At 62.0% G+C, this 57671-nt stretch carries 41 protein-coding genes and 3 tRNA genes (1 of these 44 running past the window's edge); 13 read left to right on the top strand and 31 right to left on the bottom strand.

From position 1 onward, the window contains the following. The 8 genes from pabC to HU738_RS01510 form a co-directional block, all read right to left on the bottom strand. Positions 1–263: the start of an aminodeoxychorismate lyase gene (gene pabC / locus HU738_RS01545; protein ID WP_186604074.1), read on the bottom strand. 553 nt of this gene lie to the left of the window's left edge; 263 of the gene's 816 nt are visible here — the first part of the coding sequence; its start codon is at positions 261–263; the stop codon falls past the left edge of the window. Further along, positions 263–1507 carry a beta-ketoacyl-ACP synthase II gene (gene fabF / locus HU738_RS01540; protein WP_176507626.1) on the bottom strand — a complete coding sequence of 415 codons (1245 nt, stop codon included), beginning with the start codon at positions 1505–1507 and terminating at the stop codon, positions 263–265. The genes pabC and fabF overlap by 1 nt, the downstream gene beginning before the upstream one ends. Before the next feature lie 173 nt (positions 1508–1680). Beyond that, positions 1681–1917 carry an acyl carrier protein gene (gene acpP, locus HU738_RS01535; RefSeq protein WP_009685065.1) on the bottom strand — a complete coding sequence of 79 codons (237 nt, stop codon included), beginning with the start codon at positions 1915–1917 and terminating at the stop codon, positions 1681–1683. Positions 1918–2120: 203 nt separating this feature from the next. Continuing rightward, on the bottom strand, positions 2121–2861 hold the full coding sequence (gene fabG, locus HU738_RS01530; protein ID WP_060513100.1) for a 3-oxoacyl-ACP reductase FabG: 741 nt from the start codon (positions 2859–2861) through the stop codon (positions 2121–2123). Positions 2862–2876: 15 nt separating this feature from the next. Continuing rightward, positions 2877–3815, bottom strand: a complete 939-nt coding sequence (fabD, locus tag HU738_RS01525) for an ACP S-malonyltransferase (protein WP_082433413.1) — start codon at positions 3813–3815, stop codon at positions 2877–2879. Positions 3816–3942: 127 nt separating this feature from the next. Continuing rightward, a complete protein-coding gene (gene plsX / locus HU738_RS01520; protein ID WP_186604072.1) occupies positions 3943–4953 on the bottom strand; it encodes a phosphate acyltransferase PlsX in 1011 nt (336 codons plus the stop codon). A 3-nt stretch (positions 4954–4956) separates the two neighbouring features. Beyond that, on the bottom strand, positions 4957–5139 hold the full coding sequence (gene rpmF, locus HU738_RS01515) for a 50S ribosomal protein L32 (RefSeq protein ID WP_003247154.1): 183 nt from the start codon (positions 5137–5139) through the stop codon (positions 4957–4959). Positions 5140–5152: 13 nt separating this feature from the next. Next, positions 5153–5680 (bottom strand): YceD family protein, encoded by a 528-nt coding sequence (locus tag HU738_RS01510; RefSeq protein WP_027919446.1) that lies wholly within the window; start codon positions 5678–5680, stop codon positions 5153–5155. A 96-nt stretch (positions 5681–5776) separates the two neighbouring features. Between HU738_RS01510 and HU738_RS01505 the strand changes: the two genes are divergently transcribed. Next, entirely contained in the window at positions 5777–6355 is a 579-nt protein-coding gene (locus HU738_RS01505; protein ID WP_176507629.1) for a Maf family protein, read from the top strand. 75 nt (positions 6356–6430) lie between these two features. Here HU738_RS01505 and HU738_RS01500 read toward each other — a convergent pair whose 3' ends face one another. The 3 genes from HU738_RS01500 to rluC are packed head-to-tail and all read right to left on the bottom strand — an operon-like array spanning position 6431 to position 9094. Next, entirely contained in the window at positions 6431–7465 is a 1035-nt protein-coding gene (locus tag HU738_RS01500) for a S49 family peptidase (protein ID WP_225923371.1), read from the bottom strand. A 2-nt stretch (positions 7466–7467) separates the two neighbouring features. Further along, complete coding sequence (locus HU738_RS01495) at positions 7468–8148, bottom strand: HAD family hydrolase (protein WP_176507630.1); 681 nt, start codon at positions 8146–8148, stop codon at positions 7468–7470. Continuing rightward, complete coding sequence (gene rluC, locus HU738_RS01490) at positions 8138–9094, bottom strand: 23S rRNA pseudouridine(955/2504/2580) synthase RluC (RefSeq protein WP_027919450.1); 957 nt, start codon at positions 9092–9094, stop codon at positions 8138–8140. Before rluC ends, HU738_RS01495 begins: the two co-directional genes overlap by 11 nt. An 801-nt stretch (positions 9095–9895) precedes the next feature. Here rluC and rne point away from each other — a divergent pair. Continuing rightward, on the top strand, positions 9896–13210 hold the full coding sequence (gene rne / locus HU738_RS01485) for a ribonuclease E (protein WP_186604070.1): 3315 nt from the start codon (positions 9896–9898) through the stop codon (positions 13208–13210). Between the two features lie 98 nt (positions 13211–13308). On the opposite strand, the gene murB is transcribed toward rne, so the two are convergent. The 8 genes from murB to HU738_RS01445 form a co-directional block, all read right to left on the bottom strand. Then, positions 13309–14328 (bottom strand): UDP-N-acetylmuramate dehydrogenase, encoded by a 1020-nt coding sequence (gene murB / locus HU738_RS01480; protein ID WP_186604068.1) that lies wholly within the window; start codon positions 14326–14328, stop codon positions 13309–13311. After that, entirely contained in the window at positions 14325–14789 is a 465-nt protein-coding gene (locus HU738_RS01475) for a low molecular weight protein-tyrosine-phosphatase (protein ID WP_186604066.1), read from the bottom strand. The genes murB and HU738_RS01475 overlap by 4 nt, the downstream gene beginning before the upstream one ends. Continuing rightward, a complete protein-coding gene (kdsB, locus tag HU738_RS01470; RefSeq protein WP_186604063.1) occupies positions 14789–15553 on the bottom strand; it encodes a 3-deoxy-manno-octulosonate cytidylyltransferase in 765 nt (254 codons plus the stop codon). Before kdsB ends, HU738_RS01475 begins: the two co-directional genes overlap by 1 nt. Beyond that, positions 15550–15735: a Trm112 family protein gene (locus HU738_RS01465; RefSeq protein ID WP_003247142.1), complete on the bottom strand. Its 186-nt coding sequence runs from the start codon at positions 15733–15735 to the stop codon at positions 15550–15552. Before HU738_RS01465 ends, kdsB begins: the two co-directional genes overlap by 4 nt. Positions 15736–15778: 43 nt before the next feature. Next, complete coding sequence (gene lpxK / locus HU738_RS01460) at positions 15779–16780, bottom strand: tetraacyldisaccharide 4'-kinase (protein ID WP_186604061.1); 1002 nt, start codon at positions 16778–16780, stop codon at positions 15779–15781. Next, positions 16780–17214 (bottom strand): ExbD/TolR family protein, encoded by a 435-nt coding sequence (locus HU738_RS01455; RefSeq protein WP_176507636.1) that lies wholly within the window; start codon positions 17212–17214, stop codon positions 16780–16782. Before HU738_RS01455 ends, lpxK begins: the two co-directional genes overlap by 1 nt. After that, positions 17211–17846, bottom strand: a complete 636-nt coding sequence (locus tag HU738_RS01450) for a MotA/TolQ/ExbB proton channel family protein (protein ID WP_016391244.1) — start codon at positions 17844–17846, stop codon at positions 17211–17213. Before HU738_RS01450 ends, HU738_RS01455 begins: the two co-directional genes overlap by 4 nt. A 156-nt stretch (positions 17847–18002) precedes the next feature. Next, a complete protein-coding gene (locus tag HU738_RS01445; RefSeq protein WP_186604059.1) occupies positions 18003–20210 on the bottom strand; it encodes a DNA internalization-related competence protein ComEC/Rec2 in 2208 nt (735 codons plus the stop codon). 142 nt (positions 20211–20352) lie between these two features. Between HU738_RS01445 and HU738_RS01440 the strand changes: the two genes are divergently transcribed. Then, entirely contained in the window at positions 20353–20979 is a 627-nt protein-coding gene (locus HU738_RS01440) for a DUF2062 domain-containing protein (RefSeq protein WP_186604057.1), read from the top strand. On the opposite strand, the gene HU738_RS01435 is transcribed toward HU738_RS01440, so the two are convergent. From HU738_RS01435 to HU738_RS01425, 3 genes are all read right to left on the bottom strand, one after another. After that, entirely contained in the window at positions 20863–21642 is a 780-nt protein-coding gene (locus HU738_RS01435) for an ABC transporter permease (protein ID WP_176507639.1), read from the bottom strand. The two genes, HU738_RS01440 and HU738_RS01435, sit on opposite strands and share 117 nt — an antisense overlap. Continuing rightward, a complete protein-coding gene (locus HU738_RS01430; protein WP_176507640.1) occupies positions 21639–22571 on the bottom strand; it encodes an ABC transporter ATP-binding protein in 933 nt (310 codons plus the stop codon). The genes HU738_RS01435 and HU738_RS01430 overlap by 4 nt, the downstream gene beginning before the upstream one ends. A 144-nt stretch (positions 22572–22715) precedes the next feature. Continuing rightward, positions 22716–23339 carry a glutathione S-transferase gene (locus tag HU738_RS01425; protein ID WP_176507641.1) on the bottom strand — a complete coding sequence of 208 codons (624 nt, stop codon included), beginning with the start codon at positions 23337–23339 and terminating at the stop codon, positions 22716–22718. Positions 23340–23506: 167 nt separating this feature from the next. On the opposite strand from HU738_RS01425, the gene HU738_RS01420 reads away from it, so the two are divergent. The 6 genes from HU738_RS01420 to HU738_RS01395 all read left to right on the top strand — a co-directional run bounded on the left by HU738_RS01420 (position 23507) and on the right by HU738_RS01395 (position 31654). Continuing rightward, positions 23507–25954 (top strand): acyl-CoA dehydrogenase, encoded by a 2448-nt coding sequence (locus tag HU738_RS01420; protein ID WP_186604055.1) that lies wholly within the window; start codon positions 23507–23509, stop codon positions 25952–25954. Between the two features lie 68 nt (positions 25955–26022). Further along, a complete protein-coding gene (locus HU738_RS01415; RefSeq protein ID WP_186604053.1) occupies positions 26023–26433 on the top strand; it encodes a PA2817 family protein in 411 nt (136 codons plus the stop codon). A gap of 214 nt (positions 26434–26647) precedes the next feature. Further along, the gene (locus HU738_RS01410) at positions 26648–27193 is read left to right on the top strand and encodes a fimbrial protein (protein WP_186604051.1); all 546 of its coding nucleotides are present in this window, start codon (positions 26648–26650) and stop codon (positions 27191–27193) included. Positions 27194–27249: 56 nt separating this feature from the next. Further along, positions 27250–28029 (top strand): fimbrial biogenesis chaperone, encoded by a 780-nt coding sequence (locus tag HU738_RS01405; RefSeq protein WP_186604049.1) that lies wholly within the window; start codon positions 27250–27252, stop codon positions 28027–28029. 35 nt (positions 28030–28064) lie between these two features. Continuing rightward, positions 28065–30578 carry a fimbria/pilus outer membrane usher protein gene (locus HU738_RS01400; RefSeq protein ID WP_186604047.1) on the top strand — a complete coding sequence of 838 codons (2514 nt, stop codon included), beginning with the start codon at positions 28065–28067 and terminating at the stop codon, positions 30576–30578. Beyond that, positions 30575–31654, top strand: a complete 1080-nt coding sequence (locus tag HU738_RS01395; protein ID WP_186604045.1) for a fimbrial protein — start codon at positions 30575–30577, stop codon at positions 31652–31654. Before HU738_RS01400 ends, HU738_RS01395 begins: the two co-directional genes overlap by 4 nt. Positions 31655–31705: 51 nt before the next feature. Here the strand turns inward: HU738_RS01395 and HU738_RS01390 are convergent, their stop codons facing one another. The 6 genes from HU738_RS01390 to HU738_RS01365 all read right to left on the bottom strand — a co-directional run bounded on the left by HU738_RS01390 (position 31706) and on the right by HU738_RS01365 (position 45958). Further along, positions 31706–35647 (bottom strand): RHS repeat domain-containing protein, encoded by a 3942-nt coding sequence (locus HU738_RS01390; protein ID WP_186604043.1) that lies wholly within the window; start codon positions 35645–35647, stop codon positions 31706–31708. A gap of 30 nt (positions 35648–35677) precedes the next feature. Continuing rightward, a complete protein-coding gene (locus HU738_RS01385; RefSeq protein ID WP_186604041.1) occupies positions 35678–36154 on the bottom strand; it encodes a hypothetical protein in 477 nt (158 codons plus the stop codon). Between the two features lies 1 nt (position 36155). Beyond that, positions 36156–38951, bottom strand: coding sequence for a hypothetical protein (locus HU738_RS01380; RefSeq protein WP_186604039.1), 2796 nt, complete (start codon positions 38949–38951; stop codon positions 36156–36158). A gap of 280 nt (positions 38952–39231) precedes the next feature. Next, positions 39232–41565: a hypothetical protein gene (locus HU738_RS01375; RefSeq protein WP_186604037.1), complete on the bottom strand. Its 2334-nt coding sequence runs from the start codon at positions 41563–41565 to the stop codon at positions 39232–39234. A 20-nt stretch (positions 41566–41585) separates the two neighbouring features. After that, complete coding sequence (locus HU738_RS01370) at positions 41586–44147, bottom strand: hypothetical protein (protein WP_186604035.1); 2562 nt, start codon at positions 44145–44147, stop codon at positions 41586–41588. Between the two features lie 29 nt (positions 44148–44176). Continuing rightward, positions 44177–45958: a hypothetical protein gene (locus HU738_RS01365; protein ID WP_186604033.1), complete on the bottom strand. Its 1782-nt coding sequence runs from the start codon at positions 45956–45958 to the stop codon at positions 44177–44179. A 639-nt stretch (positions 45959–46597) separates the two neighbouring features. On the opposite strand from HU738_RS01365, the gene HU738_RS01360 reads away from it, so the two are divergent. The 4 genes from HU738_RS01360 to HU738_RS01345 all read left to right on the top strand — a co-directional run bounded on the left by HU738_RS01360 (position 46598) and on the right by HU738_RS01345 (position 57214). After that, entirely contained in the window at positions 46598–51127 is a 4530-nt protein-coding gene (locus HU738_RS01360; RefSeq protein ID WP_217871417.1) for an RHS repeat protein, read from the top strand. A gap of 49 nt (positions 51128–51176) precedes the next feature. After that, the gene (locus HU738_RS01355; RefSeq protein WP_186604031.1) at positions 51177–53219 is read left to right on the top strand and encodes a hypothetical protein; all 2043 of its coding nucleotides are present in this window, start codon (positions 51177–51179) and stop codon (positions 53217–53219) included. Between the two features lie 199 nt (positions 53220–53418). Next, a complete protein-coding gene (locus HU738_RS01350) occupies positions 53419–55605 on the top strand; it encodes an autotransporter outer membrane beta-barrel domain-containing protein (protein WP_225923370.1) in 2187 nt (728 codons plus the stop codon). Positions 55606–55660: 55 nt separating this feature from the next. Beyond that, positions 55661–57214, top strand: a complete 1554-nt coding sequence (locus tag HU738_RS01345; RefSeq protein ID WP_186604030.1) for a hypothetical protein — start codon at positions 55661–55663, stop codon at positions 57212–57214. Between the two features lie 52 nt (positions 57215–57266). On the opposite strand, the gene HU738_RS01340 is transcribed toward HU738_RS01345, so the two are convergent. The 3 genes from HU738_RS01340 to HU738_RS01330 all read right to left on the bottom strand — a co-directional run bounded on the left by HU738_RS01340 (position 57267) and on the right by HU738_RS01330 (position 57583). Then, positions 57267–57342 (bottom strand) — tRNA-Gly (locus HU738_RS01340). 86 nt (positions 57343–57428) lie between these two features. Further along, positions 57429–57504 (bottom strand) — tRNA-Gly (locus HU738_RS01335). A gap of 3 nt (positions 57505–57507) precedes the next feature. Then, a tRNA-Glu gene (locus HU738_RS01330) sits at positions 57508–57583 on the bottom strand. Positions 57584–57671: the final 88 nt, after the last annotated feature.

Genomic DNA, 57671 nt, shown 5'->3' with positions numbered 1-57671 from the left:
CTGTCGCCACGGGTGAGGACCAGCTTGGCGACTCCGTCACCGAGCTGACGGGCAAAGCGCAGGATTTCATCACGCACCAGCGCCAGATCGGCGTCGATCATCAGGCGCTGGCAGCCCAGCGCCAGGCGGGCCAGATGGCCGTCCAGCAGACTGGGCCGGCCAGCGCGCACGGCGATGGTCTCGAACAGGCCATCGCCGTAGGCCAGGCCGCGGTTCTGCAAATTGATCGCAGTCGCGGGCTGGCCGTCGATCCAGCTGTGCATCAATCGGCGAACCGGCGGAACACCAGCGAACCGTTGGTGCCACCAAAGCCGAACGAGTTGGACAACACCACGTCGATCGGCATGCTGCGCGCCTGGTGCGGTACGAAGTCGAGGTCGCAACCTTCGTCCGGCTCATCGAGGTTGATGGTCGGCGGCGCCATCTGGCTGTTGATCGCCAACACGCTGAAGATCGCCTCGACAGCACCGGCGGCGCCGAGCAGGTGACCGGTCATCGATTTGGTCGAGCTGACCGCCAGCTTGTAGGCATGCTCGCCGAACACGCGCTTGATCGCCGCGACCTCAGCGATATCGCCGGCCGGGGTCGAGGTACCGTGGGCGTTGATGTAACTCACCGCTTCAGGCTGGATGCCGGCATCGCGCAGGGCATTGGCCATGCAACGGGCAGCACCTTCACCGCTGTCGGGCGGCGATGTCATGTGGTAGGCGTCACCGCTCATGCCGAAACCGACCAGCTCGGCATAGATGGTCGCACCACGGGCCTTGGCGTGCTCCAGTTCCTCGAGCACCAGGGCGCCGGCACCGTCGGACAGCACGAAGCCATCACGGCCCTTGTCCCACGGACGGCTGGCACGGGTTGGCTCATCGTTGCGGGTGGACAGCGCCCGAGACGCACCGAAGCCCCCCATGCCCAGGCCACACGCAGCCATTTCGGCGCCACCGGCAATCATCACGTCGGCTTCACCGTAGGCGATGTTGCGTGCGGCCATGCCGATGCAGTGGGTGCCGGTGGTGCAAGCGGTGGCGATGGCGTAGTTCGGCCCCTGCAGCCCGAGGTGGATCGACAGGAAGCCGGAGATCATGTTGATGATCGAACCGGGTACGAAGAACGGCGAAATACGGCGCGGGCCTTGCTCGTGCAAGGTACGGCTGGTTTCTTCGATGTTGGTCAGGCCGCCGATACCCGAGCCCATGGCCACGCCAATGCGCTCACGGTTGGCGTCGGTGACTTCCAGGCCGGCATTACGCACCGCCTGGAAACCGGCCGCCAGGCCGTACTGAATGAACAGGTCGAGCTTGCGGGCCTCTTTGGCCGACAGGTACTGCTCAACCTCGAAGCCTTTCACCGAGCCGCCAAAACGGGTGGAGTAGGCAGACAGGTCCGTATGCTCGATCGGACCAATGCCACTGCGGCCAGCCAGAATGCCCTGCCAGGTGCTCGGTACATCGGTACCCAGTGGCGACAGCATGCCCATACCGGTGACCACGACGCGTCTACGCGACACAGTACTCTCCTTTTCTAATCACAGAGTTTCTTGCCATTGCATTCAAGCAATGGAATGAAATGGCAACAAGCTCTCGTAGCGAGCGAAACGACGGCGCTGGCTCGCAAAGAAAAAACCGCACGCCGGCAAAGGCAGTGCGGTTCTTCTCGACAAGAAGCGTCGACTACAACGTCTTAAGCCTGGTGGTTTTTGACGTAGTCGATTGCAGCTTGAACGGTAGTGATCTTCTCGGCTTCTTCGTCAGGGATTTCGGTCTCGAATTCCTCTTCCAGAGCCATCACCAGCTCAACGGTGTCAAGCGAATCGGCACCCAGGTCATCGACGAAGGACTTCTCGGCAGTCACTTCCTCTTCCTTGACGCCCAGTTGCTCGGCGACGATTTTCTTGACGCGTTCTTCGATGGTGCTCATACCTAGTTTTCACTCCTAATGGACATATGTCAGGCAGCTGGCCGGTGACCAAGTTTATAGAAAGACGTTCGCTTTTCAAGCGGAACGCAGCTTCCCTTTAGCCACCGCACCCGCTGCCTGGAATCTGGTTGCAGCTTTATAACGGATTTTAGGCTCGCAGTATGACTCTTTTTTGAAGCAATCCGTCACATTGAGTTGCAGTTTTACATGTACATCCCGCCGTTGACCGGCACGGTGGCACCGGTAACGTAGCCAGCGCCGTCCGACGCCAGGAACGAAACCACCTTGGCAATTTCGTCAGCCTGGCCCAGGCGGCCCAGCGGAATCTGGGTCTGCAGGGCTTCGCGCTGCGCTTCTGGCAGTTCGCGGGTCATGTCAGTATCGATGAAGCCCGGGGTCACCGAGTTGACGGTGATGCCACGCGAGCCCACTTCACGTGCCAGGGCGCGACTGAAGCCTTCGAGGCCGGCCTTGGCCGCCGCGTAGTTGGCCTGACCGGCGTTGCCCATGGCCCCGACGACCGAACCGATGCTGATGATACGACCCCAGCGCGCCTTGGTCATGCCACGCAGCACGCCCTTGGACAGACGGTAGAGGCTGTTCAGGTTGGTGTCGATCACGTCGAACCACTCGTCGTCCTTCATGCGCAGCATGAGGTTGTCACGGGTGATACCGGCGTTGTTGACCAGAATGGCCGGTGCGCCGAACTGCTCACCAATGGCACCCAGCACGGCTTCCACGGACTCGGCGCTGGTGACGTTCAGTTCCATGCCGGTGCCGGCGATGCCATGTTCTTTCAGGGTGGCGGCGATGCGCTCGGCACCGGAAGCCGAGGTGGCGGTGCCGATCACGGTCGCGCCCTGGCGGCCCAGTTCGAGGGCGATGGCCTGGCCAATACCACGGCTGGCGCCGGTGACCAGTGCAACTTTACCTTGCAGGCTCATGCAAGCTTCTCCAAATCAGGCCAGCGCCGCGCGGGTGGCGGCGACAGCGTCAGGGGTATTGAGGTTGTAGGTGGTCACGCCGTCGGCGCAACGCTTGTTCAGGCCAGCCAGGACCTTGCCCGGGCCGCACTCGACCAGGTTGACCGCACCATTGGCGGCCAGGGTCTGCACGCATTCAACCCAGCGTACCGGCTGGTACAGCTGTGCCAGCAGGTCTCGCTTCAGGGCATCGAGGTCGGCGGCGACAGCGGCGGTGACGTTCTGCACCACCGGGATCTGCGGGGCCTTCCATTCGATGGCGTTGACGGAGTCGGCAAAGCGCTCGGCAGCCGGCTTCATCAGGGCGCAGTGCGACGGCACGCTGACCGCCAGCGGCAGGGCGCGCTTGGCACCCTTGGCCTTGCACAGTTCCACGGCGCGGTCGACCGCAGCCTTGTTACCGGCGATGACCACCTGGCCTGGCGAGTTGAAGTTCACGGCGCTGACCACTTGGTCTTCGGCCGCTTCGGCGCAGATTTCCACCACGACGGCGTCATCCAGGCCCAGGATCGCAGCCATGGCACCGTGACCGGCAGGCACGGCTTCCTGCATCAGCTGACCACGACGTTCGACCAGGCGCACGGCATCTTTCAGCGACAGGGCCCCAGCGGCGACCAGGGCGCTGTATTCCCCCAGGCTATGGCCGGAAACGAACGCCGGTTGTGCGCCGCCCTCTTCCAGCCACAGGCGCCACAGGGCGATGGAGGCGGTGAGGATCGCTGGCTGGGTCTTGTCGGTTTGGTTGAGTTGTTCTTCCGGGCCTTCCTGGACCAGCTTCCACAGGTCGTAGCCCAGAGCCTCGGAAGCCTCCTTGAAGGTCTCGATGACCACCGGCTTTTCAGCGCCGAGTTCGGCGAGCATGCCCAGCGACTGGGAACCTTGACCGGGGAAGACGAATGCGAGGGATGCAGACATTGAACAAGCCCTTATGATCTTGTCATCGGATAGGGTGCGCCGGGCCTTGGGCCGGGCGCGGAATCTGAAAACTTGGATGGAAACACAGACCAAGCGGTCACATTTAAGCACTTCATCGGCGAAATGCCTAAGGCAACAAATCTTCGAGGCGACCATGCAGCCGCTGCGGGAGGTTCTCCTGGATCTCGATCAGCGCTCGCTGGATCGCGCTCTGGAAGCCCTGCACGCCCGCCGAACCATGGCTCTTGATGACGATACCCTGCAGGCCGAGGAAGCTCGCGCCATTGTGCCGCGCTGGCGCCAGGTCGGCCTGCAGGCGCTTGAGCAACGGCATCGCCATTGCCCCTGCCACCCGCGACAACGCACCGCCCTTGAACAGCTTTTCGATACGCGCGCCGATCATGGTCGCCAGACCTTCGCTGGACTTGAGCAGGATGTTGCCGACAAAACCGTCACACACCACCACATCGGCCTCACCGCGATACAAGCCATCACCTTCGACGAAGCCGACATAGTTGAGGCCACGGGCGTTCTGCAGCAGGGTGGCGGCCAGCTTGACCTGCTGGTTGCCCTTGATGTCCTCGGTACCGATGTTCAGCAGCGCCACGCGTGGCCGGTGAATACCCAGGGCCTGGGCAGCCACGGACCCCATGACGGCGAACTGGTAGAGGTTTTCGGCACTGCAGTCGACATTGGCGCCCAGGTCGAGCAACTGGCAGTAACCCGCCTGGGTCGGGATCGCCGCGACCATGGCCGGCCGATCGATACCCGGCAAGGTCTTGAGCACGAAACGCGACAGTGCCATCAGCGCCCCGGTATTGCCGGCACTTACGCAGGCCTGGGCCTTGCCGTCCCGCACCAGTTCGAGGGCGATGCGCATCGACGAGTCCGGCTTGCCACGCAACGCCTGGGATGGCCGCTCGTCCATACCGACTACCTCACTGGCGGCGACAATCTGCAGGCGCGCGCGATCCGCAGCCGCAAGGCCGCTGACAAGATCTTCAAGGAGGGAGGGTTGACCGACGAGGGTCAGGTGCAGCGAGGGGGTAGCCGAAAGGCAGGCAATGCTAGCCTGGACAATGCTGCGGGGACCGAAGTCCCCGCCCATTGCGTCGATCGCGATGATCTGAGCGGACAAGGATTACTCGTCAGCGCCCTTGTCGACCACTTTGCGGCCACGGTATACGCCTTCTGGCGAAACGTGGTGACGCAGGTGCACTTCACCGGTGGTCTTTTCTACCGACAGCGCGTTTTCCGACAGGGCGTCGTGGGAACGGCGCATGTCACGGGCAGAGCGGGATTTTTTGTTCTGCTGAACAGCCATAATTGATTAACTCCTAAACGTTTGGGTCACGCTTTAACTGCGCCAAAACACTGAACGGGTTGGACCGCGATACCTCGTCCTTGCTCGATTCGGGCTCGTCTGCGCCCGCCGGCTGCTGGCATTCTTCCGGATGGTGAGCAGGCACGATAGGCAAGGCGAGCAGCAGCTCCTCCTCGACCAAGGCCTGCAGATCCAAAGGATCTTCGCCCAGTTCCAGCACGTCATAGCCTTTCGGCAACGACTGGGTATTCGCACCCTCCTTCACCACGGCGTAAGTACATTCGCTGTGGATCGGCAGGGTGACCAGCTCAAGACAACGCTGGCAAACCATTTTGACTTCGACGTCCAGCTCGCTGTGGATAACCACCACGTGCTGTTCATCTCGTTCAAAATCGAACTTCGCCTGCACCGTACCGACATCGTCGGAAAGCGGGTCGCAGAGTCTTTCCAAATCAGCGAGTTGCAGCGTACCAGTGATGGATACGCCTCGGTCGGCTAATTTGCGCGGGTCAACGTGAGGTGGAATCGGGTCATTCAACATAGGCGCAGCATTCTAGGGATGCCCCCCGCCCCTGTCAAAGGAAATTAGGCGGCATCTCGCATGTTAGAATCGGGTTCAACTGACCAGGAGTCTATCATGCTGCCTCTGTTGCTGGCTTCCAGCTCTGCCTACCGGCGCGAACTGCTCGCGCGCCTGCGCCTGCCCTTCACCTGGGCAAGCCCCGACCTAGACGAGCGACGCCTGGCTGACGAACCCGCCGTGGATCTGGTGAAACGCCTGGCCAGGCAAAAGGCCGAAGCGCTTGCCGCCAGCCATCCGGGGCACCTGATCATCGGCTCCGATCAGGTCGCGGTATTGGGCGAGCAGATCCTCGGCAAGCCGCACACCTTCGATCGCGCCTGCGAGCAGCTGCTCGAAGCCAGCGGCCAGCAGGTGACCTTCCTGACCGGGCTGGCGCTGCTCAATACCGCAACCGGACTCTGCCAGGTCGACTGCGTGCCGTTCACGGTCATCATGCGCGAGCTGAATCGGGAGCAGGTGGAGCGCTACGTGCAGGCGGAGCAGCCGCTGGATTGCGCGGGGAGCTTCAAGGCGGAAGGATTGGGGGTGAGCTTGTTTCAGAGCACTCATGGGTGCGATGCCACCAGCCTGATCGGACTGCCACTGATTCGGCTGGTGGATATGCTGACGCGGGAGGGGGTGGTGGTGCCTTAGCCTGGCTTGGGATTTTTGCGCCTGCGAGATCGAGCGGCGCTCGACCTCACAGACACCACAAGACGCACGACAGACTCAGCGCAACTGCGGCCCCTGGAACCCCATCCACATGGCCAGATGCTCGGCAACGCTGGCACCGATGCGCTTGGAGAAGCGATCGAACGGCGATTCCTGCACGGTGTAATCGACCAGATCCTTTTCACCGACGATCTCACGCGCCACGTAGCTGGCACTGCCCAGCCCATCCACCAGCCCCAGTGCCTTGGCCTGCTCACCCGACCAGACCAGGCCACTGAACAGCTCCGGATGCTCCTTGTCCTTCAGGCGGTCGCCCCGCCCCTGCTTGACCATGGCGATGAACTGCTGGTGCGTGGTATTGAGCACACCCTGCCAGAACGCACGCTCTTCAGGTTTTTCAGGCGAGAACGGATCAAGAAACGCCTTGTGCTCGCCAGCGGTGTAGGTACGACGCTCGACACCCAGCTTCTCCATGGAACCCACGAAACCATAGCCGGCCGCCGTCACACCGATGGAACCGACCAGGCTGGCCTTGTCGGCATAAATCTCATCCGCCGCACTGGCGATGTAATAAGCCCCGGAAGCGCCCAGGTCGGCAATCACTGCATACAACTTGATATCCGGGTGCTCAGCACGCAGGCGACGGATCTCGTCATACACATAGCCTGCCTGCACAGGGCTGCCGCCCGGACTGTTGATGCGCAGGACCACCGCCTTGGTCTTGGGGTCCTTGAACGCATCGCGCAGGCTCTTGACGATATTGTCGGCGCTGGCCGCTTCCTGGTCGGCAATCACCCCGCGCACTTCAACCAGCGCCGTGTGATTGCCACTGCGCGACGCGGCCTTGTCCACATCCATGAACGGCAGGAACAGGGCGAGAATGCCAAACAGGTAGATGAAGGTCAGGAGCTTGAAGAAGATCCCCCACCGCCGGGACCGACGCTGCTCCTGGACCCCGGCCAGCAAGGTCTTTTCAAGCAACTTCCAGCTCTTCTGCTCGACACGAGCCTCTTCGTTCTGCGCTTCACGCGCTTCGCGAGCGAGACGCTCCTCTTCGGTCTCGTTAACCGGCGCTTTCCACTCGTCAGCCATGCTCACCTACCTTGGAATTGGACTTGCCTGGAACCAGCCAGCCACTCGCGCAGCTGGGAAAAATGATCGATGCATACTTGCGGACCAAACTCGGCCAGCGCCTGAAGCGACATCGCACCGTAGCCCACCGCCACCGAATGCATGCCGGCATTGCTGGCCATTTGCAGGTCGAATGCCGAATCTCCGACCATCAGCGCCCGACCAGGTTCGACACCACAATGCCCGAGGATTTCCTCAAGCATGAGCGGGTGAGGCTTGCCACGGGTTTCGTCGGCGGCACGGGTGACATCGAAGAACCGCTCCCAACCATTGGCCTTGAGCACCCGATCCAGGCCGCGGCGCGCCTTGCCGGTCGCTACTGCCAGGCGATAGCCCTCGGCACGGAAGGCATCCAGCGATTCGACCACACCTTCGAACAGCGGCGAAGGTTGTTGATCGAGGGCCATATAAATGTCGGCGTAGTGCTGACGGAAGGTTTCGACCTGCTGCGGATCAAGGTGAGGATACAGTGTCGAGATGGCCTCCCCAAGCGCCAGGCCAATGATGCCCTTGACCGCACCCTCAGGGCTTGGCGCCTCGCCGGCACGCTCGGCAGCGGCATTCATCGCCTCGACGATGCGGCCAATGGAATCGGCCAGGGTGCCGTCCCAGTCGAAAATCAGCAGCTCATAGTCACGGCGCACTCAAACGCTCCACGGTCTTGGCCCAGACTTCGTCCACAGGCGCTTCGAGTTTCAGCTCGCCGCCATCTGGCAGCGGCACGGTCAATGCGTAGGCATGCAGGAACAGGCGCTTGCCACCCAGTTCGCGGATCTCACGGCTGAAATCCTCGTCGCCATACTTGCTATCACCGGCGATCATGTGCCCGGCATGCAGGGTATGCACACGAATCTGGTGGGTGCGACCGGTGATCGGGCGCGCCTCGACAATGGTGGCGAACTCGCCGAACCGGCGCAGCACGCGGAACAGGGTCAGCGCTTCCTTGCCCTCATCGTTGACTTCGACCATGCGTTCGCCGGAGCGCAGGTTGCTCTTGAGCAGCGGGGCGTTGACCTGCTTCTTCGAGGTTGGCCAGTGACCGCGCACCAGCGCCATGTAGCGCTTGTCCACGCCATCACCGCGCAAGGCCGCATGCAAGTGGCGCAGCATGCTGCGCTTCTTGGCGATCATCAGCAGGCCAGAGGTGTCGCGGTCCAGGCGGTGCACCAGCTCCAGCTCCTTGGCGTCCGGGCGCAGCTGGCGCAGCGCCTCGATCACGCCGAAGCTCAGGCCGCTGCCACCGTGCACGGCGATGCCGGCTGGCTTGTTCATCACGATCAGCGCCTTGTCTTCGTAGACGATGGCGGCTTCCAGGCGCTGCAGCAGCCCCTGGGCCACCGGCGCCGGCTCGTCACGCTCGGGCAAGCGCACGGGCGGCACGCGCACGATATCGCCGGCCTGGATCTTGTACTCGGGTTTGACCCGCCCCTTGTTGACGCGCACCTCACCCTTGCGCAGGATGCGGTAGACCAAGGTCTTGGGCACGCCCTTGAGCGCGGTGATAAGAAAATTGTCGATGCGTTGGCCGGCAAGTTCCGGCGCGACTTCGATCAGCTGGACGCCGGAAGTCGGGGGGGTATTGGTCGTCATGGAGGGGATCATAACAATTATTTATGGAATTGAAGCAGTTAATCATTACTGCTATAGTCGCGAACGCCGCCAAAAGCGGCAGGCCAGTGAATCCAGGCCCTGGGCCGGTTCCTGACCTACGCAGTTCTCCAGGACGCGAGGCCGTCCTACGGGGTTTTCGCCAGTTTACCGAATTGCCTGGAATCGCCACCAGCGCTGTGTAGAGAAGACCGAAAAAAAACGACAAGTGTGGTTTTTCACCTGCTTCCCGATTCTTTTCGCTGCACCTCTGCCCGCCCCCGTCGCTTCCACGCAACGCAAGGCGAATGCTTCGGAAATACCTGCCTTGGACATGTAATGGCGTCAGCTTCCCGTTCGAAGCTGGCGAAAAATGCAACCCGTTGCGGATTCAGCGCGCGGCAGCACCCGAATTATCAGGGATACGTGCAGGGTGGAGATGCACAGCCCTCGGACCGTGTAGCACCGCGTCCGGCCACCGGCCCACTGAATGGCCGGCGAGCGGATAAGGTCCTGAACAGATGCCTCCGGGCGTCCACGGCTGACGGTTGATTCCTCCTCCTGACTGAGTGCACGAGGCCCGCTTGGTTGATTCGGATACCCATTCGAAGCCACCGGGGCCTGGTAGGCACCGCAGCAAACAGGACGCGTCGTCGCGACAACGGCAGGCTGGGCAACCGGCTGGTGCCGAACGTTGCTCGACACGGGGGTGGCCCGGCCACCCTTTGCGCACCTTGGCACCGACCATGAGAAGTCGTGTGTGCCGCACGCCGTTTCCGGCAGCCCGGAAACCGACGGTACAACATGAAAAGAATGCTGATTAACGCAACTCAACCTGAAGAGTTGCGTGTAGCCCTGGTGGACGGCCAACGTCTCTACGACCTGGACATCGAGTCCGGCGCGCGCGAGCAGAAAAAGGCCAACATCTACAAAGGCAAGATCACCCGGATCGAGCCCAGCCTCGAAGCCGCCTTCGTCGACTTCGGCTCCGAACGTCACGGCTTCCTGCCGCTGAAGGAAATCTCCCGCGAGTACTTCAAGAAGTCCCCTGAAGGCCGGGTCAACATCAAGGAAGTCCTGAGCGAAGGCCAGGAAGTCATCGTCCAGGTCGAGAAGGAAGAGCGCGGCAACAAAGGCGCCGCCCTGACCACCTTCATCAGCCTGGCTGGCCGCTACCTGGTGCTGATGCCCAACAACCCGCGTGCCGGTGGCATCTCGCGCCGCATCGAAGGCGAAGAGCGCAACGAACTGCGTGAAGCCCTGAACGGCCTGACCGTACCGGGTGACATGGGCCTGATCGTACGCACTGCCGGCCTTGGCCGCAGCAGCGAAGAAATGCAGTGGGACCTCGATTACCTGCTGCAACTGTGGACCGCCATCAAGGAAGCGTCCCAGGACCGCGCCGCGCCCTTCCTGATCTACCAGGAAAGCAACGTCATCATCCGCGCCATCCGCGACTACCTGCGCCAGGACATCGGCGAAGTGCTGATCGACAGCATCGATGCCCAGGAAGAAGCCCTGACGTTCATCCGCCAGGTGATGCCGCAGTACGCCAGCAAGGTCAAGCTCTACGAAGACAGCGTGCCGCTGTTCAACCGTTTCCAGATCGAAAGCCAGATCGAGACCGCCTTCCAGCGCGTCGTCGACCTGCCGTCGGGCGGCTCGATCGTGATCGACCCGACCGAAGCCCTGGTGTCCATCGACATCAACTCGGCGCGCGCCACCAAGGGCAGCGACATCGAAGAAACCGCCCTGCAGACCAACCTGGAAGCGGCCGAGGAAATCGCCCGCCAGCTGCGCCTGCGTGACATCGGCGGCCTGATCGTCATCGACTTCATCGACATGACCCCGGCGAAGAACCAGCGCGCCGTGGAAGAGCGTGTGCGTGAATGCCTGGAAGCCGACCGTGCCCGCGTGCAGGTTGGCCGCATCTCGCGCTTCGGCCTGCTGGAAATGTCCCGTCAGCGCCTGCGCCCATCGCTCGGCGAAAGCAGCGGCATCGTCTGCCCGCGCTGCTCCGGCACCGGCATCATCCGTGACGTCGAATCGCTGTCGCTGGCCATCCTGCGCCTGATCGAAGAAGAAGCCCTGAAAGACCGCACGGCCGAAGTACGCGCCCAGGTGCCGATCCCGGTCGCAGCCTTCCTGCTCAACGAGAAGCGCAACTCGATCACCAAGATCGAACTGCGCACCCGCGCCCGCATCATCATCCTGCCGAACGACCACCTGGAAACCCCGCACTTCGAAGTCCAGCGCCTGCGCGACGACAACCCGGAAGTGCTGAACAACCAGTCCAGCTACGAAATCGCCGCCTCCGAAGCCGAAGAAGCGCCGCAGCCGACCGCCACCCGCACCCTGGTTCGCCAGGAAGCTGCGGTGAAGACCGCCCCGGCCCGCGCCAACGCCCCGGTACCGAGCACCGCCGAAGAGCAACCTCAGGCGGCCGCACCGGCAGCACGTGCGCCGAGCGCACCTGAGCCAAGCCTGTTCAAGGGCCTGGTGAAGTCGCTGGTCAGCCTGTTCGCCGGCAAGCAAGAGCCTGCCGCCGCACCGGTCGTCGCTGCCGCTGAAAAGCCGGCCGCCGAGCGCAGCCAACGCAACGAAGAGCGCCGCAACGGTCGCCAGCAGAGCCGCAACCGCAACGGCCGTCGCGATGAAGAGCGCAAGCCGCGTGAAGAGCGTGGCGAGCGCGCCCCGCGTGAAGAGCGCCAACCGCGTGAAGAACGCGCACCTCGCGAAGAGCGCGCCCCACGTGAAGAACGCACACCTCGCGAAGAGCGCGCTCCGCGTGAAGAACGCGCCCCACGCCCGCCACGCGAAGACCGCCGTGGCAACCGCGGCGAAGAACGCGTACGCGAACTGCGTGAGCCGCTGGACGCCGCACCCGCCGAACGCGAAGAGCGTCAGCCGCGTGAAGAACGGGTAGCCCGCGAGGAGCGTGCACCTCGTGAAGAGCGTGCCCCACGTGAAGAACGCGCACCTCGCGAAGAACGTGCACCACGTGAAGAGCGCGCCCCTCGCGAAGAGCGTGCCCCACGTGAAGAACGCGCCCCACGTGAAGAGCGCGCCCCGCGTGAAGAGCGCGCACCTCGTGAAGAGCGCGCACCTCGTGAAGAGCGCCAGCCTCGCCCACCGCGCGAAGAGCGCCAGCCACGCCCGGCCGAACAAGCCGCCGAGCAGGCTGCCGAGCTCGCCGAAGAGCAACTGCCGAACGAAGAGCTGCTGCAGGATGAGCAGGAAGGCACCGATGATGAGCGTCCGCGTCGTCGCTCCCGCGGCCAGCGTCGCCGCAGCAACCGTCGCGAGCGTCAGCGCAATGCCAATGGCGAGCTGATCGAAGGCAGCGAGGAAGAAGGCAGCGAAGAACAGCCGCAACAGCACCAGGCCACTGCGCTTGGCGCCGAGCTGGCTGCCGGCCTGGCCGTCACCGCCGCTGTCGCCAGCAGCCACATCAGCGCCAATGCAGAGGCTGAAGCCAACCAGCAGGCTGAACGCGCCAGCGCCGAAGCTGTGACCACTGAAAACAGCGAAGTCGCCCAGCCGACCGAGCAGGTTGAAGAGGTTGCCCAGGCCGAGCAGGCAGCCATCGCCCCAGTGGTCGAACAGCCAGTCAGCGGCCCCGTCGCCGTGGTCGAAGCCGGCGTCGAGCCAGTGGTCGATGTCGCACCACAGCCGGTGGCTGAAGAAGCCCCTGCCGCTGCGGAGCCAGTGCTCGTTGCCGAAGCGCCGGTCGCAGTGCCTGCCGCTGAAAATGCACCCGCCGTTGAAGCGCCAGTTGCCGAAGCGGCGGTCGTCGAGGCCGGCGAAGCCGAGAAGGCCCAGGTCGTGGTCGAGCAAGCCCCCGTCGCCGAGCAGCCAGCCCCTGTGGCCGATGCCCAGCCTGAAGTGGCCGCAGAACCTGCGCCTGCAGTCGTCGAAGCCGCACCGGTAGTGGTCGAGCAGGCCCCTGCGGAACAAGCTCCGGCCGCCACCGTAATGCTGCCAAACGGCCGCGCCCCGAACGACCCACGTGAAGTGCGTCGCCGCAAGCGTGAGGCCGAGGCTGCTGCCAAAGCCGCCGAGGAAGCTGCCAAGGGCGTGCTGGAAACCGCCGATGAGCAAAAGCCTCATCACGGTTGATAGCCAACGCTGAATGAAAAAGCCCCGCCAGTGCGAACTGGCGGGGCTTTTTCTTGGCTATCTGTTTACCCACGAAGCGGGCAATAGCGGCAGATCGATCAGTACAGGTTGGGCTCCATCTCCAGCGCCACCCCGAACCGCTCCAGGATATCCGCCTGGATCCGCTGCGCCAGCGCATGCACCTGCGCACCACTCGCCTGGCCATAATTGACCAGCACCAGCGACTGCAACCGATGCACCCCGGCATCTCCCTCGCGATAACCTTTCCAGCCCGCTTGTTCGATCAACCAGCCCGCTGCCAGCTTCACCTGGCCGTCAGCCTGAGGATAAGCGACCACACCCGGATACTGGGTACGGATGCTCGCCACCTGCTCAGCCGACACGACCGGGTTCTTGAAGAAGCTCCCGGCATTACCCAGCTCGGCGGGGTCCGGCAATTTCTCGCGACGAATGCTGCAAATCGCGTCACTGATTGCCTGCGCGGTCGGTTGTTCGACGCCCTGCTCCGCCAGCCGCTGGCGCACCGGGCCATAGTCCAGATGGGCCTGCAGCTCATGGCGCAGGGCAAAGCGTACACGCAGAATCAACCAACGCCCCGGGTTGCGCTTGAACACACTGTCGCGGTAACCGAAAGCACAGGCTTGCAGGCTGAAATCGCGCAGTTCTCCGGTTTCACGGTCCAGCGCAGTGAGGCCGGCGAACACATCCTTGATCTCGACCCCATAGGCGCCGACATTCTGCATCGGCGCAGCCCCCACGGTGCCGGGGATCAGGCTGAGGTTTTCCAGGCCGCAGTAGCCTTGGGCCAGCGACCATTGCACGAACGGGTGCCAGGGTTCACCCGCTTGCGCTTCGACCACCACACGTTCGCCGTCGTCGCTTATCACCCGCCGACCACGGCTGGCCATGTGCAACACCACTGCGTCGATATCGCGGGTCAGCAGCAGGTTGCTCCCGCCCCCGATCACGTGCACCGCCAGCTCGCGCTGGCGCGCCTGAGCCAGCACCTCGCGCACGTCTTCATCGCTGTGCGCCTGGGTGAAATAACGGGCTTTCACATCGATGCCAAAGGTGTTGTAGGGCTTCAGCGAAACCTGTTCCTGCCAGACCGCTGTCATAACCGCCCCTTGATTTCCACGACCAGCTCGCGGCACGCAGCCTCGATCAGGTCGAGCACCTGCTCGAAGCCCTCGGCACCGCCATAGTAAGGGTCCGGCACCTCGTCCAGGGCCGCGCCATAGCGGCGCAGGAACAGGTCGAGTTCGCCAGCGGCGTCGTGTGGGCGCAGGGCGCGCAAGTGGCCAAGGTTGCTTTCATCCATGGCCAGGATCAGGTCGTATTCGGCGAAGTGCGCCGGCTTGACCTGCTGGGCACGTTGCTGCGACAAGTCATAACCACGCGCCAGCGCAGCCTTGCAGGTGCGGCTGTCAGGTGCCTTGCCGACATGCCAGTCGCCGGTACCGGCAGACGCCACATGCACCTGCTCAGCCAGGCCGGCCACCTGCAACTGATGGCGCAGCACGCCTTCGGCGGTGGGCGAGCGGCAGATGTTGCCGAGGCAGACGAACAGGATGCGCATCAGGCCTCCAGCAAGCGCCGTACGCGCTCCAGGTCTTCAGGGGTATCGACGCCCACGGCTGGCGCTTCGATAGCATCCTCGACGTGAATGCGCACGCCATGCCACAGCGCACGCAACTGTTCCAGGGCCTCGGTCTGCTCGAGCCAGCACGGGCCCCAGCTGACGAAATCCTGGAGGAAGCCGACGCGGTAGGCGTACATGCCGATATGGCGGCGATACGGCACGCCTTCCGGCAGCGCCTTACCATCCCTGGCAAAGGCATCACGGGCCCAAGGCAGCGGCGCGCGGCTGAATGTCAGGGCCAGGCCGTTCTTGTCGCTGACCACCTTGACGGCATTGGGGTTGAATACCGTTTCCGGTTCATGGATCGGCTCGGCCAGGGTGGCGATACCCGCTTCCGGGTGGGCAGCCAGGTTGGCGGCCACCTGGTCGATGATCACTGGCGGGATCAGCGGCTCGTCACCCTGCACGTTGACCACGATGGCCTCAGCCGCAAGGCCCAGGTGCGCGGCCACTTCGGCCAGGCGGTCGGTGCCCGACTCATGGTCGGCGCGGGTCATCAGCACTTCGGCGCCGAAGGCCTGGCAGGCTTCGAAGATGCTGGCGTCATCGGTGGCGATGACCACACGGCTGGCGCCGCTCTTGCGCGCCTGCTCCCAGACGTGCTGCACCATCGGCTTGCCAGCAATCGGCAGCAATGGTTTGCCTGGCAGGCGCGTGGAGCGCAGCCGGGCAGGAATGACCACGGTGAAGTTCACGCTCATTTGTCCAGGCGCTCGTCATCGGTCAGGGTGCGCGCCTCGCTTTCCAGCATTACCGGGATGCCGTCGCGGATCGGGTAGGCCAGGCCCGCGCCCTTGCTGATCAGCTCGGTCTTGTCGGCGCTGAGCTTGAGCGGGCCCTTGGTGATCGGGCAGGCCAGGATATCGAGCAGTTTGGTGTCCATGGAAGCGTCCTTGAGGCCAGATGGCCAGAAATTGAAGAAGGGCTCAGGGCTTGCGCAGCAAGCGCTGCAGCTGGCTGTCGAACCAGGCGCCAAAGGCTGGCGTGGGCTGTGCCTCGACAGCCAGGTACCACCAGTCATCGCCAGCGAAGGCCCGGCATTTCACCGCATCCTTCTCGGTCATGACCAGCGGCAGCGGCGGGCTGAATGCCAGGCTTTCGGCGCTGAACTGCGCGTGGTCGGCAAAGGGATGCGGCACCGGTTGCCAGTTTAGCCCCAGCAGGGTATTGAAGAAACGTTGCGGGTTGCCGATACCGGCAACCGCGTGCAGGCGCTGGCCTGCCGGGAAATGATCCAGCCCACGGCGCTCGCCGCTGCGCAGGTTGACCAGGGCGGAAGGCTGCAGGCGGAAAGCGAACCCCTCGTCGCGGTCTTCACTGGCGCCGTTGAACAGCACGGCGTCGGCATCCTGCAGCCGCTCGGCAGGCTCGCGCAGCGGCCCAGCCGGCAGGCAACGGCGATTGCCAAGGCCACGGGCAGCATCGATCAGCACCAGTTCAAGGTCACGGGCCAGGCGGTAGTGCTGCATGCCATCGTCACACAGGATCAGGTCCAGTGGCTCGCTGGCCAGCAGCGCCTTTACCGCAGCAGATCGGTCAGGGTCGATGATCAGCGGCACATCCGTGCGCTGGACGATCAGCAAGGGTTCGTCGCCGGCCTGTGCGGCTGGCTGGCTGGCGTCCACACGCCATGGGTAGTGTGGCGGCCTGGCACCGTAACCACGGCTGACCACGCCAACCTTGAGGCCCTGGCGACGGCAATGCTCGATCAGCCAGAGAATCATCGGCGTCTTGCCGGTACCGCCCACGGTGATGTTTCCCACCACGATGACCGGAACCGGCGCCCGGTAACTGGCACTGTCCCCACGGAGAAAACGCGCACGCTTGCGCGTCACCACGCGCCGGTACAGCGCTTCGAGCGGGCGCAGCAGCGCCAGGGCCGGATGCCCGGCGTACCAGGCGGCGAGCAAGCGGTCGGCGAGCGCCATCAAGGTGTCCCCTGGGCAGCCTCGACGGTGGTCATGCGCAGGTGGCTGAAACCGAGCTTGCCGGCGGCATCCATTGCGGTGATCACGGCCTGGTGCGGGGTCTTGCCATCGGCGCTGATGGCCAGCGGCAACTTGTTGTCACCCCCCGACTCGCGCTCGATGGCCTCGGTCAGGGTCGCCAGGTCGCTCTTGGGTAGCAGGTGATTGTTCACCGAATACACGCCATCGGCGCTGATGGTCACTTCAACCAGCTTGCCCTGATCCGCCGGCGGCTGCTCGGCGCTCGCCGCCTCGGGCAGCTCGACACGCAACTGGGTCTCGCGGGTGAAGGTGGTGGTGACCACGAAGAACAGCAGCAGGACGAACACCACATCGATCAGCGATGCGAGGTTGATGTCGACGTTCTCCCGCTGGCGATTGCGCCGGAACTTCACGCCTTGCCTCCGGCCACTTCCACTTCGCGGTCGCCCTGGATCACCTCCACCAGCTTGATCGCCTCCTGCTCCATGCCCACCACCAGTTCATCGATGCGGCGCAGCAGGAAGCGGTGGAAGAACACCGCCGGGATACCGACCATCAGGCCGGCTGCGGTGGTGACCAGGGCCTTGGAGATACCACCGGCCAGCACCGCGGCATTGGCGGTCATCTGCGAGCCCATGAAGGCGCTGAAAATGTCGATCATGCCCAGCACGGTGCCCAGCAGGCCGAGCAGCGGCGCCATGGCGGCGATGGTGCCGAGGGTGCTGATGTAGCGCTCGAGTTCGTGGATGACGCGCGAGGCGGCTTCCTCGATGCACTCTTTCATGATTTCGCGGCCATGGCGCGAATTGGCCAGGCCCGCCGCGAGGATCTCGCCCAGCGGTGAATCAGCACGCAGGGCCTTGAGCTTGTCACTGGTGAGTTGCTTGTCCTTGATCCACATCCATACCTGGCCCAGCAGGTGCGGCGGGGTAACGCGGCTGGCGCGCAGGGTCCACAGGCGCTCGACGACGATAGCCATGGCGGCGATGGAACTCAGAATGATCGGCAGCATCATCCAACCACCGGACTTGACCAATTCCCACACAGTAAACGCCCCTCTGGAAAAAGGCCGCCACTCTAACACAGGAGCGCGAGGGGCTCATCTGCCGGAGGTCAGGCAAATGGTGTGTGACAGGGGCATGTCTTTGGATACAGTCAGGGCTGACAGGTGCATGCTTTTGGCTCTTCAGCGCCTATCAGCTCACCGCCCCCGCCAGAACCTTCTCTGCCAACGCACTCCCGCCACTTCCCCCTGCCCACCCAACACCACCCGCAAAGCCCCGTCCACCGCCGTGTCATGCACCACTACGCCATGCCGTCGATACCGCTCGACCACCTGCACATGCGGGTGCCCGAAACCGTTGTTACGCCCCCGCGAAATCAGCACCCCACGCGGTGCCGTGGCACGGATGAAGGCCTCGCTGGAGGATGTACGGCTGCCATGGTGCGGCGCCTGCAGCCAATCGATAGCGGGCGTTTCGGTATCCGCCAGCCAAGCCCGCTCGGCGCCGGCCTCCATATCCCCCGCCAGCAACATCCGCTCGCCTTGTGCCTCGACCATCAGCACGCAGGAGCGGTCGTTACTGCTTTGCCCGTCCACCCAGCGCCATAGCGAAAAATGCACGCCGTCCCATGTCCATTGCTCACCACTGGCACAAGGTTGCAACTGCACGTCATCCAGCGCTTCACCGCCAATCGCCTGCTTGACCGGCAAGCCTGCCTGGATGGCCGCAGCACCGCCGGCATGGTCGGCATGGGCGTGACTGATCAGCATCAGGTCCAGGTAGTCCACCCCCAGCTTGCGCAGGGTTGGCAGCACCACCCGCTCGCCCAGATCGGTCTCGCCCTTCGCCGGCCCGGCGTCGTACAGCAGGGTGTGATGCTGCGTGCGTAACAACATCGCCAGGCCCTGGCCGACGTCCAGCTGCCAGACTTCAACCTGCCCATGCGGCACCGGCTCCCTCGGTACCCACAAGGCCAGCAACATGACCCCGCCCAGTCCACGCAGCGGCACACCGCGAGGCAACAGCAACAGCAGCGCGCCGAACCCCACCAGCAACCAGGCCCACACCGGCAGGGCCGGTGGTATCCAGGCCGGCCGCCACCCTGCCATAAACCCCAGCAGGCGGAACAGCATGTCCAGCAAGCCACCTGCGGCCCACAGCAGCCCCTCGCCAATGCCCGCCAACGGCAACAGCAGCGTACCGAGCAATGCCAGTGGCAACACCGCCAGGCTGACCCAGGGCACCGCCAGCAAATTTGCCGCAGGCGCACTCAGGCTGACCGGCAACCCCATGGCCATCAGTACCGGAAGCAAGCCGACGGCGATCACCCATTGGGCCCGCGTCCACGCCTGCCAGGGTCGCCAGCCGCCCAGCCGCGCCGCAAAGCTGTAGATGAGGATTGCCACCGCCGCGAACGACAGCCAGAAACCAGGGCGCAATGCCGCCAGCGGTTCAGCCAGCAACACCAGGTTCAACGCCAGCAACAACGGCAACAGCGCGCCCAGCTGGCGAAACCGCAGGCGCCACAGCAGCACCACCGCCAACATCAGGCAGGCACGCTGCACCGGCACACCCGCCCCGGCCAGCCAGCCGTAGCCCAGCGCCGCAGCCAGCGCCAGGCCGCACGCCCAGGGCAACCACGGCCACCCACGCGGCCAGGCGCCCCAGCGCGCCAGGCCCGCAACCAAGGCGTACAACAAGCTCGCGACCAGGCCGATGTGCTGCCCGGAGATCACCAGCAAATGCACCGTGCCGGTCGCCTGCAACACCTGCCACTGCTCGCGGGCCAGACCTGCCCCGTCGCCGAGCACCAAAGCGACCAGCGCCGCTTCCTGCCCCTGGGCATCAACCTGCAGCAGGCGCTCGCGCAGTGCATCCCGCCAGCCTGGCGCCACCGCGCGCATCAACTGGCCCGTCTTGACCGTGCCCGTGGCGCCGATGCGACGGGCCAGCAGCTGCGCCTCGCGATCCGGGCCATGCGGGTTCAGCAACCCGGCCGGGCGCTGCAAGGTAACCGCCACGCGCCAATGCTCGCCAGCATGAATGACGGGCCCATCGAACCAGCTCAATTGCAGGCGCCGAGGCAGTTCGGCGCGGCGCGAATACGCCTGCTCGAGCTCAAAGCGCACGCCTTGCGCGGTTCGCGTCGGCAAGCCGGCGACCCGGCCTTCCACCCATAGCGTGCGGCCATCGAGGCCGGAGGCCAGTCGGTCATCCAGCGCCAACTGCGCCGACCCGCTGGCCCAGCACAGGCCCAACAGGAAACAGCCCAGTGGCCACAGGCGCGAACACAAGCAGACGACGCCAGCGAGCAACAGTGACAACAGCCACCCGACCGACGGCAATGCGGGGAGAAAGCCCAGGCACAACAGCCCGAGCGCGAGCGCAAACATCCCTGTGCGCATGAGGTAGAGCTCCAGAAGCGGAATCGCTTACCGAGGCATAGACCAAAAGCCGGCATGGCCCGCTCAACAATTGTCACAAACTCTAAACGAGGCTGAACGGGAATCGAGGCATACTTCCCCGATCAACGCTCCGGGAGCCTACATGCCGCGCCGACTTTTCAAACGCTACATGCCGGACCCGACCAGCATTCGGGAACACAAGTCCTTACGCTTTTTCGGCAAGCTGCTGCATGACCCGAACCTCTGGCACCTCAACCGCCACTCGGTGGCACGGGCCATGGGGGTGGGCCTGTTCGCGGCGTTGATACCCATCCCCATGCAGATGCTGCTGGCCGCGGCGTTGGCGATCCCGGTGCGCGGCAACCTGCCGATTGCCGTCAGCCTGGTCTGGCTGACCAACCCGCTGACCATGCCACCGGTGTTCTTCGTCACCTACATGACCGGCGCCTGGCTGATGCAGATCCCGCCGCGCTCGTTGCCCGACGAGCTGACCTTCGAATGGATCACCGACCAGCTGGCCACGCTGTGGCAGCCGTTTCTGCTGGGTTCGGTGGTGTGCGGGGTGGTGCTCGGCGTGCTCGCCTACTTCGCCACCCTGCTGTACTGGCGCTGGTGGATTGGCCGGCAGTGGCGCCGGCGCAAGCAACGGCTGTCAGGCGCGCATGCCGCGGCCGCTGACCAGCAGCCGCACGCACAGCACATAGAGCACTGCGGTGGCCACCAGCATGAAGGTGATCGCCGTACCAATACTGATATCCGACACCCCTAGGATGCCGTAGCGGAACGAGTTGACCATGTGCAGCACCGGGTTGGCCAGCGACACGGTCTGCCAGAACGGCGGCAGCAGGTTGATCGAGTAGAACACCCCGCCCAGGTAGGTCAGCGGCGTCAGCACGAAGGTCGGGATGATCGAGATATCGTCGAAGTTGCGCGCGAATACCGCGTTGACGAAGCCCAGCAACGAGAAGATGGTCGCGGTCAGCAGCACCACGATCACCGTCACGCCCAGGTGATGCACCTGCAGGTCGGTGAAGAACAGCGACAGGATGGTCACGATCACCCCGACCGCCAGCCCCCGCAGCACGCCACCCAGCACGTAGCCGACCAGGATGGTATGCGGCGACACCGGCGACACCATCAGCTCTTCGATCGAGCGCTGGAACTTGCTGCCGAAGAAGCTCGACACCACGTTGCCATAGGAGTTGGTGATCACCGACATCATGATCAGCCCTGGCACGATGTACTGCATGTAGGTGAAGCCGCCCATGTCGCCGATCTGCCGGCCAATCAGGTTACCGAAGATGACGAAGTACAGGACCATGGTGATCGCCGGCGGCAGCAGGGTCTGCGGCCAGATGCGCAGGAAGCGCCGCACTTCGCGATAGACGATGGTCTGCAGGGCGACCCAGTTGGTGCGCAGCTCCACACTCATACGGCCACCTTCGACAGGTTTTTTTCCACCAGGGACACGAACAGCTCCTCGAGTCGGTTGGTCTTGTTGCGCAGGCTCTGCACTTCGATGTTCTGCAGCGCCAGCTGGCCGAACAGCGCGGTGATGCCGCTGTCTTTTTCCACCTGCACTTCCAGGGTGTGCGGGGTCAGCAGCCGGCACGGGTAGCCCTGCAGCACAGGCGCCGTGGCAAGGTCCTGCTTGAGGTCGAGGACGAAGGTCTCGACATGCAGCTTGCCCAGCAGCTGGCGCATGCTGGTGTTCTCGACGATGGTGCCGTGGTCGATGATGCCGATGTTCCGGCACAGCTGCTCGGCCTCTTCCAGGTAATGGGTGGTGAGGATGATGGTGATGCCTTTCTGGTTAAGCTCGGTGAGGAAGCTCCACATCGAGCGGCGCAGCTCGATGTCCACGCCCGCGGTCGGCTCGTCGAGGATCAACAGGCGCGGCTCGTGGATCAGCGCACGGGCGATCATCAGACGGCGCTTCATGCCGCCGGACAGCGAACGCGACGGCACGTCACGCTTGTCCCACAGGCCCAGCTGGGTCAGGTACTGCTCGGCGCGTTCCTTGGCGATTTTCGCCGGGATGCCGTAGTAGCCCGCCTGGGTCACGACGATGTCGAAGCACTTCTCGAACTGGTTGAAGTTGAACTCCTGCGGCACCACGCCCAGGCAGCGCTTGAGCGCCGAGGGCTCGCGGTCCAGGTCGTGGCCGAACACGTTGACCGTGCCGCTGGTCTTGTTGACCAGGGTCGAGAGGATGCCGATGGTGGTGGACTTGCCCGCCCCATTGGGGCCGAGCAAGGCAAAGAAGTCGCCTTCGGCGACGTCCAGGTCGATGCCCTTGAGGGCCTGGAAGCCGTTGCCGTAGGTCTTGGTCAGCTGTCGGATGGACAGGGCGGAACTCATAGCGGGTCACTTACCGAAGAAAAAGGTGCAGGACACGCCAGGGCAGATCACTGGCGCAGTGAGTGCGGCCATGGTGCAAGGCCAGGTCGCACATGTACAGTCATGTGTATTGATAGTGACTATCGAAACAGCCGTGGTGTTCGATCAGGTCAGCGCGGTCATCACGGCGGCCTGATAAGCCGGGCGGGCCTTGAGGCGCGCATACCAGGCTTCCAGGTGGCGCATCGCCGGGCGTTCGATGGGCATTTCGAACCAGGCGTAGACGAAGCTACCGAGTGGGATGTCGCCCATGCCGATCTGGTCACCGGACAGGTACGGCTGTTTGGCCAGGGTCTCGTCTGCAATGGCCAGTAACTGGGCGCATTGCTTGTGTGCGGCGTTGATTGCCACCCAGTCGCGCTGGTCTTCCGGGGTGCGCAGCAGGCCCCAGAACAGCGGGCGGAACGGCGCGGCGAAGGACGAGGTGGTCCAGTCCATCCACTTGTCGGCCAGGGCGCGCTGGCGAGGGTCCTGCAGATACCAGCCCTGCTCCGCGCCATACTCGGCGCACAAGTAGCGGACGATGGTGTTGGACTCCCACAGGGTCAGGTCGCCGTCCTCGAGCATTGGCACCAGGCCGTTGGGGTTGCGGGCGCGGTAATGCGGCTCGTTGACCACGCCGAAGGCGCCGCCGGCGTCGATCGACTCGAAATCCAGGCCCAGTTCGTGGGCGATCCACAGCGCCTTGCGCACATTGCTCGAATTCTTGCGGCCCCAGATCTTCAGCATGGCAACATCCTTATGAATGCAGAGGTGGGACAGTCTACTCCAGGCAAACGATGCGCTGAAACTACCGCCGCCACACCCTGTCACTGTTCTGAACCTGCCGTTCACAGTGTTGCGTCTAAGCTGTCTGGGACGGCTCAAGCCCCCCCTGGTTCCAAGGAGGACCGATTATGTTGCTGTTGTGGTTGGTAGTGCTGGTGATCGGCGCGGCGTACTTCACGCACCGGCGCCTGGCGCCCTTGCAGATTCTCGGCATCATGGCGGCCTACGTGCTGCTGATGGGCCTCTTCAGCAACGCCCCTGGCTGGCTGCTGACCCTGATCTGGATCATGCTGGCGCTGAAGATCGCCCTGGTGGCGTTGCCGGAGTGGCGCCGCAAGGTGTTCAGCGGCCCGGTGTTCAAATGGTTCCAGCGCACCCTGCCGCCGATGTCACAGACCGAACGCGAAGCAATCGACGCCGGCACCGTGTGGTGGGATGGCGAACTGTTCAGCGGTCGTCCCGACTGGCGCACCTTGCTCGCCTACCCGGCACCGAAGCTGAGCGAAGAAGAACAGGCCTTCATCGATGGCCCGACAGAAGCGCTATGCGCCATGGTCAGCGACTGGCAGATCGGCCAGGACCTCGACCTGCCGTCCGAAGCCTGGGCGCATATCAAGCAGAATGGCTTCTTCGCCCTGATCATCCCCAAGGAATACGGCGGCAAAGGCTTCTCCGCCTACGCCCACTCACAGGTGGCGATGAAACTGGCAACCCGCAGCGGTGACCTGGCCTCCACGGTGATGGTACCCAATTCCCTTGGCCCCGCCGAATTGCTGCTGCATTACGGCACCGATGAACAACGCAACCACTACCTGCCCCGCCTGGCACGTGGCGAGGAAATCCCCTGCTTCGCCCTCACCGGCCCGCTGGCCGGCTCCGACGCCGGTGCCATGCCCGACACTGGCGTGATCTGCAAGGGCCAGTGGAAGGGCGAAGAGGTCATCGGCCTGCGCCTGAACTGGGAGAAGCGCTACATCACCCTGGGCCCGGTCGCCACCTTGCTGGGCCTGGCATTCAAGGCCTACGACCCCGACCATCTGCTGGGCGAAGAAGAAGAACTGGGCATCAGCCTGGCACTGATCCCCACCGACACACCTGGCGTGGAGATCGGCAAGCGTCACCTGCCACTGGGCGCAGCGTTCATGAACGGCCCCAACAGCGGCAAGGACGTGTTTGTGCCGCTCGACTTTCTGATCGGCGGCCAGGCCATGCTCGGCAAGGGCTGGATGATGCTGATGAACTGCCTGTCGGTCGGCCGCTCGATCTCGCTGCCCGCCGTGGGCACTGGCGCCGCCAAGTACACCAGCCTGGTCACCGGCCAGTACGCCAGCATCCGCGAGCAGTTCAACGTGCCGCTGGCAGCCTTCGAGGGCATCCAGGAATCACTGGCGCGCATCGGCGGCAACGCCTGGTTGATGGACAGCGCCCGCCTGCTCACCGCCAAGGCCGTAGACCTGGGCGAAAAACCCTCGGTGCTGTCGGCGATCCTCAAGTACCACCTCACCGAACGCGGCCGCGAATGCATCCAGCACGCCATGGATGTGCACGGCGGCAAGGGCATCATCATGGGCCCGAACAACTACCTGGGACGCAACTGGCAGGGCGCGCCGATCTTTATCACCGTCGAGGGCGCCAACATCCTCTCGCGCAACCTGATGATCTTCGGCCAGGGCGCGATCCGCTGCCACCCGTTCGTCCTCCGGGAAATGGCCCTGGCCGCCCGCGAGGACCGCGACCAGGCGCTGGTCGAGTTCGATGACCTGCTGATGAAGCACATCATGTTCGCCGCCGGCAATGCGGCCAGCACCCTGGTCTACGGCCTGGGGCTGGGTCGTCTGGAGCGGGTGCCGGGCGATGCCCTGAGCCAGGGCTACTTCCGAGCCCTCAACCGCCAGGCGGCGGCATTCGCGATGATGGCCGACCTGTCGATGATGCTGCTGGGCGGGGCGCTCAAGCGCCGCGAACGCCTCAGTGCCCGCCTCGGCGATGTCCTGAGCTACCTGTACCTGGCCAGCGCCGCGCTCAAGCGTTATCACGACCAGGGTTCGCCCGAGTACCTGCAGCCGCTGCTGCGCTGGGCCATGGAAGAAAGCCTGGGCCAGGCGGAGCGTGCGCTGGACCGCCTGCTCGACAACTTCCCCAACCGCTTCGTCGGCTGCGCACTGCGGCTGCTGGTGTTCCCCTTTGGCCGTCGCCATACCGGCCCCAGTGACGAACTGGATGCCGAGGTGGCCGAGCTGATCGGGCGACGCAAGGGCGACCCGGCGCTGGAAGAGTTGCTGGCCGGCTGCTACCGCCCGCAGGCAGACAACGACCCGGTCGCAGCCCTGCAACGGGCCAGCGACCTGCTCGACGACACGGCGCCGCTGCGCAAGGCACTGCATCAGGCCATCAAGGAAGGCAAAGTCCAGCCAGGCCCCGGCCAGGCCGGCATCGATGCCGCCGTCGAGGCCGGCGTGCTGCAACCCGGTGAAGGCCAGCGGCTGCACGCTGCCGAACAGGCGCGGCGCAGGGTGATCGATGTCGATGCCTTCGACAAGGCGCAATTGCTCGCCGAGCCCGGCAAGGTACGCTGACCCTTCGCGAGCACCGGGGGGCGGCGTATACTCCGCCCCCCGTTTCAGCCATACCGAGGACCCATTCCATGGCCAACCCCTACCTGGAATATCACCTGCAACTGCTCCAGCACCTGCGCACCATCCTGGTCGCATTGGGTGAAGCAGAACAGGTGCCGGAAGAAAGCCACGCCCTGTTCCTCGAACGCTTCGACGAACTGCTGACGCTGTTGCCACAGGACCCGCTGGAAAGCCAGTACCTGGGCCAGGACCTGATCTGTCAGGTGATCCAGCGTTACCCGCAAATTGCCCACCTGGTACCACGCGACCTGTTGTGGTTCTTCGCTGGCGACTGCCTGCACTTCATGCCCGACGAAGAGCTGGCGCTTTTCCAGCAACTGGAAGAGCGCCGCTACGAGGCCGAATCCAACGGCGAACCCTTCGACTGGAACCTGGAAAAGCAACTGCTGAGCCAGGCCGCGCCAGGCAGCACGCACTGATTCATTGCTTGCGCCCTGGTCATGTCAGGGCGCATCGGCAACTTCACACCGTAAGTGCATGTAACAAAGTGAAAAGTCGCACAGCGCCCTAGCCTAATCCTACAGCCTGATAAAACTCATGACACTTAGAATCAGCGCCGAGACAACGACTGGCAACTAAGCCAATCAGCGCCTCGCACTGAAACCAAACTAACCCTTATAACCAGGTTATGTCATGAAGAAGTCCTTAGTTACCCTATCGCTCGGTCTGCTCACCGGCCTTGCCGGCAATGCGGCCTTCGCCTACACCAGTTCGATATCCTTTGAAGGCCGTATCACACCTGAATCGTGTCCTATCGAAGTTGTCAATCCGGGCGACGGCAGTGCCGACGACAACGTCTACATGGGCGATATTCCCGCTGGTCGCTTCACCGCCGCCAATGTTGAGGTTCGTGGCGCCGCCTTCGCTATCCGCGTACCCGACAAGGCAAGCTGCAGCATTACCGAGGACAACGCCTTCGTGAAATTCGACGGCGATGCCGACGCCAGCGGCAACTACTTCAGGGTCAATCCGGGCGCCGACTCAGCACAAAACGTCTCGATCGTCATCAAGGACGTTACCAACAAATCGATCAAGCCTGGTGAAACTTCGGAAGATTACCTTCTGAACGCTTCGGGCCCGACCGATCTGCGCTTCGACGCCTATTACCGCTCCACCGCCGCCACCGTGACGGCGGGCGCAGCGTCGGCCAATGTCAGGTACACCGTCGACTATCGCTAATCACCCGCCCCACCTTTGTGCCTGTTGGCACTAACCCAATCATCCAGGCGTAGTCGATGCGCCTGGATGCAGCGAGTTACCCGATGATCAAACCGTTCATATTCACGATACCCGTGCGTGTCGTCGCTTGCGCCTGCCTGACCCTGTCGATGCTGAGTTTCTCGATGGCCAGCCATGCTGCCTTGACAGTGAACAATACCCGCATCGTTTTCGACAGTGACAAGCGCAATACCTCCGTGGTTATCAGAAATCCGTCCAAAAGCACTTATGCGGTACAGAGCTGGATCAATACAGAAGCGGACGACAATAGCACCGCCGTGCCCTTTGCAACGTCCCCTCCTCTGTTCAAGATCGGCCCGAACAGCGAACAGTTGCTGCAAATCAATGCGCTGCCCAATGCTTTACCACAAGACCGTGAATCGCTGTTTTTCTTCAATATGCAAGAAATACCACAAGCCAGTACCGAGCCTGGCAACAAACTTAGCATTGCCATTCGCACACGCATCAAGTTGTTCTATCGGCCGCACTCACTCAAAGGTAAGCCGAGCGAACAACTTGCGTCGTTGAAATTTTCCGTGGCTGAAGGCGATGGCGCGAAGCAACTGTTGGTCGACAATCCAACGCCGTTCCATTTTACCTTCATTCGCCTGGAAATCAGCACCGATGGCCGCAGCCACAAGCTCGACCGCCCGGAAATGCTTGCCCCACTCTCCCAGCACGCCTACGCGCTGACGGACATACCTCTCAATGGCCAATCCAGCGTGCGCTTTGCAGTGATCAACGACTTTGGCGGTTACACCGAGCCTATGACCCTGCCGATTCATCCGACTCGCTAGAGCCTTACCGCGTCACATCGCAAGGAGTCGCTTTCATGCCCCTTCTTCCAACGCGCTGCCCGGTCCGCGGCCAGCGCCACCTGCTGCTGTGCCTGGCCGGCAGCCTCGTAGCATGGCTCGAAATACCCATTGTGAAAGCGAGCAGCGAGCCGGGTTTCGAATCCGGGTTTCTGCGCGAGGCCGATGGCTCGGGCGTACACGCACTGAGTTTTCTGCAGAGCCAACAAAGCCTCGCGCCTGGGCGCTACCTGGTCACCGTACGGGTCAACCTGGAACCCGCCGGGCGCCATGAGCTTGACTTCACGGCCGATGCCAATGGCGAACTGCAACCCTGCCTGCCTTCCACCCGGCTTGGCGAATGGGGGCTGCGCCTCGACGCCCTGGCCAGCCTGGAAGACGCCAGCCAGGCCTGCCTGGACCTGACGTCAGTCGTCCCTGGTGCACAGGTCGATTTCGACAGTAGCCGCCTGCGGCTGTCCATTTCCATACCGCAGATCGCAATGCGCCGTGATATCGCCGGCAATGTCGACCCCTCGCGCTGGGACAGCGGTATCAATGCCGCCTTCCTCAACTACCAGGCGTCCACCCTGCAGGGAAAAAGCCGCTACCGTGGCCGCTACAGCAACGAGGACCTGTACCTCAATGGTGGCGTCAACCTCGGCGACTGGCGACTGCGCAGCACCCAGGCGTGGCGCCAGGACAGCGACGGCACACGCGAATGGACCCGCGCCCAGACCTATGCCCAGCGCGACCTGCCCGGCACCCGCGCCAATATCACCGTGGGCGAGACGTTCACCGACGCCGACATCTTCGGCGGCGTGCCGGTCACCGGTGTTCGCGTGGCCTCCGACATGAGCATGCTACCCGATGCGCTGCAAGGTTATGCACCGGTGATCCGCGGGGTCGCGCAGACCCGCGCCAAGCTCGAGGTATGGCAGAACGGCTACCCGATCTACGCCACCTATGTCAGCCCCGGCCCCTATGCGATCGATGACCTGAATACCGCTGGCAGTGGTGAACTGGAAGTGGTGCTGACCGAAGCCGATGGCCAGGTGCGGCGCTTCATCCAGCCATACGCCACCCTCGGCAACCTGCAGCGCCAGGGCATATGGCGCTACAGCGCTACCGTCGGTACCTACAACCCGGCCAGCGACCTGGACAAGCCGCTGATCTGGCAGGCTACCCTCAGCAGGGGCATGGAATGGGACCTCACGTTGTATGGCGGGCTGATGGCCAGCGAGTACTACCGGGCCATGAACATCGGCATCGGCAAGGACCTGGGCAGCCTTGGCGCCGCATCGTTCGACGTCACCCAGGCCAACAGCCAGCTCGACATCGCCGAACAGGCCAGTGCACAGGGTCAGAGCTATGCCTTGAAGTACGGCAAGGCGTTCGCCACCGGCACCAACCTGCGATTTGCCGGGTATCGCTACTCCACCGAAGGCTACCGTGATTTCAGCGAAGCGGTGCAGCAGCGCAGCCACAGCACAACCTTCCAGGGCAGCCGCCGCAGCCGGCTGGAAGCCTCGGTGCATCAGCGTCTGGGCCAGCGCCACAGCCTCAGCCTGACCCTGTCGCAACAGCAATACTGGCAACAGGCGTCCACTCAGCGCCAGTACCAGCTGGGCTTCAACACCTACCACGCGGGCATCAGCTATTACCTGTTCGCCTCGCAATCGCTCAACGATACCTACGGCAGCGACCGCCAGTTCGGCCTGAGCCTGTCGATGCCACTGAACTTCGGCCGCAGCGCCAATGCCCGGTACGACTTGCACAAACAGCGACATGGCTACACCCAGCGCGCCAGCTTGAGTGGCAGTACCGGCGACGGCAGGCTCAGCTACAACACCAGCGTGGCCCAGGACGAGGACCGCCAGCACTCGGGTGCACTGACGCTTGGCTACAAGACCGAGCACGGCAACTTCGGCACCGGGCTGACGCAGGGCAGCGACTATCAAAGCCTGTCACTCAATGCCAGTGGCGCGCTGCTGCTGCATGCCGGTGGCCTTGAGCTGGGTAGCTACCTGGGCGATACCGCAGGGCTGGTCGAAGTCCCTGGGGTTGCCGGCGTCGGCGTGCAAAACAGCAACGGCAGCCGCACCAACGCGCGCGGGTATGCCCTGGTGCCGCACCTGCAACCGTACCGTAACAATACCGTCGTGCTGCAAACCGACAAGCTTGGCCCTGACGTGGAAATCGAGAACGGTACAGCGCAGCTGGTGCCGCGCCGCGGCGCGATCGTCAAGCAGCAGTTCAGCGCCCGCCAGGTTTCGCGCTGGGTACTGACGCTGCTGCACGCCAACGGCACGCCAGTGCCCTTTGGCAGCGTGGTACTCGATGCCGAGGATCAGCCACTGGGCATGGTCGGCCAGGCTGGCGTGACCCTGCTCAGCGCCATCGACCAGCCCCAGACACTCTCCCTCAGCTGGGGTGAGCGGGACGACCAGCGCTGCCGACTGCACGTCGACCCGCAGCACATGCAGCGCGCCGAAGGCTATCACCTGCAGACACTGACCTGTGTCGCGGACAGTTTCAAGGAATCGACATGATCAAGTTTACCCCTACCACGCTGGCGCTGGGCATGCTGCTCGGCCTGGCATGGCCCGCCGAGCAGGCATTGGCGAACACTGACAAGCTCTGCTTCTACTACGACACCCGCAGCAAGCCCAGCCTCACCTACGAAGCGGATCTGCAGACCCAATACGTTCCGCTCAACGCCTCAATCGGTACCGAGTTCGGCAACACCCCGGTGCCGTATGTCTTCCCCAGAGAAGGGCGGTCATTGTATTGCTACCACGACGGCAGTGTTGTCATGCGTTTTCGCATGACCCCCATTCGCCCGCCCCTGATGCTGGCCCGAAGTGGCGGGCCTGGAGAAGTCCTGGCCACCAATGTTGAAGGCATAGGCGCTCGCATCCTGCTGTCCTCCCCCTTCTCGGGCGAAGCCACCGCTGATTTCATCCCCGAAGAAGGCCATTCCTGGGTCCCCTTCACGGCCATCCGCGCTACCCCGCACGGACTGTCGGCGTTCGATATGAGGGCCCTGTTCTTTCGGGCCATCCTGGTCAAGACCGCCCCGCTTGCGCCCGGCCGCTACACCATCGACAGCGATATGTTCATAGGGAATCTGGACTACGCCAATTTTGGCGATGTGTTCAAGTTCCGCCTGAAGGCTGAAGTCATCCAGTCCCAATGCACGGTGGGAGCCGATCCGGTCGAGCCCAACCCGGTACCGCTGGGAGAGTTCCCCCGCTCCAACTTCTCCCACATCGGCTATACCACCGAAAAGGTCAACTTCAGAATTACCCTCGCCGCCTGCCAGACTGACCCCGAGAACAACACCTACGCCACCCTCGAACTGAACAGCGAAGACGCCATGATCGGCCCGGGCCTGACGAGTGTCTTTGGCCTGACCCGCGACTCGCAGGCCGCAGGCGTCGGCATCGAGGTCTTCAAGGGCGATGGCACCCCCATGCCCCTCAACACTGAAGTACCCATGACCCCCCTGAACAACGGCAACACGATAATCAACCTCAAGGCCGCGTTTCACCAGACCGAGCCCAGCCACAAGGTGCGGCCTGGGCTTGCCAAGGGGCAGCTGAACTTCATCGTGCGCTATCGCTAGGTACGAAGGGAGGCCGCTGTCGGCCTCCCTTCGCTTACCCGCGTGCAGGGCCTACGCCGCCGGCTCGGTACCACTGAGGATGTTCCTCGCGTCGTACCGGTACGCCACGCTTTCGCCTGGCTCGGCGGGGCTGCTCCCGGGAAGTGTGACCAGGACCAGCCGGTTGAGCGCATCGTATTTCAAGGTCCGGCCCGCATCATCCCTGGTCAGGTTGCCGTTCTTGTCGTACTCCAGAAGAATCTCCCTGGGGTAATCGGCATGGGTGTTGGTGATTCGCAACAATTGCGCCGGGTCCTGCTCCAGGCGATAGTCGCCAAAAGAGTAGAGGGCCCGGTTGAAGCCACCGTCGAAGGTGGTGAGGACCACGGTGATATTGTCCAGGTCATCAAAGCTGAAGACCTGCGTCTTGATTTTCTTGCCGTAGGGATCCACTGGCCAGTAGTGGTCTTCGGGCGCTTGCGGGTTGTCGAAGGCATCACACGTGTAATTGACCAGGCGGCCGCGCGTGTCATAGCGATAGCTTTCGTCACGCAGAACCTGCAGTGGTGGCTCATCGGACTCCCGCTCACACTCAGCCAGCACCCGTTGCTCCAGGCAATCGAACTCATCATAGCGCTGCGTCAGGGTCTGTACCGTCTCGCCGCCAAAATCAAAGGTCCGCCGAGTCTCGCGATCAAACCCGTCGTACTCCAGCGAGGTCACCAATTCAGTACCAGCCTGGATGTCCTGGGTGGTAAAACTCTCCATCCGGCCAAAGCTGTCATAGGTGAAGTCTGTCTGCAGCAACACCGGGCCAAGCGCCTGGGTACGGCCGCGGCGTTTCGCCGGCGCGGCGTGCAAGCGAGTCTGCTTGAGACGGCCACAGTCATCGTATTCGTAGACTTGCTCCTGATTCAGCACATCGCCGTACCTGTGCATGCGGCTTCGGTAGCTGTAGCCGTATGACATGCTGTAAAGCTCATCGCCTACATAGCGGTCTTCATGCTTCACTTCACCGTTGGTGAAATATTCGAGTTCAACCTTGTACCCAGGCTCGTCGAATTCCACCAGGCGGGCATTCTTGCGATGATAGATATAGTTAGCGTCGACCGCCCCCAAATGACGGTGAACAGGTTCTTCGCCCAAGGCCGGCCGATAGTCATAGCTCACCTCTGCCTTGTCGGGTGCAATCATCAGGCACGGTTGACGTTCACCTTGCCTGTACTGGAACTCCTGATCACGGAAACCGGTAATCGCGTGGGTTCGCCGGCCGAGGCCATCGAACGTCTGCGTACCCAGCAGCACGTCACCCACCTTGATACTGACCGGCAAGTCCTCACGGCTATGCATGGCATAGGCCCGGGTGACCACGGCATTGCCAGGCAACGTGTGCGTTACCTGCCGATCGAAGGCATCGTAGGCATAGACGTTGATGCGCATCCGGTCGCCCTCGCCGTCGCGCTCACGGTGCAGGCGCCCCAGGCCGTCGTAGTCCTGCCGCAACAGGCTCACCTGCTGCTTGACCGGCTTGCCCGTATCATCCTCGCTCAGGTAGTAGCGCTCGACGCGCACAGCTTTTTCGAACAGATTCATCCAGGTTTGCGTGACACCGCTTTGCACACCCTGATCATCCACGCGCCAACGGGTGACGATCGGCCCTTTGTGCTCGGTAGAGCCCACAGGGTCGGTCTCGGAATAGTCGCGTATACCCTCCGGGCCGATTTCACAATACAGCTCGCCCCAGTCGTCATACTCTAAGCTGTACTCCAGTTCCAGCTGCCAGTCTTCATACCAATCGACGTCAGTCCGCGCTTCCAGCTGGCCAAGCGCATCGTACCAGGCCCGATAGATGGGGCGTGGCGCGCCGGCGAACAGCTTGCTGTCGTCATCATCGCGTTCCTCATAGACGACCCGATTGAAACCATCCACGATCGACCGCGTCCTGACCCCAATGACATCGGTCACTGCTTGCTCGGCCACGTCCTCGTCATGTGCGCAGAGGTGGTATTCATAGTGTTTGAAGGCCTCGTCCTCTCCGTCCGGATCGACGGTTTCGCGCGTCACACGGCGCAGCGCGTCATAGACATAGCGAATCCTCACACCGTTGTCGTCGCTGTTGAGCAACGGTTCGCCATGCAACACCGAGCGCAGTGTTTCGAGGGTCTTGGACACCTGGTCGAAGCCGCTGATGGTCTCTATCGTCTGCAGCGCGAACTCACCCGACGCCTTGTCGAAGACTTCCTCATAGCCGTAGGTGCTCGTGGTACTCCACACCTCGTCGGGGTCGACACCGGGATAATTCACTTCCTGCTCTCGCACGCGCCCGAGCCGCAACGCATCGTCAGGCTGGTCGAAGTAGCAGAAATAGGTCCCTTCAATCGCCTCACCAGCATTGATCAGCGTCTGCCCCTCGACCACATGCTGGCCATAGGCACGCCATTGGTTGTCCGGGTCATTCGCGTCGTATTCACTGTCGATAACCGCCGGCAAGCTGATATACGTGTAGTGGGTAGTCAAGGTCGGCGCCTGGCCAAAACCGGTTGCTGCCGGCGTGATGGTGGTTTGCTTGAGGTGGCGCACGAAGCCTTCCGGGTCCGGCGGACAGGCCGCACCGTCGCCCCCGACCGGATACCACTCGTGCAGTTCCTCGACTTCGTTGAACCGTTTGCGCCATACCAGATTGCCGTGCACGTCGTACCGGCTGTATTCGGTCGGCGAGCGTGGCGGTCGACCGCTCTCCAGCAGCGTCCAGCGCTGGGTCTGTTCGGTGACCAGCTGAAAATTGGCAGGTTGCAGTTCGAATGTCTTCTCCTGGTCCACCGGGTATTTGTAGATCTGTTCCCGCAGTGAACGGCCCTGGAGCGTCTTCTCAGTCTCCAGCAGGTGAAACCGGTTGAAGCGCCGCTCGATGGTCTTTACTGGCGTGTCGTTGACATAGTGGGTTTCCACCGAACCGTATTGATAGACGCCCTGGCGATAGTACAAGTTGTCCAGCCCACTGTCCTCGACCCAAGGGGTGTCTCTATCGCCGAGGAAGTTATTGTTGCCCCAGCCTTGCGCTTCGGCATTCTCGTAGACGAAACCCACATCGACCAGCGCATGCTTGATGCCGAGTTGCGGCAGTGGCTTCCCCGGCGTCGTTTTGTGGCGGTTGACCCGGGGTAGCCGGTTGCGCCTGGCAGCGCTTGGGAATTCATGACCACCGTCGGTGTATTCGAGCACCTCCCTGGCGCCTGTCGGCGTCCTGACCCCGACAATCGAAAGGTAGCTGTTGCTGGCATCGTACTCATACTCGAACTGCCAATTGGCCTTATTGGCAGTGGGCAGGGCGATCTGGGTGACGCGGTCATCATTGCCACCCAGCGACATGACGTAACGCGCGACTCCGCCATTGGCCAATGAATGCTCTTTTATCTCCACCGTGGAACTACTACGTTCAACGGTCAGCAGCGCGTTTTCGTCCCCCTGCGCGGTCACCTCGAAGATTGCCTGCAAGCGGAAATACTGACTATTGAAAGCGAGGTGCTCGAGCTTGAGTTTGCGCCCCATGTGCAGAACACTGACCGGCAGGGCCAGGTTATCATCCTGCATCTGGAGAATTTCCTTGAGCCCGGACCGGTGCACCACACGAAAGCGCGTGGTCTCGTCCAGGCCTAGATTGCCTTCCTTGTAAACATGGAAACTGGCGATCTTCTGTTGGGGAATGTTCAGCCGCTTGTCTTCGCGACTGCTCTCTTCAAGCCGGAACGACTCACCCGTGCCCAGGGCAAGCACCTGGTTGTGGCGGGTATATTGCGTCAATCCGAGGTTCCAGCCCTTGCCATAGCCTGAGTCCTGGGTATTGAGGGGGTTGTAGTGCAGCGCCAGTTTCAAGGCCGGGCCAGCCAGCGCATGGGACTTCAGGTCCGGTAACTCGATCGACACCGTATACAAACCCGTTCTCGGGTCGACGCCCCCACGGACGGCGCTCAAGAAGTTGAACGCGGTGGAATGGACCGTTCGATTATCGCTCATGTTGCGCCTCCGCAAGTTCAACACTCGCCATCAATACTCATAGCGAAAACAGGAGAGTTTTCCGTGAATTTGCCCAGTACCCTTTTTGACCAGGAGCTTCAGGCCCGGTTTGACCTGATCTCCGACGGCGTAGGTTCGGAGATCTTGGATCTTCATCCATTCCATTTGAAAGGGATGCTTCGCGCTCCTGAGTTTGAAATAAAAATTCCCATCGTCATCACAAGAAGGCGAGTCCGCGAGCATCAAAACAGCACCCGCCGGCATATTTTCAACCTTGAAGTAGTAGGCATTATCGTTACCGCACTCCATGTCGCCCAGCTTAAACTGACCCTTGGTTCCCCACAGCAGTTCCTTGGTACAATCTTTGCCCGGATTACCGTCATTATTATTGGCAAAGCTGATTTTGACCGTATTGGAGTCGGACCTCTCGGCAGCCACTGTTTGCACACCCGCCCCTGCCAGGAGCAAAACGAGAGTAGCCATTGAAACACGCTTGAATGAAACCATCTTATTTGTCTCCCAGCTCGCGGGCAGTGATACGTTCCAGGCGCCGTGCAGGGGCACTGTCGAACGCCGAGTGATACAAGTGATTGCGATGCCCAACGATTGATTCGGGCAGGTGATAGACCAGTCGTTCATGCAGGTGGCCGTAACGGTCTCGCAAACGCACGGCAAGGGGCCTGAGGAACTTCTCGCCACCACCAACGATGCTCTTGCCAGGCGCCACCAGCTTGTCTTCACTGATATACCCAATATCATCGACACGCCGATTGACGATCACCAGCGCCCCTTTATGGAACACACGGGTATCCACGTCCAGTTTCAAGTACTTCTTCAACTTGTCTGCCAGCACGGTCTTGTCCAGATCATCGTTGTCGAATTGCACCTCCGTCGGTTCCGCACCTTTCACTGCATCATAAAAGATCCATCCGGTGAAGCTCATTTCCTCGACTGCACTGTGTCGATTTTCCCAAGTCATGGAGGTGGTATTGATGCTGGCGTCATGCTTGGAGGAAAGAAACTGGCAGGTCAGGAAATTCCCTCCACCATACTTGAGCCTCCAGTAGTCCACCGTATTCGGATGCAGATAGAATTCGTCATCATTCGGGTTCTCCGGCAATTCGAAACCGGTCCCCCCGCCATCCATACGAAAACCTTCGAATACATAATCCGTGTCATTGAAATGCGGCGTCGGAATCGCGGTTACAGTGATAGACGAATGCTGATCATTGGTGTCGTTTGATGCGTACTGGAAACCCTTATCAGACGTAAATCTAGAGTGGAAGTCCTGTATATCGAGGCTGTCCGACTTCGCATGCAAATAGAAGCGCTTGACGGTTTGTTTATCATTGCGCGTCATTTCCACTGCCCCTGGCGTGGTGGCTTGCTCGAAGATGTTGGGCTCTTTGCGCGTTGCCCAAGGCGTCAGCTCATTCAGTTCGATACCTTGAGCGGTCCCGAGATCCGGCAGCCTCTGGGTCGCTGCACGCTGGTAAATGCCGATATCAGCCTCTTCCTTCAGGCTCAGGGGGTAATGCTTGCCGTCTACAAGCGCCGTTTCAACGGTCACCTCCACCATCAACGGCTGGAAGCCGTTGCCGAACAGTGAACCCCGGGTACCTAGATCCGCCCCACCGGGCACCTTGATATCGTGAGTTTTCAATGATTTCCAGGTGGGCTCCTCGTTGAGCTGAGACTGCTGTACCACGCTGTAGTCGGTGGCATAGCGCACCCCTTTCTCGACCACCTCGCAGACCACGACGCTGCTGCGGGTATCGGTTTCGTCCGTCGCGGTAAAGCGGCCCTCGCCATCGACCCGACCGGTGCCGGCCAGCACCCGCCAGCGCTTGTGCAGCGTTGACAACATGCCAGACGTATCCGCCAGTATGGTGGTCTGCTGGCGCTGCAGGCGGGGCACGAAGCGCGGCTCGATACCGAGCAACTGCTGGGCGTTGACCATCACCAGCGAGGCCATGCCCGTCTCGCTGCCCTCGGCCCGCAACTGCTGGACCGCCAACGGTCGCAATAGCGTGTCGGCGTATGGCTTGAACACCGCGTTGCGCCCGCCAGCTCCCGACACACCCAGTTCACCCAGCGCCGGGCCGACGAAGGACCAGTCGATGCTCCCACCGCCCCCCGACTGCCAGGCCCCCAGGCTCATCTCCTGCTGGTTCTGGGCGAAACTGACCACCCTTGGCATGAGTTCCAGCCGTTCGAAGGCTACCTGCACCCGCTCGGAGGCGACATAGGTGATGTCACCCTCCTTATATTCAGCCGTGACCACCACCGTCAGGCTTTCGTGACCGATGGCATTGATGTCTGGCGCGCTGTACAGGCCTTCCAGGCTGATGCTGCCTTGCGTGGCAAGCGTGTGATTGGTCAACCCGGTGACGCGCCACTGGCTGGCATTCACTTGCCGGCCTTCGCCGTTGAAAAGCTTGAATTGCATTTGCTCACCGGCATGCAGGAGCGTCCCTGCCGGCTGCACGCTCATGGTGGTGCGCAACGGGTTGATATTGCCAAACACCGCAAGATCCCTCGGGGTGTGGCGTTCGCGCTCGACAAACTCATACGAGGCAGGGAACAGCAAGCTGTTGAGCAGTATCAGGTCCACTTCGCTGGCCTGATCCTGCAAATGCTCGGCGACCACCAGCGTTGCGGAGTAGTCGCCGTCCGGCAGCAGGTAAGGGAAATCGCGGGTGGGTAGCCGCCCCTTTTGGTCATCGCCTAAAACACCGATGAACACCAGCACCGCGCCGTCACCGTAGTTCGCCGCAGCCCTGAGCCTCGCACCGGGCGCCGCCTGCGTCCGCAGGATGAAGCGGTTGGGAGTGAGTGTCCGATAACCGCGCAGGTCGATGCTGCCAAGCTCGAATTCACTGCTGCGCGCCGGCAATCTGGCAAACCACTCGGCCAGCCGGGCGTTGAGTTGCTGGTTGAGCTGCGGATCCTGGGCGAACAGGTTGCAGCGCACCCGGCTGCCCTTGGCGATATCCAGCAGCACCCGGCCACGCCGGTCGACCGTACCTTCGGCCAGCGCAAGGTCGACATCGATCTCCACCTGGTAGTCCATGGCTTCGCTGAACGAGAAACCCGAGAACAACTTGCCGCCATCCTTGTTGGTGCTGGCGCAACGCCCGGCAACGATGTTCATCGTCAGGCGTACCCGCGAGTTTTCCACCGAGGCCGTGCTGAATGACAGCAGCGGCGGGCCGAATTCGATACCGGACAAGCTCACGGCACTCGACGGGCCAGGCAACCATTCGGCCTGGGGTGCGCTGACGGCATCGATATCCAGTGCCACATGCACCCGCGAACTGCCGATACGCCGGGCGCTGACAGCGCTCAAGGCGGCAAGCCCATCGGCGTGGCCGGTTGCTTGCGCCGCGGCACGCCGGGGCCTGGTGACGAGGTCGACCGACAACAGTGGCAAGTCACTCGGGCCGCCCAGGCGCTCGAGGTGCTGCTGATACAGCAATCGGTTGAGCCGCCCGCGGCTGTAGACCGCCACGGCGCCCCAACCCAGGGTCACCGAACTTTCCCGCATACGCGCCAGTACTTGCTCCAAGGAATTGGACATGGCTTCATCCTCTTGATGATGCATCAGGTTCGAACAACGTTTGATCGGCAGCCGGCTGCCGGGCAGGATGCCCCTTGCGTTGAGGCTCCAGCGGCAACAACAGGTGGCCTTCGAGGTCACCGAAGGGCGTGTCGGGCAACAAGGCGGTTACCAGTACAAAGGGTGTCGGGCCTTCCCAGGCAGGCCAGTACACTCCCTCATCCTCATCAAGGAAACCGTCGCCCAGATGCAGTGGCCACTGCACCTGCGCGGTCTTCTCGATGCCATTGAAATAGGCCCTGAACTGCACGCTACCGTCGGGTTTCGGCGGATCGGCCTCCAGGTGCAGGGCGGGCTCCTCTTGCATGACCAGCACCTGCACGACGGTGACCTCCCCGGTCGCGCTGTTGCTCACCTCGATCATGTCCAGCAGGTAGGTGCCCTCATCCTGCTGCCCAGCTGCGGTATAGGTGCAGCGCGTGCCGTCGGCGCTGGGCTCCACTCGTCCACAGCCTGGCTGCTCGACGACCCGCCATTGCGGGTCGCCGCCCAACGCGCCGGCGGTGAAGGTCAGCTGATCCCCGTAGGAACAGATACGCACCCTGGGGTTGGCATTGATACTCTGGGCCAATGCCGTCAGCAGCGTCGTGCTGCGCGCGCGGGTTTGCCGGTCGGTTGCGATGACCAGCCCGCGCGCCTGGCGATACCCCAGCACATGGGCTGGCGGGGCCTGATAAAAGCCGGTGTCGGGATCGATGTCGCCGATATCCCCCATGTTGCCGTCGAGGGCTTCAAGGCTCCAGGTCACCGAGGCGAGCCCGGAGTCGACCGTGAAGGTATGTGCCTGCCCAGGCGCCAGGCGTACATCCTGGTCGCGGATCTGAATGCCCGCCGCATTGCTGTCGAGCTTGCCGAACAAGGCAAGCCCATGGGGATATTCGGCATCGTGCGGGGTAAATGCACTGTCTTGCGCCAGGGTGAAGTTTTTCAACAGGGTTTCCGGCACGCGGGCCGAGAGCTTGCGGGCCAGCCCTTCGAGCAAGGCTTGCTTGAGCACCAGCCCGACAAACCGGTCGATTTCTTCGAGCTGGGTTTCGTCAAGGTCTGCCGGCAGCCCATCGAGCACGGTGACTTCCGCCTGTTCCGCCCATGGCCAGGCCACCTCCCCCATGATCAGCCCGCCGTCGGTCTCCTCGAGGGAGGGGCGGAACAGGTAGAAACGATGGTGCAGGTGAAATTCGAACGTGCACGACAGCGGCAGCCAAGGCTTCGGCGCTTCGTCCTCGTGTTTTTTGCGCTGCTGGTACTCGAAGGCGATAGCCCCTTGCGATTGCCAGCGCAGCTGGACTTCGTCTTCGTCGAACTCGGCCGTCAGCGGCAGCGCCCCGGCACCGGCCTGCAGGCTGAACCTGGAGGACTTGAACAGATAATGGCTGGCCGTGTGTGCCAGTTCGAAGACCTGTAGCGTGCCCGCCTTGGCCTGCAGGGATTGCAGAGCGCCTTCGGGCGTATTGCGGTAGTCGAACGTTGGCCCGTCGAGCATCGCCTCCATCGCATGGGCATAAGCCGCACGGTGCAACAAGCGCCTGGAAAGCAGCAGCGTCGCCGGCGCACGTTCGGCCATTTCCTTGGGCAGCAGGAAGGGGAAATCCGAACCGGCGGGCGGATAGACACCTGCAGGCCCCCGCTCCAGCGAGCCAAACAGTACCAGCGCCGCACGCGGGTCGGACGCCTGAGTCATGACGCGGGCACCTACGGCCCGGGCATTGAGGAACGGGTTTTCGGACTTCGCCGACACATCCGCCAACGCGTAGAGGCCTTGGTCGTCTTCCAGTTGATGGGCCAGGTAGTCGGCCATGAAGGCGCCGCCTTCCCAGCGCTCCTGCTGGCTGTCGCCCAGATCGAATTCCAGGCTTTGCGCTTCTGGTTGCTTCAGGTCGAGGCCCAGGCGCAGGTCGTCGGTGGTGAAACGGGTAAGGCCACGCAACTGCAGGCTGTCAAGCGCATCATGCGCAGAAACGGCCAGCACATCGAGGAAGTTGTCCTGCAGAACATGGGTGCCACCGTCAGCCTGCAGGCTGAACCCTACCCGTGGGTTGTCGTAGGAGGCATGGCCCCAGTCAAGGCTGGGCGGGCCAAGCCGGTAGTGGCTCAGGACATGGGTCTGCCGACTGGCAGAAACCTTGATCTCGATGCGCTTCCAGGCGATGTCGCTGCCTTTGCTCATCTGCAGCCTATGGTGCCGTTGCACCAGGGAATCGACCGCGACGGGTGGCACGGCAAAAATGAAATCCCACTCCGACAGGTGCGGATTGCGTTTCATCCAGTCCAGAATGGCCAACAAGGAATTGCCTGACATGATGATTTCCTCGGGTGCTCTCACGGTTGGGAAGCGGCGGCCGAACTGGCCCCGGTTGCGGTACGCCTGGCCAGGCGCAGGCGCCTGCCCTGCGAGGACTGCGCCTCATAGGCTTCGACCGCGCCATCAAGCGGCAACGGCAGGATGATGAAGCCCTCCAGCGCGCCCCAATCCGGGCTTTCAACGTGGCCGCCGATGACCACGAAACGGTCACGTCGGTTGCGGCCGACCTCGTAACGGTCACCCTTGATCTCCCCAGGCCCGTACAAGACCGTCCACTGGACGTCCGTCTGCACTTCGCTGCCGACCCAGAGTGCCAGGCGCACCCAGTCCTGCTGGGCACTGCTGCCCCACTCCTCGGGGGTGACCGGCATCGGTTTCTTTTTCCTCATCCGCGTCACCAGGCAGGTAACGCGCTCATCGCCACTGGCGTTGTTGCGCACTTTCACCAGGTCGAGCTTGTACGCCTCGGTGCGCGAGTCCGCACCGGCCAAGTAGGTATTGAGCCGGCCCGTACCGCCAGGCTCGCGCAAAGCCCCGTGTGGCGCCGCATTGACGAATGACCACTGGATATCGGCGGTCTCCCGGGTGCCGGCCATCAGCGCCACTTCTCCGCCTGGCTCGACGACCTCCAGCATGGGGCTGAGGGCGATGGCGTGATCGACCACGGTCACCAGGGCGGCAGCGGTGAACCCGGAGTCAGGATCGAGCGCGGTAACGCGGGCCTGGGTGAAACCGGCCGTAATATGACTGACCCCCGGGGCGGTGTACCAACCGGTCAACGTGTCGATCTCGCCTGGGTCGTCCGCGTCGGCCGTCAACGCTTCGACTTTCCAGTACACCTTGCGAGGGGGTTCGACCTTGAACTGCAGCGTGCCCCCAGGCTCGAGCACCGGCTCGAGCGCAGTGACTTCGAAACTGCCACCATCCGGGTTGACCTTGCCGAACATGACCACGTCCTTGGGCCCGCGCACCTGATCGCTGACGACCAGATTGCCGAAACTCAGGCGCAGGGTTTCCTTGACCAGCGGCTCAAGCACCTCTGCGACTGGCAAGTCACGTCCCAGACGCTCGCGCAACGGCTCCACCGCTGCGGTTCGCATGGCCTGCTGAGCCGGCAACACGATCATCTGGCCCACCATGTACAGCAGAACGAACATCGCCTCGATAGGGTTCAGGCCATCCTCGTTAGTGGGAATGGGTGCAGGCAGCCGGTCGCCGCTTTCGTACAGCGCGCGGGCGTGTTCCAGCTGCGCTTCGGCAAGCACGGGTGGTTTGATCTCGTGTTCCAGCCCATCAATTTCCAGGCGGGTCATTTCAAGTACCCCGCCTTCACGATCGACCAGTTCATAATCGATGAAACACTGAACCGTCACACTGCGATGTGCGGGGAATAGCCTGTCGAGATCTTCCTGACGGTACTGCTTGGTATCGAAACTCAACAGAACCAGGCGGATCTCCATGTCGCTGGTGGCCACCCAGGACACTCTGACACCGGTATCACCCGAAAAATCGATGCGCAGCTGTTTATTACCCGCTTGAATGACGGTGGCTTCGACGACGGTCAGCATGTCGATATGGAAATGACGGCCTCTGTATTCGAAATCGCTGCTGTTCCACCCCCCCATCGCTGGTAACTCGATACGCCCAACATCACAATAGGCGCCCATCACGCCACCTTGCTGGTCATATTCAATGACAAAACTTGCGTCCTTGATAAACCCAGAGAATCGCTCTATCAGCTGTTGAATGATCAGGCGCCGCGCATTGAACAGTACCGTCGCCGATGTTTCCTGACCGGCATCATCAGGAATCAGATAGCGGAAGTCGGAACTGGCATCCGGCAGGCTGCCATCGTGGCCGGACTTCATATTGATGAACGCCAGTACCGCACCCTCGGCCTCTTGCGCTTCGGCAGAGGCCGGGGCCAGCTTGGAGGGGGGCTTGGCCTGGGTCCGCAAGCGGAAGGACCTGGGCCTGAGCAGGGGGCGCGAGCCCGGGTCGATTTCGCCCAATGACCAGACGCGCTGGGCGTCCGGCAGCCGGTTGAACAGCTCCTTGAAAAAGTTGCCGCCCAGTTCACGCTCCTGGGCATCATTGGAGAACGTCAGCGAAAAGTTGTCACTTTTGCTCAGGTCCAGCAGGATGCGCCCGTCACCGGCCACCTGGCCCGGCGCATCGTCCAGGTGCACGTCCAGGTGCAGCTCTGGCCCCGCCAGGGGGCCAATCCAGTCCAGCCGCTGGACATACCAGTCACTGACGTTCTTGCGCAGGGCCAGTTGATTGCCGCCGACCACCGCCATGCGCAGGCGTGCCTTGGAATCGTTGAGGTCGGCATTTTCGAATGACAGGCGCGGGTGAGCGAGCCTGAAATCATGAATGACAATCCTCGCCTCGTTGCTCCCCGACACTTCGCCGCTGACCGGTGGCAGATAACTACCGGTATTGAACCGGCGTATATATTCGCGTTTCAACAGGCGATTGATCTTGAAGCGATCGAGCGCAACAATGGCATCCCAGCCGAACAACCGACTGCGCACACGCAACCATTGCAAGAGACTTGCAAGAGATTCGGCAAACATGGTGTTTCTCCTGTCAACCTGGATGAGGCTCAGTCAATCAATGTGGCCCTGAGCGGACGCATGGCTTTGAAGGTGTGGCCGCCATCGAAACTGACACTTGGCAACACGTCAAAAAGTTCCAATTTGCGGTCACGCATTTGTTGCAGAAAACTTTTAGGCAGCCAGCCTTCGACTAGCCCGGCATTGTATTCAGGCAAGGTAATAACGTCAGACTTGCGCAGGGATAATGGCTCGGGAAGTCCCTCGTAAATGGCCACCATCCGAAAGGGTTGCTCGCGTGCGAAGAATGGCCATTTGCGCAAGGTGAACTGTGTGCCGTCGGGGTGAGTCACCTCTTTAAAAGATAACTTGCCATTGCGCAACTGTGTATTCTGAACCGGTTGGTAACTACCCACCGCAATATCAGCGATATTCAGATAGAAAGGATCGGAAGGCTGCGACCATTCGCCCGGCGGCGTCACGCTGTAATACAGGCAAACTTGCTTGCCGAGGTTGGCTGCAATCACTGCCGGAGGCACTTTGAATAGCCGTGGGTCAGCGATCGAAGGCTCGAGCTCCACCGTTTCATGCCCCTCCCAGATCAGCAACACCTGACCGTCTTCGATCACCGCATCCTGGGGTATGCGTACCCGGGCGCCAGCGGTTAAATCTATGGGATAGGCCACGCCTTCGTTGTTCTCTTCTCCATCGTATGCTTCCTCAACAATCGGCATTGGCAATAGCAAGCGCCTGCGTACGGTCAGCTGCAAGGGTTCCGAATGCAGGGCCATGCCTTTACGGGCGTACTGATAACTGATGGAGAACGGCTTGCCGAAGTTTTCCTTGTCATGCACCCAGCGGCTATCGAACACCGCCATGTAACGGCTGTCGAGCGTGGTCGGATCGACACGGGCGGTATAGACGACCCGCGCGCTGCCCTCGATATACAAGACCAGCTGGTCGCCCGATTGCAGATCCGCAGCAGGGTCATAGGGCATGATCACTTCAATGCCATCGGGGTATTGATCAGGGTCCAGCGCGCCGCCCGTCAGCCCTTTGATACGCGGTGCCGGCAACAAAGGACGCACAGTCGGCCAGGTTTGCTTGATGTCGAAGCGCTGCAGCGCCGACACGGTGACCTGCCCGTTGTCATGGCGGATGCTGTACTTCAGTTCGGCAAAGCCATCGATGAAAATGGCAACCTGATCCCAAGGTATCGACCATACCAGTGGCTGCCCGATGTCTTGGGCGGTCACCGGGTAGGACTGCTCGTAAGGAAGGTACGGAACGCCTTCGCCGAAGTACCCCAACCAGGACAGGGTTACCTCGGCACCCTCGACCATGGCCTGGAAAGGCGGAGTCACCACGCTGAGCGGCAAAACATCCAGCGCCTCAATGGAAATCTGCAGGTCATGCGACTGCCGCACCTGGGCGATACCCAGCGACAGCCCACCCGCGAGCACCGGACGATTGACGCGAAAGTCCAGGCGCAGGGACTCGTCCAATGGCTGCCCGCCCGGCCCATCGAGCGCGTAGGAGAAAAACACATGACCGCCGTCCAGCTGGTCGAGCAAGGGCTTGGGAATCGCGAAGATTACACGGTTCTGGTCATCGAGTTTGGTGATCGGCACACGGTCAACAAGATCATGTGGAATGCCGATCCTGGTCCGCCCGCGCAACTGAATGTGAATGAACTCGCCAATGCCTGCGCCGGGTGCATCGAGGTGTGTGTCCAAGCCCTGCGGGCCTACCTGCGCCAGGTCGACAGACTCCGTTTCAGGGTTCAACAGGGGAATATAAGGTAAGTCCAGCGCCTTGTTTTCAACTCGCATGTTCGCGCCCTCGCTGAGCGGCCATACCAATGAATGGCCCGACTCTAGCCAACCCGCCTTAATGGCGAAACTGGTAATAATGCTAGGTGCCCCCCCTGACCAGTAGCGCTATGTTAGTGCCACGCAGCCAAGGCAATCGCGAACTCCGGACACCTTTATTCATACAGCAGAGGGCGGCTCCGTATGGCTATCAACTCGTCAGTCAATTCCAATGCCATGAACTTTCTAAGTTTCATGAAAGGCGGCGTCGACCCGCGCACCGGGCAATATACGATGTCCATCTCCTTGCCCGACCTGGTCGGCAATGGCCAACTTGAACACCCCCTGAAGTTGCAACTTGACTTCAACCCGTTGAACCGCGATGACTCGGGTTATGGCAACGGCTGGAACTTGAACCTCTCCCAGTACTCGGCAAGCAATCAGCGGCTGTCGTTAAGTACCGGTGAATCGTTCAGCCTGGGGGACAGCAGCAGTGGCCAGCGACTGTTCGTCGAAGAGCAGAAGTTGCCCAGTTTCAATGTGTACAAAGAGGGCAAGCACGACCTGGACCGTATCCGTCGCCTGCGGGTCATGCACCGCTCTGGCCTGGTGGAAATACTGGAATTCTTCAACGCAGGGGAAGGCGAGCCCAGCCAGGGCGTGGCCCTGCCGGTGGAGATTCACTCGCCGCAAGGCCACAGGCTGTATTTGACTTACAAGCCTTTTGTCGGCAACCACCACGTTCTCGACACCGTCACCGATGGTGAAGGTGAATTGCTGTTCAAATGCACCCGCAGCAGGAGCGCGGTCGAATTGCTCGTATACCCAGTGGCGGATACCGGCGTGCAGCCACTGGCGCGCTACAGCATGACCCTGGAAAGCGATGACAACAGGGTCAAGACGATCACGTTGCCGGGCGGCGATGCGGCCATCTGGGATTTCAGCTACCGACCGCGGCAGGGGCTCATGTGCCTCGACACCATCCGCAACCCGACGGGGGCCATCGAGCAACTGTTCTACGAGGACAACGGCCATCAGTTCCCGCACGACAAGACCAAATACCTGCCACGCGTGACCCGTCATCTGACCGAACCGCGCTTTGGGCAAAAGCCCATCGATGTGCGCTTCACCTATGACTTCATCGATCAGGGCAATATCTACCGCCAGCACAGTTTCATTGGCAGCGGCACCAATATTGGCTGGAGCGACTCGGGCCGCGACAACCTCTATGAGTACCGCGACGACTACGAGTATCGCAGCGAAGAGCAGCTGTGGGTCGACGGCAAGGTGGTACGCAGCATCGAACGCCGCTTCAACCGGATTCATCTGCAAACGGCGGAAATCACCCGCCAGGGCAATTCGGTGGTCGAGAACCTCACCGACTATGTCGCTTTGGGCAACCGTCACTTCCGGGATCTTCCCGCCACTTGCCAGCTACCTTTGAAGGAAACCCGGCGCTGGCGCATGCTGGACAACAGCCTCCCGCCGCGCAGCGAGTGGGTTGAAAACACCTATGACAAACACGGCAACCTGCGCACCCGCACCTTCAACACCGGCGCCGAAGAGCACTACGAGTGGTACCCCGCCACTGGCGATGATGACTGCCCCGCCGACCCGGAGGGCTTCGTCCGCCACCTCAAGGAAAAAATCACCAAGCCGGCGACCGTGGCGGACAAAACCGCGCTGCCGCAGTGCGAACGCTACATCTACATCACGCTACCCAGGCTTGCCGACCCGGAGCATGACCAAGGCAACCCCGATCATGACTGGCACAAACAGCCCTGGCATGCCACTTACAGTGAGGTGATGATCGAGCAAGGCAAGACTGAACAGCTGCTGCGCCAGACCATTTATCATTACGCAAACTCCGTCACCGATCCTTTCCTGCATGGCCGGCGCTACCTGCAGCAGCAGCTCTGCAATGGTTTGCAAACTGCCACCGAGTGGCATTACACCCGGGTCCCAGGCCCAGGCCTGGACAAGCAGGTCCTGCAGACCGAAGAAGTGTTGCGAGGTTACGACGGTACCCGGCGCAGCACCCTGGAGCAACGTTCGCTGCTGCACGGCAAGCACCTGTTGATACGTGATGCCAACGGCGTGGACCTCGTGCTCGAATACGATCGCCTGATGCGCCTGAAGAAGCAAACCGTGGCGCCGGACACCAAATTCGAGGCCGTTCGTGAGTATGCCTATACCCTGTTCAGCGGTGGCGCGACACAAACCTCCCAAGCGGTGACCGATGCCCGAGGCATCACCACCGTGACCTTGTTCGACGGCCTGGCCCGGGCGGTGGAGGAGCGGCGCGACAACGTCTACGAAGGTTACCCGCTACGCCTGCACACCACCCAGGTCGTTCGCCATGACGAATGGGGCCGGCGCGCGTCGCAAACCCGCTACGACTGGCTGCCCGACCAAGGGGAGCGGGCCTTGACCGAGCATTTCGAATACGACGAATGGGGCGAGCTGTGCTGCACCATCGGGCCGACCGATGTGGACGAGTCCACGATCGGGCCCAAAGCGATACGCCATTATCAAGTTGTCAACCCACTTGGCAGCCGCGAGCATCCGGATGGCGCTGTACTCACGACCTGGCGCCAGGTAGGGACAGGCAAGGACGCGCGGGTCAGTGATTGGCAGCAGGCCTGGCAGAACCCGTACGAAAAACCGCTGCGCACGCTTGCGCTTGATGAGCACGGTCAACCCGTCACGCTTCGCAGGTACAGCTACGATGGCTGGAACCGCTGCGTGAGCGAGACCGACGAGCGCAACTTCAGCACCACTTATGGCTACGATGCCTGGGGCCGCCTGACCACGACCACGTTGCCAGAGAAGACCCGCATCGAGCGGGCATACGCCCTGCATACCGAGGCGGAGCTGGCCACCAGCCTCACCGTGTTCCCGGCCAATATCAACGAACCGACCAGCGAAATCGCCCTGCGTCGTTACGACGGCCTCGACCGCGTAAGCTTCACCCGCACAGGCCCGCGTACCGAGTACCTGCATTACCAGGGTGGGGAAACCCAGCCGCGTGAGCACATCAGTGCCGCTGGCGTATCAACCCGGTTCGAATACGAACTGGCGTTGACCACGGAACCGACTGGCAGCGTCACCGACAAGCTGAGCAGCAAGTTCACCTTCCACGAAGTGAGTGCGCGCCTGAACCACGCCGGCAACGGCGATTGCGATCGCGACTACGAGTACAACCTTGCCAATCAGGTGACCGTCCAGCGTTGGTACGATCACAAAAGCCGCACCCGGCTTTCCCGCACATACCGCAGCTCGGTCGATGATCGTCTGGTGCAAAGCACCGAGGACAATCGCATCGTCACTCGCTACCTGTATGACCGCTACGCCCGGTTGGAGCGCACGGAAAAAGAGCCGTTGCACATCAGCCATGCCTACGATGACTTCGGTCGGCCGTCGAGCACCACCACGCTGGACGGCAGCGGCAACTACCTGAAGACCGAAATATTCTATGACCATCGCGACCGCGAGATCTGCAGGTCCTGGGAACTGAGCGGCAAGAAGATACGCATGCAGACCCAGGAGTGGGGGCCTGACGATCTGCTGAAGAGCCGCGAGCTGAGCGAAGATGGCAAGACCTTGCTGAAAGAGGTCTTCAACTACGATCCGCGCAGCCGACTGATCAGTTGCATCTGTACAGGCACGCAATTACCGCGTGACGAACTGAACCGGCCGATCACGTCGCAAATCTTCACGACGGATGCCTACGACAATATCAGCATGGTGATGTCGACTTATGCCGACGGCCATGGCTATGAGCGGGCCATGTTTATCCGCGCGGCCGACGACCCCTGCCAGTTGCGGCGCATCGAGTACACACCGGCACGTGCCACAGGTAACCCGACCTTCCGCTACGACGCCAATGGCAGCCGGCTGAACGACGAGCGTGGCCAAGTCCTGAGCTACGACAACCGCAACCGGCTGCTGTCGGTCGGCGCCAGCCATTATCGCTATGACGGTTTCGACCGCCTGTTCGCCCGCCAGGATGCCAGCGGTGCGGACACCGTACTGCTGTTCGAGGGCAATCGCCTGCACCGGGCGGTGCGCGGCAGCCTCGAACAGCTGTACTGCTACCAGGGCGAAGTGCCGCTGGCGCAACAGAGCAATGATGGCCAGGCCCCCCTGCTGCTGCAGACCAGCGCCAGCCACAGCGTGATCGCCGAGAGCCTGAGGGCAGACCGCCGCGACGCGACCTACGGCGCCTATGGCACACAGCCCTATCAGCAGGATGCGCCGCTGCGCACAGGCCTGGGCTACAACGGCGAAATGCAGGAACCGGACAGTGGCTTGTACCTGCTCGGTGGCTTGCGCCCTTACAGCACTGTGACGATGGACTTCGGCATGCAGGACCCGACCAGCCCACTGGACAATGGCGAACTGAGTTATTACGGCTATTGCCGGGGCAACCCGATCATGCTGCGCGATCCGACCGGGACCACCGCGATCGGCTGGAGCGGGCGGTTGCGCGAAGTGTACGAAGATGATCCGGCCAACGGAACGCGGACGTCTGGCAATTCGATTTGGGAATTGATAGGCGCGGGCGTGGCGGTGGTGGCCTCATTCATCGCGATCACCATTGCGACCGTAGTCACCTATGGAGCTGCAGCAAAACTGTATGCACTTTGGGCATTAAAAAGCACTGCAATCATGACCTCTGTTGCAATCGCCCAGACCGCCGTAGTTGCCGCTGCTGCAGTCGGCAAAACCATCGCCGCGACAGTAGCAACTACCGTTGCAGCGCTGACGGTGACGTCCACTGCCTATCAAATTGATGCATTGGCCAGTGGGAGTCGTAAGTCGAACAGGACCAGTCTCATTACCGGCAGCTTAGCCGGGCTTATCGGGATTACGTATTTCGCCGCACAGGGAATCAGTACGGTGGCCACCGCATATAAAACTTTGGGCTCCTGGAGCGCTGCTTTCCGAGCCGCTGTCAATAAATTAGCTGCGCCGTTCCGTGCTGCTGAGCGCCTGACGAAAGCCACAACCAGCAATTTAGCTGGCACGGCCGACCCGCTTGTCAGCAATCTTCCAACAGTTGGCGAAGCCAGGAAGTTTGCGGCCTGGCAGGTTGCCATAAAAGGTAAACCCTATGATGGACCGCTGGACAAGTACTTCCCGAGAGCAAAACTTGCACAAGTTGGCGCTCAAGACGTTCGAAGATAGTCCTCTCGATAACGCAAGCACATACACACTTTAAATTCAGGACTGCACCATGAACACGACCTTTAAAAACTTTAATCCGCGCGAAATCGCCGAGCGCGTTAGAACTCAACTACGTAAAGAGCGCGAACAACTCAGCCGCTCTTACAGGAACAAACAAGAAGCGCGCAAAGCGGCCGCATTCGCCTTGGCGCCCGTTATCGTAGATGCAATAATCGACCCCGACGGAACGCTGGACCGCAAGGCGCTGGACCATCCGCTTGAAGTCAAGATCCCCAGCTGGCTGCTGCTGCCGGATGAGGGCGAAACCGAGTACATCTACGTGCAAGTTTCCACAAAGGGGGACGACGACGCCGAATACAGGGACGTTACCTGGCAAGACTTCGACGGGCCTGGCGATAGCTCGATATTCCCCTATCCCATGTTCATCCACCAGAGCGACTTACCGGCCAATGGCGCCGTTCACGTCCGCTATCGCCACCGCAACCATGCCGAACAAGACGCGTTTTCCCAGTCTCTGAAGCTCATTTGCGACCGTGTGCCGCCGTGGGGCCAGGATGTACAACCGCAGGGTGTGCAATTCGACACGCTGATCATCGACAAAGCGTATATGGACGCCAACCCCATCGGTGTCGCTGGCGTGCTGCCTGACGACACGTATGGTGCCGCGGGTGATACCTACGAACTGTACCTGCTCGACCGCTGGCCCGAGGAGAGCGATGACTACAAAGACCCCGTTGCCGAAGGCACCGTGCCTCTCGGCCGGCAAGTGCTGATCCCTGCCGGCCGCTTCAAACCCAACGAAGTAGGTCGTTATTACGCAGCCTATTACCTGTGGGACAAGGCGACCAACAAAAGCCGCCTGTCGCTGCCCGTCATCCTGGATGTGGCGCTCGGGGAACCGCCAGCCAACTTCAAACCTCCGCGCGTACCACTGGCAGAAACCGACAACATCATCGACCTCAAGGACGCCATCGAGCGTGTATTCGTAAAGATCGAAGCCTACGACAATGTCCGCGATGTCGATCACATCAGGGTGAAGTGGGGCAATACCCTGCTTCAACGTAAACCGGTGGCAGGCGAGCAGTTCCCCATTTCCATCCCCGTACCACCGGAGGTGCTGCGCGGGGAATACACGGCCGCCGCAGGCCCCCAAGTCACCGAGGTCAGCTACCAGATATTGCGAGGTGAGGTCGCCTACCCGGCCACCGCCCTGGCCATCACGGTCAACGTTGACTTCAGCATTGTCGGCCCAGAACGGCCGGACCCAGACGAAAAATGGCCCGACCCGGTCAATGACAGACTGGCAGCTCCGACCATCCGCGGCAAAATGTCCCAGACGGACGACGTACTGACCCGTGCCGATATGAATATGAGTGCCACGCTGACCTTCCCGAGATTCGACAATATCGAGAATGGCTTCATCATTGATTTCTACTGGAATAACGTACTGGTACAGAACGCCCAGTACGAAGTCGACCTTAACGACCCTCAGCCCTTCTCGGTGGAAATCCCTTGGGACGACATCCGAAAGGCTGGCAACAACCCCGCCCTGCCAGTCCATTACACCGTCCGGGCCGCCCGCGATGCATTGAATGAACAACAGTCCGTAGTGAAAGAGGTCAATGCAGACGCGGTGGAGTTGTTGCTACCGCAACCCAGCTTCGAGGGCATCACCTCAGGCGGCTGGCTGAACTGCGGCTCTCTGAAAGACCCAGACAACCCGGGCGGCCCGCTCTCGCTCAGGGTGAAGATTCCAGACCTCAGCACCGACCTTAATGTGAATGACGTACTCAAGCTGTATTGGGACCCCTTCGTTGGCTCGAACGACAGTGATCCAGAGGTGCCTGTCCCGGGCGCTGCCGGTGATTGGGAGGTCAAGCTGGACGACACCAACCTCAACGGTTTCATCTTCCACATCGAGCCTTACGAGGATCGCCTGCTGCCCACCTTCAACACAACGAACCCCAGAGCCCGTGCCAGGTTTCGCTACGCCAAGGCGGATGGGTCGATCAGTTCCGTGTGGATCAAGCAAAAACTCAGCCTGGCGGCAGGGAACGATTCCTGTCCGCTGCCGACACCGCGCAAGTCATGAAGAGCCGGGCCGTGCCGAGGCAGGCACGGCCCGCCGCTCCAATGCTTTGAGAATTAGGATTTATCGCCAATTTATGTAGGGCTTTTCCTACAGTTTTGCGAAATCAGGGAATTTACGCTCAGCACCCTACCGATCCTTAACCCCCAAACGGAGTTGCCACGGATCACATTGCCTACCGACAAATGAACAGGGTGTGCTAATGACTCGTCCTAACCCACTGAAGCTGAGCCGACTGGCTTTTCTCATCAACGCGGTGCTGCTGGCTGCCCCAGCCATGGCGCAACAAAACATCACCAAAGATACCGTCATCAGCCCAGGCGCGCCGGCGGACAACTACCGCGTCATGAATGGCGCCACCTTGACCGGTAACGATACCCGGCTGCACTACGTCGATGTCGAGTCTGGCGCATCGCTGATCCTCAACAATGCCAAGGTCGAGTCCGGCAGCCGAGGCCACTACGGCATCACCCTGATCGGCGGCAACGCTTTGCTCAACCAGACCAGAGTGACTGCCAGCGGCACCGCCTTGGTCGCAAACGACGACCGTGCCGGGCGCAGCACGCTGGTACAGGCCAGGGACAGCCAGTTCCACGGCGGCAAACGTGGCGCAAAAATCAGCGACAGCCGCGTCGAACTCGAGCGCAGCGAGCTGCGAGGCACCGAGGCAAACAGTATCGGCGTCGAATTCTTCAACGGCACCCTGCTGGCCAGGGACAGCACCATCAGTGGCGGCCAGAACGGCGTGCTGATGCGCGAGGCCCCGGGCGCGGGCACGGCCACGCTGATACTCGACAACAGCCTGGTCGAAGGCCGTGACGGCTCGGCCATCGTGGTTGGCCGTGGTGCCGGCCGCGCCGTATCGGCAGACATCGAGGTGCGCAATGGCGCCGTGCTCAGCGCCAGCAACGGCGTGCTGCTGGAGGTGGCCGACAGTGCCAGCGCAGCGTTGCGGGTCAGCGATGGCAACACCCAGCTGGTCGGTGATATCAAGGTGGCGCCAGGCGGCAGTGCCGAGGTTACCCTGGAAAACGCCGCGACCCTCACCGGCCGCCTGGACAACGTCGGCAAGCTGGCCATCGACAGCGGCGCGCAATGGGTGATGGTTGGCGATGGCAAGCTGGGCGAACTGGCCATGGATGGCGGCAGCGTGCGCTTCGGCCAGCCAGGTGAGTTCTACGCCCTGACCCTGGACAACCTGTCTGGCAATGGCAGCTTCGTCATGGAAGGCGATTTCGCCAGCGGCCGGGCCGACTTCCTCGACATTACCGGCAGCGCCACGGGAGAGCACAGCCTGAGCGTGAGCAGCAGCGGCCGCGACCCGCTGGCCGAAAGCAGCCTGCACATGGTGCATGCAGCCAGCGGCGATGCCCGCTTCAGCCTCGAAGGCGGCCCGGTGGACCTGGGCACCTACTCTTACGACCTGATCAACAAGGGCGGCAACGACTGGTACCTGGACCTCACAACCCGCGTGGTCAGCCCCGGCGCCGGCTCGGTGCTGGCGCTGTTCAACAGCGCGCCGACCGTCTGGTACGGCGAGCTCGGCAGCCTGCGCAGCCGCATGGGCGAACTGCGTCAGGACCACGGCAAGGCCGGCGGCTGGGTACGTACCTTCGGCAACCAGTACAACGTATCGGCCGCCGCCGGCGTGGCCTACCAGCAAACCCAGCAAGGCTTCTCGTTCGGTGCCGACACGCCATTGCCGTTCGGCGACGGCAACTGGCTGGCCGGTGTCAGCGCAGGCTACAGCAAGTCCGACCTGAACCTTGAGCGCGGCGCGTCGGCCAAGGTCGACAGTTACCATGTCGGCGCCTACAGCACCTGGCTCGACCCGCAGAGCGGTTATTACTTCGACGCCACGGCGCGCCTCAACCGCTACCAGAACAGCTCCGACGTGCGCCTGAGCGACGGCAAGAAGACCAAGGGCGATTACCACAACCATGGCGTGGGTGTGTCCCTGGAGGCCGGTCGCCACTTGCAGCTGGCGGACGATTACTTCATCGAGCCGTTCGCACAACTGGCGGCCCTGGTGATCGAGGGCAAGGACTACCAGCTGGACAATGGCATGCGCGCCGAAGGCAGCAACACACACTCCCTGCAGGGCAAGCTGGGCAGCACCGTCGGGCGCACATTCAGTGCCGCCGACGGGCGCATGGTCCAGCCCTATGTCCGGGTGGCGGCGGTGCACGAGTTTGCCAACGACAACCAGGTCAAGGTCAATGGCAACCGCTTCAACAACAACCTTGCCGGTTCCCGTGGCGAAGTCGGGGTCGGTGTGGCGCTGGCCTGGGCAGATAAATGGCGGGCCCATGCCGATTTCGACTACAGCAACGGTAGCAAGCTCGAACAGCCCTGGGGCGTGAACCTCGGGGTGCGTTACAACTGGTGATGTCTGTCATGGGGAGGGTCGGCAACGACACTCCCCTTTTTCATGGAGAACCATCATGGCAACTTCGAACACGCCCCACGACAACAACAGTACAACGCGTGAGGAACGCAGTCCCTACACGCCGCCGTTCATACTTGACCTGCTGCTTCCGGACATCGACGACGGACCGATCAATCTGCTGCCATTCAAGGCAACTTACGACCCGCTGCCAGTGCATTTTTCCAAGTGGACGTTTTCCTACCCGTCCGAAGAAGACCCGGAACGCGTGAGCATGTACATGGCGCCGGTGTTCGATGTCGCTGGTGGCAAAACCACCGAGGGGACCCTGGTCGCCTTCAGAGAGTGGAGAGAGCCGGTCAAGGATGACGAACTATTCGTCGAGATACCGCCCAAGTTTCTGCGCGATGGTGTCTACAGGCTTTACTACAAGATCAAGTTGTTCAACGGCGACGAGACATCGTCCGAGGATCTGCTGGTCACCATCGACAAGATCCCGCCCTATCTGGGCAGGCAACCGGTGCTCAGCTACAAGCCTGCCTTGCCGGACGCGGGCCTCACGGATGCCTATTTCCAGAACAATGGCAATCAGCTGGTGGGAGAACTGCCGCCCTTGAAGGACAGCGAGATCCCTCCCGGTTTCGAGGGTGAAACCCAGCCCTACCTGGATGCCGCGGTCGGCGATGTGGTGAAGTGGTTCTGGAGCAAAGACCCTCTTGGCAGTGAGCAGGTGGGCAGCCTGGTCCTGAACAAGACGCATCTGGGCAAACCCTTGCAACTGGTGTTCCCGGCCGAGTTCATCCGTCAGGCCGGCAATGGCCCGCACTTCCCTCGCTATGACGTGCAGGACTACGCCGGCACCTATGTTCAACACTCGTCGAGCGTCGCCGTGACTTTCGCCGGCACTCCCACCAGCCCCAGGATGCCCCCCAGGGTCAAGGAGGCCACCGGCAACGCCTACGCCAGCAACCTCGACCTGGAAAACGCCACCGGTGGCGTGACCGTGGAGATCCCCGCCGATGCGGTGGTTGCGGGAGTAAAAACCACCGTGTTCTGGGGTATCCCCGGCGCTGCCTATGCGTATGAGACCGACACCCCCACCACACCCGACAAGCCCAGGGAATACCATATTCCCAAGGCTTTCATTGCTCCGCACATGGGCACGACTGTTCAGGTGCATTACCAGGTTGGCGTCGTCGGCGAAGAACCGTCACAGAATCATTTCACCAGCCTATCCTGGCTGACGCGTCTGCCACCGTTGCAGTCCGACGCTCTCCAGAACGGCATGATCATTCTGGACCGTCTCACCGGGCCGGCCATCTTCACGCTGGGCACGTGGGCGTACATGGCGCCTTCCCAGTATTACTCTGCCTGGATGGAAGGATGGGATCGAAATGATCCGAGCAAGCCGTTGACGCATACGATTGCCCATGAAAGAGCCGTACCTGGAGAAACTGGCCCTATCACGTTGGGCTCAATGTCCAAAGCCGAGCTGTTGAAGTTCGCGCATCAGTCCTACTTCAGGATTCATGTGCAGGTGTCGTTCGACAACAAGCAGCGCTGGCTGAACTTCCCGTTTGCCGACGGCATGCTACTGGACTACGCGTCGTAGCCGGTACGAGGCAAAAAAAAACGCCACTCGAAAGAGTGGCGTTTTCTGTATTTGGAGCGGGAAACGAGACTCGAACTCGCGACCCCGACCTTGGCAAGGTCGTGCTCTACCAACTGAGCTATTCCCGCAATGTGAAGCTTTACCGCTAATCGGCGTGAAGCGCCTTGACGACCTTCACCACCACTGCACCGTGCGAACGCCACAGTATTTAAACTGGAGCGGGAAACGAGACTCGAACTCGCGACCCCGACCTTGGCAAGGTCGTGCTCTACCAACTGAGCTATTCCCGCATTTGGCGTCCCCTAGGGGACTCGAACCCCTGTTACCGCCGTGAAAGGGCGGTGTCCTAGGCCACTAGACGAAGGGGACACACAACACTTTTCAGTGCACCAGCACCTGAACCTCACGATTCAGACTGGATTTCTATTTCCTGCCCCGCCGTCAAGCGTTGCCGGAG

Origin of the sequence: Pseudomonas vlassakiae (assembly GCF_014269035.2) — a bacterium.
GTDB classification, from domain to species: Bacteria; Pseudomonadota; Gammaproteobacteria; order Pseudomonadales; family Pseudomonadaceae; genus Aquipseudomonas; species Aquipseudomonas vlassakiae.
The sequence above is the reverse complement of the archived record's forward strand: the minus strand, read 5'-3'. Positions and strand labels throughout refer to the sequence as shown.

Coding starts and splice junctions, on each gene's coding strand:
- acpP (WP_009685065.1), bottom strand. CDS start 1,917: ATGAGCACCATCGAAGAACGCGTCAAGAAAATCGTCGCCGAGCAACTG.
- fabG (WP_060513100.1), bottom strand. CDS start 2,861: ATGAGCCTGCAAGGTAAAGTTGCACTGGTCACCGGCGCCAGCCGTGGT.
- fabD (WP_082433413.1), bottom strand. CDS start 3,815: ATGTCTGCATCCCTCGCATTCGTCTTCCCCGGTCAAGGTTCCCAGTCG.
- rpmF (WP_003247154.1), bottom strand. CDS start 5,139: ATGGCTGTTCAGCAGAACAAAAAATCCCGCTCTGCCCGTGACATGCGC.
- HU738_RS01510 (WP_027919446.1), bottom strand. CDS start 5,680: ATGTTGAATGACCCGATTCCACCTCACGTTGACCCGCGCAAATTAGCC.
- HU738_RS01505 (WP_176507629.1), top strand. CDS start 5,777: ATGCTGCCTCTGTTGCTGGCTTCCAGCTCTGCCTACCGGCGCGAACTG.
- HU738_RS01500 (WP_225923371.1), bottom strand. CDS start 7,465: ATGGCTGACGAGTGGAAAGCGCCGGTTAACGAGACCGAAGAGGAGCGT.
- rluC (WP_027919450.1), bottom strand. CDS start 9,094: ATGACGACCAATACCCCCCCGACTTCCGGCGTCCAGCTGATCGAAGTC.
- rne (WP_186604070.1), top strand. CDS start 9,896: ATGAAAAGAATGCTGATTAACGCAACTCAACCTGAAGAGTTGCGTGTA.
- murB (WP_186604068.1), bottom strand. CDS start 14,328: ATGACAGCGGTCTGGCAGGAACAGGTTTCGCTGAAGCCCTACAACACC.
- HU738_RS01475 (WP_186604066.1), bottom strand. CDS start 14,789: ATGCGCATCCTGTTCGTCTGCCTCGGCAACATCTGCCGCTCGCCCACC.
- kdsB (WP_186604063.1), bottom strand. CDS start 15,553: ATGAGCGTGAACTTCACCGTGGTCATTCCTGCCCGGCTGCGCTCCACG.
- HU738_RS01465 (WP_003247142.1), bottom strand. CDS start 15,735: ATGGACACCAAACTGCTCGATATCCTGGCCTGCCCGATCACCAAGGGC.
- lpxK (WP_186604061.1), bottom strand. CDS start 16,780: ATGGCGCTCGCCGACCGCTTGCTCGCCGCCTGGTACGCCGGGCATCCG.
- HU738_RS01445 (WP_186604059.1), bottom strand. CDS start 20,210: ATGCGCACAGGGATGTTTGCGCTCGCGCTCGGGCTGTTGTGCCTGGGC.
- HU738_RS01440 (WP_186604057.1), top strand. CDS start 20,353: ATGCCGCGCCGACTTTTCAAACGCTACATGCCGGACCCGACCAGCATT.
- HU738_RS01435 (WP_176507639.1), bottom strand. CDS start 21,642: ATGAGTGTGGAGCTGCGCACCAACTGGGTCGCCCTGCAGACCATCGTC.
- HU738_RS01430 (WP_176507640.1), bottom strand. CDS start 22,571: ATGAGTTCCGCCCTGTCCATCCGACAGCTGACCAAGACCTACGGCAAC.
- HU738_RS01425 (WP_176507641.1), bottom strand. CDS start 23,339: ATGCTGAAGATCTGGGGCCGCAAGAATTCGAGCAATGTGCGCAAGGCG.
- HU738_RS01420 (WP_186604055.1), top strand. CDS start 23,507: ATGTTGCTGTTGTGGTTGGTAGTGCTGGTGATCGGCGCGGCGTACTTC.
- HU738_RS01415 (WP_186604053.1), top strand. CDS start 26,023: ATGGCCAACCCCTACCTGGAATATCACCTGCAACTGCTCCAGCACCTG.
- HU738_RS01410 (WP_186604051.1), top strand. CDS start 26,648: ATGAAGAAGTCCTTAGTTACCCTATCGCTCGGTCTGCTCACCGGCCTT.
- HU738_RS01405 (WP_186604049.1), top strand. CDS start 27,250: ATGCGCCTGGATGCAGCGAGTTACCCGATGATCAAACCGTTCATATTC.
- HU738_RS01400 (WP_186604047.1), top strand. CDS start 28,065: ATGCCCCTTCTTCCAACGCGCTGCCCGGTCCGCGGCCAGCGCCACCTG.
- HU738_RS01395 (WP_186604045.1), top strand. CDS start 30,575: ATGATCAAGTTTACCCCTACCACGCTGGCGCTGGGCATGCTGCTCGGC.
- HU738_RS01390 (WP_186604043.1), bottom strand. CDS start 35,647: ATGAGCGATAATCGAACGGTCCATTCCACCGCGTTCAACTTCTTGAGC.
- HU738_RS01385 (WP_186604041.1), bottom strand. CDS start 36,154: ATGGTTTCATTCAAGCGTGTTTCAATGGCTACTCTCGTTTTGCTCCTG.
- HU738_RS01375 (WP_186604037.1), bottom strand. CDS start 41,565: ATGTCAGGCAATTCCTTGTTGGCCATTCTGGACTGGATGAAACGCAAT.
- HU738_RS01370 (WP_186604035.1), bottom strand. CDS start 44,147: ATGTTTGCCGAATCTCTTGCAAGTCTCTTGCAATGGTTGCGTGTGCGC.
- HU738_RS01365 (WP_186604033.1), bottom strand. CDS start 45,958: ATGCGAGTTGAAAACAAGGCGCTGGACTTACCTTATATTCCCCTGTTG.
- HU738_RS01355 (WP_186604031.1), top strand. CDS start 51,177: ATGAACACGACCTTTAAAAACTTTAATCCGCGCGAAATCGCCGAGCGC.
- HU738_RS01350 (WP_225923370.1), top strand. CDS start 53,419: ATGACTCGTCCTAACCCACTGAAGCTGAGCCGACTGGCTTTTCTCATC.
- HU738_RS01345 (WP_186604030.1), top strand. CDS start 55,661: ATGGCAACTTCGAACACGCCCCACGACAACAACAGTACAACGCGTGAG.